The 44,314-nt window shown below is 34.1% G+C and carries 50 protein-coding genes (1 of these 50 only partly in view); 28 read left to right on the forward strand and 22 right to left on the reverse strand.

Translation table 11 applies throughout. From position 1 onward, the window contains the following. On the forward strand, positions 1 to 1,582 hold the 3' portion of the coding sequence (locus tag A8143_RS01465) for an acyl-CoA carboxylase subunit beta (RefSeq protein ID WP_070137280.1). The gene continues 62 nt to the left of window position 1, outside the view; only the last 1,582 of its 1,644 coding nucleotides appear in the window; the start codon falls outside the window, past its left edge; the stop codon is at positions 1,580 to 1,582. 14 nt (positions 1,583 to 1,596) lie between these two features. Here the strand turns inward: A8143_RS01465 and A8143_RS01470 are convergent, their stop codons facing one another. Together A8143_RS01470 and elbB are read right to left on the reverse strand one after the other, a co-directional pair. Continuing rightward, positions 1,597 to 2,370, reverse strand: coding sequence for a class I SAM-dependent methyltransferase (locus A8143_RS01470; RefSeq protein ID WP_070137282.1), 774 nt, complete (start codon positions 2,368 to 2,370; stop codon positions 1,597 to 1,599). A gap of 76 nt (positions 2,371 to 2,446) precedes the next feature. Then, positions 2,447 to 3,130, reverse strand: a complete 684-nt coding sequence (gene elbB, locus A8143_RS01475; protein ID WP_070137284.1) for an isoprenoid biosynthesis glyoxalase ElbB — start codon at positions 3,128 to 3,130, stop codon at positions 2,447 to 2,449. Between the two features lie 50 nt (positions 3,131 to 3,180). Here elbB and A8143_RS01480 point away from each other — a divergent pair, with 50 nt between their 5' ends. Then, complete coding sequence (locus tag A8143_RS01480) at positions 3,181 to 3,579, forward strand: thiol-disulfide oxidoreductase DCC family protein (RefSeq protein WP_070137286.1); 399 nt, start codon at positions 3,181 to 3,183, stop codon at positions 3,577 to 3,579. Positions 3,580 to 3,591: 12 nt separating this feature from the next. On the opposite strand, the gene A8143_RS01485 is transcribed toward A8143_RS01480, so the two are convergent. Continuing rightward, on the reverse strand, positions 3,592 to 4,665 hold the full coding sequence (locus A8143_RS01485) for an AI-2E family transporter (RefSeq protein WP_083261170.1): 1,074 nt from the start codon (positions 4,663 to 4,665) through the stop codon (positions 3,592 to 3,594). A gap of 422 nt (positions 4,666 to 5,087) precedes the next feature. Between A8143_RS01485 and A8143_RS01490 the strand changes: the two genes are divergently transcribed. The 11 genes from A8143_RS01490 (at position 5,088) to A8143_RS01530 (ending at position 9,520) form a co-directional block, all read left to right on the forward strand. Continuing rightward, a complete protein-coding gene (locus A8143_RS01490; RefSeq protein WP_070137288.1) occupies positions 5,088 to 5,786 on the forward strand; it encodes a hypothetical protein in 699 nt (232 codons plus the stop codon). Positions 5,787 to 5,869: 83 nt separating this feature from the next. Then, positions 5,870 to 6,040, forward strand: coding sequence for a hypothetical protein (locus A8143_RS16935; protein WP_175437457.1), 171 nt, complete (start codon positions 5,870 to 5,872; stop codon positions 6,038 to 6,040). 52 nt (positions 6,041 to 6,092) lie between these two features. After that, positions 6,093 to 6,521 carry a hypothetical protein gene (locus A8143_RS01500; protein ID WP_139134235.1) on the forward strand — a complete coding sequence of 143 codons (429 nt, stop codon included), beginning with the start codon at positions 6,093 to 6,095 and terminating at the stop codon, positions 6,519 to 6,521. A gap of 13 nt (positions 6,522 to 6,534) precedes the next feature. Next, positions 6,535 to 6,762 (forward strand): hypothetical protein, encoded by a 228-nt coding sequence (locus tag A8143_RS01505; protein ID WP_070137294.1) that lies wholly within the window; start codon positions 6,535 to 6,537, stop codon positions 6,760 to 6,762. Next, complete coding sequence (locus A8143_RS01510) at positions 6,734 to 7,219, forward strand: hypothetical protein (protein WP_070137295.1); 486 nt, start codon at positions 6,734 to 6,736, stop codon at positions 7,217 to 7,219. The genes A8143_RS01505 and A8143_RS01510 overlap by 29 nt, the downstream gene beginning before the upstream one ends. Beyond that, positions 7,216 to 7,680 carry a hypothetical protein gene (locus A8143_RS01515; protein ID WP_070137297.1) on the forward strand — a complete coding sequence of 155 codons (465 nt, stop codon included), beginning with the start codon at positions 7,216 to 7,218 and terminating at the stop codon, positions 7,678 to 7,680. Before A8143_RS01510 ends, A8143_RS01515 begins: the two co-directional genes overlap by 4 nt. Positions 7,681 to 7,755: 75 nt before the next feature. Then, positions 7,756 to 7,926 (forward strand): hypothetical protein, encoded by a 171-nt coding sequence (locus tag A8143_RS16940; RefSeq protein WP_175437458.1) that lies wholly within the window; start codon positions 7,756 to 7,758, stop codon positions 7,924 to 7,926. 99 nt (positions 7,927 to 8,025) lie between these two features. Continuing rightward, entirely contained in the window at positions 8,026 to 8,427 is a 402-nt protein-coding gene (locus tag A8143_RS01520) for a hypothetical protein (protein WP_139134236.1), read from the forward strand. After that, positions 8,424 to 8,600: a hypothetical protein gene (locus tag A8143_RS16945; protein ID WP_175437459.1), complete on the forward strand. Its 177-nt coding sequence runs from the start codon at positions 8,424 to 8,426 to the stop codon at positions 8,598 to 8,600. Before A8143_RS01520 ends, A8143_RS16945 begins: the two co-directional genes overlap by 4 nt. A gap of 58 nt (positions 8,601 to 8,658) precedes the next feature. Continuing rightward, the gene (locus tag A8143_RS01525) at positions 8,659 to 9,174 is read left to right on the forward strand and encodes a hypothetical protein (protein WP_139134237.1); all 516 of its coding nucleotides are present in this window, start codon (positions 8,659 to 8,661) and stop codon (positions 9,172 to 9,174) included. Further along, positions 9,116 to 9,520 carry a hypothetical protein gene (locus A8143_RS01530; RefSeq protein ID WP_070137303.1) on the forward strand — a complete coding sequence of 135 codons (405 nt, stop codon included), beginning with the start codon at positions 9,116 to 9,118 and terminating at the stop codon, positions 9,518 to 9,520. The genes A8143_RS01525 and A8143_RS01530 overlap by 59 nt, the downstream gene beginning before the upstream one ends. A 184-nt stretch (positions 9,521 to 9,704) precedes the next feature. Here A8143_RS01530 and A8143_RS01535 read toward each other — a convergent pair whose 3' ends face one another. Further along, a complete protein-coding gene (locus tag A8143_RS01535) occupies positions 9,705 to 11,330 on the reverse strand; it encodes an ABC-F family ATP-binding cassette domain-containing protein (RefSeq protein ID WP_070137305.1) in 1,626 nt (541 codons plus the stop codon). A gap of 144 nt (positions 11,331 to 11,474) precedes the next feature. Between A8143_RS01535 and A8143_RS01540 the strand changes: the two genes are divergently transcribed. Continuing rightward, entirely contained in the window at positions 11,475 to 11,867 is a 393-nt protein-coding gene (locus A8143_RS01540) for a hypothetical protein (protein WP_070137307.1), read from the forward strand. 65 nt (positions 11,868 to 11,932) lie between these two features. Continuing rightward, positions 11,933 to 12,592: a YiiX/YebB-like N1pC/P60 family cysteine hydrolase gene (locus A8143_RS01545; protein ID WP_070137309.1), complete on the forward strand. Its 660-nt coding sequence runs from the start codon at positions 11,933 to 11,935 to the stop codon at positions 12,590 to 12,592. Here the strand turns inward: A8143_RS01545 and A8143_RS01550 are convergent. From A8143_RS01550 to A8143_RS01565, 4 genes are read right to left on the reverse strand one after another with little or no spacing between them, the layout of a single operon-like run. Continuing rightward, the gene (locus A8143_RS01550) at positions 12,560 to 13,489 is read right to left on the reverse strand and encodes a 1-aminocyclopropane-1-carboxylate deaminase/D-cysteine desulfhydrase (protein ID WP_070137310.1); all 930 of its coding nucleotides are present in this window, start codon (positions 13,487 to 13,489) and stop codon (positions 12,560 to 12,562) included. The genes A8143_RS01545 and A8143_RS01550 overlap by 33 nt on opposite strands. 1 nt (position 13,490) lies before the next feature. Beyond that, on the reverse strand, positions 13,491 to 14,390 hold the full coding sequence (locus A8143_RS01555) for an AAC(3) family N-acetyltransferase (protein ID WP_070137312.1): 900 nt from the start codon (positions 14,388 to 14,390) through the stop codon (positions 13,491 to 13,493). Further along, positions 14,387 to 15,166 (reverse strand): energy transducer TonB, encoded by a 780-nt coding sequence (locus A8143_RS01560; RefSeq protein WP_070137314.1) that lies wholly within the window; start codon positions 15,164 to 15,166, stop codon positions 14,387 to 14,389. Before A8143_RS01560 ends, A8143_RS01555 begins: the two co-directional genes overlap by 4 nt. Beyond that, a complete protein-coding gene (locus tag A8143_RS01565) occupies positions 15,166 to 17,280 on the reverse strand; it encodes a WG repeat-containing protein (RefSeq protein ID WP_070137316.1) in 2,115 nt (704 codons plus the stop codon). The genes A8143_RS01560 and A8143_RS01565 overlap by 1 nt, the downstream gene beginning before the upstream one ends. Before the next feature lie 143 nt (positions 17,281 to 17,423). Between A8143_RS01565 and A8143_RS01570 the strand changes: the two genes are divergently transcribed. The 5 genes from A8143_RS01570 (at position 17,424) to A8143_RS01590 (ending at position 21,934) form a co-directional block, all read left to right on the forward strand. Then, positions 17,424 to 18,308 (forward strand): lysophospholipid acyltransferase family protein, encoded by an 885-nt coding sequence (locus A8143_RS01570; RefSeq protein ID WP_070137318.1) that lies wholly within the window; start codon positions 17,424 to 17,426, stop codon positions 18,306 to 18,308. Positions 18,309 to 18,323: 15 nt separating this feature from the next. Further along, on the forward strand, positions 18,324 to 19,598 hold the full coding sequence (locus A8143_RS01575; protein WP_070137320.1) for a replication-associated recombination protein A: 1,275 nt from the start codon (positions 18,324 to 18,326) through the stop codon (positions 19,596 to 19,598). A gap of 1 nt (position 19,599) precedes the next feature. Then, entirely contained in the window at positions 19,600 to 20,538 is a 939-nt protein-coding gene (menA, locus tag A8143_RS01580) for a 1,4-dihydroxy-2-naphthoate octaprenyltransferase (protein ID WP_070137419.1), read from the forward strand. Positions 20,539 to 20,547: 9 nt separating this feature from the next. After that, positions 20,548 to 21,231: a tRNA (guanosine(37)-N1)-methyltransferase TrmD gene (gene trmD, locus A8143_RS01585; protein WP_070137322.1), complete on the forward strand. Its 684-nt coding sequence runs from the start codon at positions 20,548 to 20,550 to the stop codon at positions 21,229 to 21,231. A 61-nt stretch (positions 21,232 to 21,292) separates the two neighbouring features. Continuing rightward, positions 21,293 to 21,934, forward strand: coding sequence for a hypothetical protein (locus A8143_RS01590; RefSeq protein ID WP_070137324.1), 642 nt, complete (start codon positions 21,293 to 21,295; stop codon positions 21,932 to 21,934). 376 nt (positions 21,935 to 22,310) lie between these two features. Here A8143_RS01590 and A8143_RS01600 read toward each other — a convergent pair whose 3' ends face one another. From A8143_RS01600 to A8143_RS01645, 10 genes are all read right to left on the reverse strand, one after another. Further along, positions 22,311 to 22,601 carry a hypothetical protein gene (locus A8143_RS01600; protein WP_070137328.1) on the reverse strand — a complete coding sequence of 97 codons (291 nt, stop codon included), beginning with the start codon at positions 22,599 to 22,601 and terminating at the stop codon, positions 22,311 to 22,313. A gap of 69 nt (positions 22,602 to 22,670) precedes the next feature. Next, on the reverse strand, positions 22,671 to 22,862 hold the full coding sequence (locus A8143_RS01605) for a cold-shock protein (RefSeq protein ID WP_070137330.1): 192 nt from the start codon (positions 22,860 to 22,862) through the stop codon (positions 22,671 to 22,673). 219 nt (positions 22,863 to 23,081) lie between these two features. Next, on the reverse strand, positions 23,082 to 23,879 hold the full coding sequence (locus A8143_RS01610; protein WP_070137332.1) for a UDP-2,3-diacylglucosamine diphosphatase: 798 nt from the start codon (positions 23,877 to 23,879) through the stop codon (positions 23,082 to 23,084). Further along, positions 23,876 to 25,042: a TlpA family protein disulfide reductase gene (locus tag A8143_RS01615; protein ID WP_083261171.1), complete on the reverse strand. Its 1,167-nt coding sequence runs from the start codon at positions 25,040 to 25,042 to the stop codon at positions 23,876 to 23,878. Before A8143_RS01615 ends, A8143_RS01610 begins: the two co-directional genes overlap by 4 nt. Positions 25,043 to 25,057: 15 nt before the next feature. Next, complete coding sequence (locus A8143_RS01620) at positions 25,058 to 26,257, reverse strand: TlpA disulfide reductase family protein (RefSeq protein WP_070137336.1); 1,200 nt, start codon at positions 26,255 to 26,257, stop codon at positions 25,058 to 25,060. A gap of 5 nt (positions 26,258 to 26,262) precedes the next feature. Next, on the reverse strand, positions 26,263 to 27,717 hold the full coding sequence (gene gatB, locus A8143_RS01625; RefSeq protein ID WP_070137338.1) for an Asp-tRNA(Asn)/Glu-tRNA(Gln) amidotransferase subunit GatB: 1,455 nt from the start codon (positions 27,715 to 27,717) through the stop codon (positions 26,263 to 26,265). A gap of 19 nt (positions 27,718 to 27,736) precedes the next feature. After that, positions 27,737 to 28,549 carry a purine-nucleoside phosphorylase gene (locus A8143_RS01630; RefSeq protein ID WP_070137340.1) on the reverse strand — a complete coding sequence of 271 codons (813 nt, stop codon included), beginning with the start codon at positions 28,547 to 28,549 and terminating at the stop codon, positions 27,737 to 27,739. Beyond that, positions 28,530 to 29,621 carry a tetraacyldisaccharide 4'-kinase gene (gene lpxK, locus A8143_RS01635; RefSeq protein ID WP_139134238.1) on the reverse strand — a complete coding sequence of 364 codons (1,092 nt, stop codon included), beginning with the start codon at positions 29,619 to 29,621 and terminating at the stop codon, positions 28,530 to 28,532. The genes A8143_RS01630 and lpxK overlap by 20 nt, the downstream gene beginning before the upstream one ends. A gap of 15 nt (positions 29,622 to 29,636) precedes the next feature. Beyond that, a complete protein-coding gene (locus tag A8143_RS01640) occupies positions 29,637 to 30,449 on the reverse strand; it encodes an N-formylglutamate amidohydrolase (protein ID WP_070137344.1) in 813 nt (270 codons plus the stop codon). Continuing rightward, positions 30,437 to 31,297, reverse strand: a complete 861-nt coding sequence (locus A8143_RS01645; protein WP_070137346.1) for a substrate-binding domain-containing protein — start codon at positions 31,295 to 31,297, stop codon at positions 30,437 to 30,439. Before A8143_RS01645 ends, A8143_RS01640 begins: the two co-directional genes overlap by 13 nt. Positions 31,298 to 31,431: 134 nt before the next feature. Between A8143_RS01645 and A8143_RS01650 the strand changes: the two genes are divergently transcribed. Next, positions 31,432 to 32,520 carry a hypothetical protein gene (locus A8143_RS01650; RefSeq protein WP_070137348.1) on the forward strand — a complete coding sequence of 363 codons (1,089 nt, stop codon included), beginning with the start codon at positions 31,432 to 31,434 and terminating at the stop codon, positions 32,518 to 32,520. Here the strand turns inward: A8143_RS01650 and A8143_RS01655 are convergent. Continuing rightward, positions 32,517 to 33,833: a carboxypeptidase-like regulatory domain-containing protein gene (locus A8143_RS01655; RefSeq protein WP_070137350.1), complete on the reverse strand. Its 1,317-nt coding sequence runs from the start codon at positions 33,831 to 33,833 to the stop codon at positions 32,517 to 32,519. The two genes, A8143_RS01650 and A8143_RS01655, sit on opposite strands and share 4 nt — an antisense overlap. A gap of 83 nt (positions 33,834 to 33,916) precedes the next feature. On the opposite strand from A8143_RS01655, the gene A8143_RS01660 reads away from it, so the two are divergent. The 6 genes from A8143_RS01660 to A8143_RS01685 all read left to right on the forward strand — a co-directional run bounded on the left by A8143_RS01660 (position 33,917) and on the right by A8143_RS01685 (position 40,093). Continuing rightward, positions 33,917 to 34,861, forward strand: coding sequence for a CPBP family intramembrane glutamic endopeptidase (locus A8143_RS01660; RefSeq protein WP_070137352.1), 945 nt, complete (start codon positions 33,917 to 33,919; stop codon positions 34,859 to 34,861). A 103-nt stretch (positions 34,862 to 34,964) separates the two neighbouring features. Further along, complete coding sequence (gene apaG, locus A8143_RS01665) at positions 34,965 to 35,351, forward strand: Co2+/Mg2+ efflux protein ApaG (RefSeq protein ID WP_070137354.1); 387 nt, start codon at positions 34,965 to 34,967, stop codon at positions 35,349 to 35,351. Positions 35,352 to 35,429: 78 nt separating this feature from the next. Beyond that, the gene (gene pruA, locus A8143_RS01670; RefSeq protein WP_070137355.1) at positions 35,430 to 37,058 is read left to right on the forward strand and encodes an L-glutamate gamma-semialdehyde dehydrogenase; all 1,629 of its coding nucleotides are present in this window, start codon (positions 35,430 to 35,432) and stop codon (positions 37,056 to 37,058) included. Positions 37,059 to 37,202: 144 nt separating this feature from the next. Beyond that, a complete protein-coding gene (locus A8143_RS01675) occupies positions 37,203 to 38,033 on the forward strand; it encodes a 1-acyl-sn-glycerol-3-phosphate acyltransferase (protein ID WP_070137356.1) in 831 nt (276 codons plus the stop codon). After that, the gene (locus tag A8143_RS01680) at positions 38,023 to 38,958 is read left to right on the forward strand and encodes a GNAT family N-acyltransferase (protein WP_070137357.1); all 936 of its coding nucleotides are present in this window, start codon (positions 38,023 to 38,025) and stop codon (positions 38,956 to 38,958) included. Before A8143_RS01675 ends, A8143_RS01680 begins: the two co-directional genes overlap by 11 nt. Before the next feature lie 82 nt (positions 38,959 to 39,040). Continuing rightward, the gene (locus A8143_RS01685) at positions 39,041 to 40,093 is read left to right on the forward strand and encodes a DUF4249 family protein (RefSeq protein WP_070137359.1); all 1,053 of its coding nucleotides are present in this window, start codon (positions 39,041 to 39,043) and stop codon (positions 40,091 to 40,093) included. Positions 40,094 to 40,150: 57 nt separating this feature from the next. Here the strand turns inward: A8143_RS01685 and A8143_RS01690 are convergent, their stop codons facing one another. After that, positions 40,151 to 40,822: an LOG family protein gene (locus A8143_RS01690; protein ID WP_070137360.1), complete on the reverse strand. Its 672-nt coding sequence runs from the start codon at positions 40,820 to 40,822 to the stop codon at positions 40,151 to 40,153. 160 nt (positions 40,823 to 40,982) lie between these two features. On the opposite strand from A8143_RS01690, the gene A8143_RS01695 reads away from it, so the two are divergent. Continuing rightward, a complete protein-coding gene (locus A8143_RS01695; RefSeq protein ID WP_070137362.1) occupies positions 40,983 to 41,195 on the forward strand; it encodes a hypothetical protein in 213 nt (70 codons plus the stop codon). On the opposite strand, the gene A8143_RS01700 is transcribed toward A8143_RS01695, so the two are convergent. Further along, positions 41,192 to 42,007: a hypothetical protein gene (locus A8143_RS01700; RefSeq protein WP_139134239.1), complete on the reverse strand. Its 816-nt coding sequence runs from the start codon at positions 42,005 to 42,007 to the stop codon at positions 41,192 to 41,194. The genes A8143_RS01695 and A8143_RS01700 overlap by 4 nt on opposite strands. Next, positions 42,004 to 44,235 (reverse strand): M48 family metallopeptidase, encoded by a 2,232-nt coding sequence (locus A8143_RS01705; RefSeq protein ID WP_083261172.1) that lies wholly within the window; start codon positions 44,233 to 44,235, stop codon positions 42,004 to 42,006. Before A8143_RS01705 ends, A8143_RS01700 begins: the two co-directional genes overlap by 4 nt. Between the last annotated feature and the right edge of the window lie 79 nt (positions 44,236 to 44,314).

Raw genomic sequence — 44,314 nt, forward strand, 5'->3', positions numbered from 1 at the left:
TTCTGAAATGGAGCAAAAACTCGAAAAAATTTACCTTGGAGGTGGTAAAAATAAAATTGAAAAGCATCATTCTAAAGGAAAACTTACGGCCAGAGAGCGTATTGAAAAATTAATTGACCCTAACACAGAAACACTCGAAATTGGAGCATTTGCTGGCGAAGGCATGTACCAAGAATACGGAGGCTGCCCTTCCGGTGGTGTTGTGATTAAAATTGGTTACGTATCTGGGAGACAATGTATCATTGTTGCGAATGATGCAACCGTTAAAGCTGGTGCATGGTTTCCAATCACTGGAAAGAAAAATTTGAGAGCGCAAGAAATTGCAATGGAAAATCATTTACCTATAATATATTTAGTTGATAGTGCTGGTGTTTTCCTTCCTCTTCAAGATGAGATTTTTCCGGATAAAGAGCATTTTGGACGGATTTTCAGGAATAATGCGGTAATGTCTTCGCAAGGTATTACACAAATTGCGGCAGTGATGGGTAGTTGCGTTGCCGGTGGTGCTTATCTTCCTATAATGTCAGATGAATCGTTAATTGTAAACAAAACAGGTACAATATTCTTAGCTGGTTCTTATCTTGTCAAAGCAGCGATTGGTGAGAGCATCGATAATGAAACTCTTGGTGGAGCAACCACACATACCGCTGTTTCTGGAGTTTGTGATTATAAGTCTGAAAATGATGAAGAATGCCTTTCTACTATTCGCGATTTAATGAGCAAAATTGGCGAGAAAGACAAGGCTGGCTTTGACAGAATTGAAGCCAAACCTCCTAAAAAGGATGAAAAGGAAATTTATGGAATTTTTCCTGAAAACAGAGCTAAACCATATGATATGCGTGAAATAATTGAACGTATGTCTGATAACTCAGAATTCACTGAATATAAAAAGGATTATGGTCAAACCATAATTTGTGGATATGCACGAATAGATGGATGGAGCGTTGGAATTGTAGCCAATCAGCGGGAAGTAGTAAAAAGTGCGAAAGGTGAAATGCAATTTGGTGGAGTGATTTACACTGATTCGGCCGATAAAGCTGCACGCTTTATAATGGTATGTAACCAAAAAAATATTCCTCTCGTTTTTCTTCAGGATGTTAGTGGATTCATGGTAGGCTCTAAATCAGAACATGCAGGGATAATCAAAGACGGAGCTAAAATGGTGAATGCAATGTCAAATTCAGTTGTTCCGAAATTTACAATCGTTATGGGCAATTCATACGGCGCTGGTAATTACGCAATGTGTGGAAAAGCATATGACCCTCGATTGATTGTTTCTTGGCCTTCTGCAGAACTTGCCGTAATGAGTGGGGCTTCTGCAGCCAAAACACTTGCGCAAATTGAAGTTGCGTCGTTAAAAGCTAAAGGTGAAGAGGTTGATGAAGCTAAGCAAAAAGTGATTTATGATAAAATTAAATCCCGTTATGATGCTCAAATTTCTCCCTATTATTCTGCTGCTCGATTGTGGGTAGATGCGATAATTGATCCTTTAGAAACACGAAAAGTGATTTCTATGGGAATTGAAATGGCAAACCATAATAAAACCGATAGAAGATATAATGTTGGTGCAATTCAAACTTAATTGAATTGTACCAACTATTTTTTTCGAACGATATACAGTAATTCAGTTTTTTGCAATCGATAACGTTCGAACTCCTCAGGACTAAGTTCATCTTTAAAATCGATTGTTTCTACTTCGAATCCCGCTTCCTCCAGCCGTTTAGGGTAATTGGTGCCATACAATCGCACATGGTCATATTGCCAAAAATGTTTCTCTCGATCTTGCGGACTTGTTATCGTTGCGTCTTCGTAGGTTTCAGTTCGATTGGAATCAATTGGCACCTGCATAATTCCCCATCCTCCGGGCTTCATAATTCTATAAAGTTCTTGCATACATTTTAAATCATCCTCTACATGTTCCATGACATGATTACAAAAAATAACCTCGTACTGATTACTCTCTAATGGGATTTCATGTAAATCAAAATGTAAATCGGCAATTGGTGATACTAAATCGCCAGTTGTATAATCTAAGTTTTCCTGTTGTTGAAATTTCTTGTGAAAACACTGCTCAGGCGCAATATGCATCACTTTGAGGTTTGTAGCAGTAAAAAAATTAGATTTTCGCTTTAAATACAACCACATTAAACGGTGCCTCTCCAAGGTTAAATCGTAAGGGCATAGCACATTATCACGAGCAGCAACTTTTGAACCGTATGCCAAAAATTTACTAAATGACTTTTCACAGACTGGACACTCTACTTTATTTCCTTTATATATAACAGGTGCAAACACCTTAAATACATAACTCAACCTTATTAAAATTGGCCTAGGCAATGTATTTAATAGCCATTTGTAAATTTTTTTCATCTCACAATTACTTTCTAAGTCGACAAATATAATACTATAAAAAGACTAATATCCTACAGCGGGTATAACTATGTCATTAGTCGTATAATTCTTCCATCGCTTGAATTGCTGATTTAATATTATTTCTAATTTCCAAAATATTTGCATCCATCATATAACAAGGAGCTGAGACTATTCTATTATTTCTATCAACGTTTATTTCATTTATTGTTTTCATTTCCGATTTAGCACCAACTTTCTCAATTCCTGCATGAAAACCATCAATATCGTAAGGTGAAGATGCTTTAGTCGTACCTAAAGTTAAAGAAGGTTGAATTGAAGACCCTTCTAAAGCCTTCGCCAATACCACAGGGCTAACACATAAGGTACAAATAGGTTTTCCTATATTAACAAGGTTTACTAATAATAACTTTACTTCTGGTAGTATTTCCCCATCCGGCCCATTGAATGCCCAGGTCGTAAAGTTTTTTGCTGATCCAAATCCACCGGGAATAACTAATGCATCGATATCTGCAGGTGCCACGTTACTAATTTCGACAACCTCTCCCCTTGCTATTCGTGCTGATTCAATTAACATGTTACGACTCTCTTTCATCTCATCGCCATTAATATGGTTTATCACATGATATTGATCTTTATCTACAGAAATACAGACATAATCATGACCAGCTTCTTTAATCGCTAACATTGCCAATACAGCTTCTTGGATTTCAGCTCCATCATACACTCCACAACCTGATAATAACAAACCAATCTTCATATTTCTTATTTTTAATTTATGAAGTTTAAAATTACGTAAATTTGTAATAAATGGGCGCAAATACACTACCGGATAATATAGTTTTTTATGATGGAGAATGCGGTTTTTGTAATTCAACAGTTCAGTTCATTCTAAAAAAACGGAACAAAGATTTTTATTTTCTGCCTTTACAAAGCGCTAAAGCAATTGAATTGCTACAAGGGTACAATATCAAAATAAACTTAGACACTGTCTATTACCTAAAAAATCACCAAATCTATGATCGATCTAGTGCTGCTCTTCACATTACACTAGGTTTAAAAGGATTGCATAAACTGTTATTTCCCTTCATTCTAATTCCTAAGAAAATAAGAGACTTCGTTTACAACATTATCGCAAAGAACAGGCATCGTATTCGAACAAAATCTTGCGTTTTACCTTTGCCCGAAGAACAAGAATTTTTTCTATAAAGGATTTATTTATTAAACTTCTCTTTCATGTTTTTCAGGATAATCATCCTTTGCAGAGATAATGTGAGCAATAAGTTGAGTGCTTCTAAATTGCTCGAAAATAATTTTTATAAAAACGGTGATAGGAATTGAAAGTATCATTCCTGGGACACCCCAAATATACCCCCACAACATTAACATTATTAACACCGTAATAATATTTATTGAGAATGATTTACCCATGAAAACTGGTTCTAAAATTCCACCAAAAAGCACTTGCACAAGTGTACAAGAAAGCATAAAAAAGAACAATGCACTAGAAGGGTCCAATTCGACAAAAGCAAAAATAGAAACCATAATTACTGAAATAAATGATCCTATCATTTGCACAAAATTGATCACAAATGCGAAAAGTCCCCAAAAAATTGGAAAACTTACATCAAACGCATAGCATGCTAAACCAATCCCAATTCCTGTAAATAAACTCAAGGCAAACTTTACTTTCATAAATTTAATCAAATCACTTTCTATTTTACGGAATGCTTTTATTGAGGAAAGTTTTGATTTTAGTAAAGCCTGATGTAAGAGTTTTTGAAAATTTATTGATTCGGCCAACCATAGTACAACAAAAAAGAATGTCATTAAAGCTGAAGACAGACTCCCACCCAGAAGTTTCACAATGTTTCCGATTTGCGATGCTGCTTGATCTTTTGGTAATAATGAACTCAAAATAGGTTCATTCTCTTTTACCAATTCCATTCCTGTAACTTCATTTAAATATGCGAATAATGCCCTAATTTTATTCTCTGCTTTTAACATGAACTCGTCTTGAGTTGCAAGAATTTCTCGACTTGAAAGTTGGATTAACTCAACCCCAATCCAAAGGCTGAGCACAATAATAATGAGCACAATACCAATGCTTACCGATTTTTTCAACCCCTTTTTTGTAAGCCATCGCATTATTGGAACAAATATCAACGCAATAAACATCGATGACACCAATGGAATAAAAATAAACGATAATTTTTTAAGTAGGAAAAAAACTAATGGAATGACAATAATTAGCAGTAAAATGTTTGTCGTTCTAGTTTGATTGATGACTTTCATATTTTGAGGGACCGATAAATTAAGCTCCCAAATTTAACCTAAAAATCAGGAATATCTATTCGTCCAAGTAATTTTTTACCCAAAAAAAGTTAAAGAAGTCCAAAATACGTTGGACGAATTTTTAAACCTATTTTTTAGGGCAACCGCCGCAGTGTCTTCCCTTTTTCTTGTATTTTTTACAACATTTTTTCTTTTTGTCGCAAAAACATTCCGCTGTTAAACATAGGGTGTCAATAGACTTAATATAATCTCTGTTAATTTCCACAGCACAAATATAACTATTTAGAATCATTCTAAGCAAATTACGAATATGGTATATTTATTTTTTATAAAAATGATTTTATCGTTTAGACTATATTTCTTATCTTGAGCCTGATAGTTGTTTGATTCTGAGCTAAAAATGCTTAAACCATGATCAACTATTGAAAATCATTAACCTAAAAGCAAAATTTATAAAATTATCGATTACATTATTATTCGCATGCGTTTCGTTTTCTACATGTGGCTTTACACAGTTGAAAGTAGCGGCGGACGGACAAGTTGGAATTAAAACCACCGGAAGCATGCCTTGGTACGACCTTCACGTAAACGGTTCATTTGGTGTTCGACGCTACAGCAATGTATTAAGAATAGAGGCACTCCCCTTTGTAATGGTTGGAAGCAGTAGAGATAAAATTAATTTTTGGTATTACAATTGTGGGCACAATAAACTATATGCAGAAAAATATTACAAAGTCCCAGACAGTACTATTAAATCAAATAACACTCCTCCATTTTTAGTTGACGGTATGAAAACCTTGCATAAAACAAATGAACAACAATGGTCCTCAATTGACTCCTTGCGAAATAGAGTAACAGAATTAGAAATTCAAATGCAACAATTCGGAAGTTATTCGCCTGAACAAAACTCTGAAAGTGAAACTAAAGATTTTTCTCATTTTTCTTCTCTAAAAAATAATTCAGAATTATTGCAAAACGCACCTAATCCGTTTACAGAGAGTACAGTTATAAAATATATCGTTCCAAACTCATTTACTTCAGCATCCGTTATGTTATTTGATATGAGTGGTAAACTTATTCACACCTATCCAATAACTCATGATAACTCTGGACAAACATGATTTCAGGAATTTGTTGATTTTGGAGATCATACAGCAATCGTAGATGTAATGGACACTTTTATATTTGAAAATCAATGTTTACTGTGAAAAAAAAGAAAATCACGATTGGTTCTGGTGGTTGTGGAAATGTCCAACCCACTGGAACAACAACTGCGTTGAGAGCAGTTGATGATGTGACTATTTACCGGAATTTTGAAGTGCCTTTAAGGGTAGAATTAATAATTGATGGAGGGGTAGCTTGTTGTGATGAATAAATTATTAATATTTTTCCTTTTTTCAATGACTTTTGTTTCCTGCAAAAAAAAATTGGAACGTAAATTTCATGAAGGATACTATTTTTTATACGTTGATGGTAGTTATACCCATGGCTCAACCAGTTATCCACAAAAAAGAACATTTGAAGTACAAATCAGCGAAAATACTGGTGAGAAAATAATTTTGAGACACTTTTATCCTGATGTTATTATCATCGGACCCGGAGAAACAGATACATTATTTATGCCTTTTTCAAATTGGGTTTCAAATTCAAATAAAGAGATTAATGGAACTCTTTATAGAAGAACTTTAGGTCCTGAAATGGATTCCCTAATGTATGTTAGCAGTGCCAAAATGATCAAAAATGATGATCGAGTTTTTACAATTCAAGGCCAAATACGATATCAGGAATTTGTTGATTTTGGTGACCATTCTGCAATTGTTGATGTAAGAGGCACCTTTATTTTTGAAAAACAATGATTACTGCGTTAAAATGGATTGCAATACTGTAATTAACGACTGTTCTTTTTATTTTGGCGGACATGATAACGCTGTGAAAAAGAAAATCACGATTGGTAACGGTGGTTGTGGAAATGTCCAACCCACTGGAACAACAACTGCGTTGAGAGCAGTTGATGATGTGACTATTTACGGGAATTTTGAAGTGCCTTTAGGGGCAGAATTAATAATTGATGGAAGGGTTACTTGTTATGATGAATAGATTTGTAATTATAATACTTATCCTTATTTCAGGAAGTTGCCATAAGAAGATTGAAAAAAGATTTCCGCCTGGCTATTATCAATTGTCGATTTCAAATAGTTTTTTTGAATATAATGGTAATAATTATGAAGGATCGAATTACTCTTATGATCTGCAAATAATTTCGGCGATTAACAACGAAATTAAGATGCGTGCATTTAAATATCAATTCAATTGGGAAGGAGACACTTCCTTTGCAAATATTTCAACATTATATGTCACTGATAATAAATATACTCTTGGGAATTTTGCTACAGTAAATGGTGTTTCATACAATTTATATGATGGTGTCATATCTGAAAAGTCTAAAAAGAAATATATAATGACCGGGAAATTTGAATCTATTTCCTTTGCAGAATTCGGACCTTACGAAGACTGGATAGTAAAAAAAGGTGACTTTAAAATTGAAGAGAAATGAAAAAATTAATTATTTGTTCTCTAGTTATCAGTTCAATTATTGCCTGTAAAAGGCAGATGGAAAAACGTTTTCCTCCTGGGTTTTATAAGATTTTTTTGATAAATCAGAGTTATGTAAAACTCGATAATACCTACACATTAGCTGATTCTACGATTTTTGCAAAGCTTATTTCCTCGGAAAATGATTTGATAACACTCAAACAATATGCAATTGACGCCGAATATGATACAACCTATTCGTCCAATAATTCAGAATTATATATTGAGAAGAAAAAGAATGTAATAGGAATCATAAAAACAAGTTGGGAGCTGCCCATATTATTACATGACGGTGTGATTGAGGAACATAATAAAAATAATTTTTTAATTTCAGGGAAAGCACAATACCACTTCTTAAGCATAGTGGATGGATATTCAAAATCAGTTGATGTTACCGCTGATTTCGTATTTAAAAAACAATAATAGAATTGCCAAACTGAAATGTAAAGTTATGGTAAAAAAGTTAGGAGATACAACTGAAAATGAATTCTAATATATATGATAAACGATTTCTCATTTTCATTTGTAGGACATTACAATGCCGTAAAAAAGAAATTCACGATTGGTAACGGTGGTTGTGGAAATGTCCAACCCACTGGAACTACAATTGCGCTAAGAGCGGTTGAAGACGTGACAATTTTTGGAAATTTTGAAGTGCCTTTAGGGTAGAATTAATAATTGATGGAGGGGTTACTTGTTATGATGAATAAAACAAAATATATTATCCTGATGTTGTTTGTAGTAATTTTAATTAGTTGCAAAAAGAAAATGGAGAGGAGATTTCCACCTGGTCATTATTATGTATCATATTTGAATCAACACTATGAGAGTCATGGGGTATACCATGAAACGGAAAACTATACAAGAAGTGCGGTAATAACCTCTTCTACCAATAATCAAATAGTACTTAAACAGTATACGTCTAATTTTATGGGAGATACACTATTTGCATTTCCATCAACCTTTAACATATCAGGTGCTGAACATGTCATAGGCACTCTAAACACGTATCATGGGGAACAAATCAATATCTATGATGGCATAATTGAAAAAAGAGCAAGAAACGATTATATAATTACTGCTAAACTTGAATATCATTTCTACGCTGATTTTGGAGATCATTATGAATGGATTCATCATTTCGGAGATTTTAAACTAGAAAAAAAATGAAACGTTATTTTAAGAAGATCACCATTGGATCGGGTGGTTGTGGAAATGTTCAACCCACTGGAACTACAATTGGGCTAGGAGCGGTTGAGAATATTACAATTATCGGAAATTTTGAAGTGCCTTTGGGCGCTGATTTACCAATTGATGGAGGGGTTACTTGTTATGATGAATAAAACAAAATATATTATTCTGATGTTGTTTGCAGTAATTTTAATTAGTTGCAAAAAGAAAATGGAAAGGCGATTCCCAATAGGTCATTATAATATTTCGTATCTAAATCGACATCATGAAAGTCATGGCGAGTTATACGAATCGGAAGATTATGTTACAAGCGCAGAATTAATTACTGCAAATAATGACCAGATTAAAATAAGGCAATATACCTATAACGACCTTGGAGACACACTCTTTGCCTCCCCTTCAATATTTTACATATCGGATATTGAACATGTCCTAGGGACATTAAATAGAACTTATGGCGAGCCTATCAATATCTATGATGGCATAATTGAAAAAAGAGCAAGAAACGATTACATAATTACTGCTAAACTTGAATATCATTTCTACGCTGATTTTGGAGATCATTATGAATGGATTCATCATTTCGGAGATTTTAAACTAGAAAAAAATGAAACGTTATTTTATATACTTATTGGTTCTAATTCTAAGCACTGGCTGTTCCAAGCAAATGGAAAAACGATTTCCGGCAGGAGACTACAAAATATCTCTTTTAAACGCAACGTATAACTATAGTGATGATGTCTATACGCTAGATGATTCGATAATAAATGTTAAACTTGTTTCATCTGAAAATGATTTAATTGAACTTACGCAATATTCTGTTAATTCAGAATTTGATACGATTTTTGCGTCTAGTAATTCCGAAATATATATAGAAAAGAAAGAATATGTAATTGGTACCATAAAAACAAGTTGGGACGAGCCTCTTTTATTATATGATGGTGTAATTACAGAAGAATCCAAAAATGAATTCATTATTACTGGAAAAGCACAGTATCACCATTTTCTGAAAATTGGTGCATCCACTAAATTGGTATTTGTTACCTCTGATTTTATATTTGAAAAGCAATAAGCATCAAAAAAAAAAAAAAATAACTTATTGTTCACATTGAATCGATAAACAACGTATCCTACAATAAAAAAATAACTGCCAGAATAAAAATCACAATGATTACCATATACTGCCAAAAATCAGCAAAGTAAGGAATGTATTTCTGATACGTAGCTTTAAATTTTGACAACATCAAATCAATTCATTACCCATACATCTCCTCTACTTGAGCCTGGATTTTATCATCCTTTAAATAGTCATCATAAGACATTAACTTATCAACAATTCCGTTTGGAGTTAATTCAATAATTCGGTTTGCTACTGTTTGAACAAATTCGTGGTCATGAGATGCAAAAAGAATTGTGCCTGGGAAATTTATTAAGGCATTATTGAACGCTGTAATAGACTCCAAATCAAGGTGGTTGGTCGGTTCATCTAAAATAAGTAGATTCCCTCTTCCGAACAACATTCTAGAAATCATACAACGTACTTTTTCCCCCCCAGAAAGGACAGCGGAACTTTTCAATGCCTCTTCACCAGAAAACAACATCCGACCTAAAAATCCTCTTAAATAAACTTCATCTCTCTCTTCATCCGTTGTTGCATATTGCCTTAACCAATCAATGAGGTTTAAATCTTTATTTTCAAAAAACTTAGAGTTATCGCTTGGTAAATATGTTGTTTTGATAGTTGTCCCGTAATGAAAAGATCCAGAATCAGGTTCAATTTCTCCAGTTATAATTTCGAACAACCGTGTGATCGCCATACTATTTTTTGAAAGGAAAGCAATTTTATCACCTTTAGAAACGTTTAAATCTAGCCCAGAAAACAGTTGTTCACCTTGAACAGCGGCAGACATATTTTCAATGTGTAAAATTTGATCGCCTGCTTCACGTTCTTGTTCGTAAATAATTCCAGGATATTTTCTACTCGAAGGTTTAATATCTTCTAACTGAAGTTTGTCCAAGAGTTTTCTACGACTTGTTGCCTGTTTTGATTTGGAAGCATTTGCACTAAACCTAGAGATAAATTCTTGAAGTTCTTTTCTCTTTTCTTCTAATTTTTTGTTTTTATCACTATTCTGACGTGCAACCAATTGTGAAGATTTATACCAGAAAGTATAATTCCCTGTAAATAAATTAATTTTACCATAATCGATATCACAAATGTGTGTACAAACAGTATCTAAAAAGTGTCTATCGTGCGAAACAACGATTACAGTATTTTTAAAATCCAGTAAAAAATCCTCTAACCAACTAATCGTTTTAATATCTAGGTCGTTGGTTGGCTCATCAAGAACCAAAATATCAGGATTTCCGAATAGCGCTTGTGCCAATAGAATCCTAACTTTTAATTCACCGGGCATATCAGCCATTAGCGTGTAATGATAATCTTCTGAAATACCGAGGTTACTTAAAATCGTTGCTGCATCCGTTTCAGCATTCCAACCGTCCATTTCGGCGAACTCAGCTTCTAATTCTGATGCTCGCATCCCATCTTCTTCGGAGAAGTCAGGTTTTTCATAGATTTTATTTTTTTCATCCATGATTTTCCATAACTCTTGATGACCCATCATCACAGTATTCAAAACATTGACTTCATCAAATTCATAGTGATCTTGCTTTAAAACGGCCATTCTTTTGCCCGGTTCAAAAGAGACAGACCCCTTATTAGGATCTTGATCACCAGTTAAAATTTTAAGAAAAGTTGATTTACCGGCTCCGTTCGCTCCAATTACACCATAGCAGTTTCCATCTACAAATTTAAGATTAACATCCTCAAAAAGAACGCGTTTACCGAACTGGAGTGATAAATTATTTACTTGAATCATCGTTGTTTGAATATTTTTTCTGCAAATTTATAATCTTAAGGCTCAAAAAAACATCTTTTTGAATAAAAAATATTTTGATTTATTGAAAACTAATCTATATTTGCAACTGAATATTACATTATATAAGTTAAGAAAAAACACGTTATGAAATTGAAAACATTATTAGTTGGCGCAGTTGCTGGTTTATTATTAACAGCTTGCGGAGGTGGTGAAACACCAGACAATGTAACTAAGTCCTTCGTGCAAGCTTTAGCAGATGGTGATTGCGATAAAGCTAAAGGTTTGGCAGTAGACGACGCATTAGCAAATGTTGAAAGTGCTATTGAAAACGGATGTGAAGCATACGAAACTGAAATTAAATCGGTTGAATGTGAAACTGAAGACGAAACAGCAACTTGTACTTGTGTTGAAGAAAGAGAAATGGAAATGACTTACAAGTATGAATTAACAAAAGTTGAAGGTAACTGGAAAGTAGCTAGCTACGAAAAAGACTTAAATATGGATATGGATAACTTTGGTGGTGAAGCTGCTGAGTAATCGCATTCAAATTTTATAAAATTGACCCGTTACCATTTTTGGTGCGGGTTTTTTAATGTTTTAACGTGAAGAACCCATTTTATTTCCTAATCATTTTATTTTCTTTATGTACGGTATTTGTAGGTTGTAAAGAAAAAAGAGCTGTAAAAAAATATGTCCATATCCCACCTTCAATGCCTGATAGTGTATATCAAAAATTAGAAGAGGGAGATATTATTCTACGCAAGGGAGCAGGTCCATTGTCTTTTCAAATCATGAATGCAACCAAAGAAGAGTATTCTCATTGTGGGATTATTGTAAAAGAAAAAGAAACTTGGCGTGTTATCCATTCGATGGGAGGGTCGGTAAGTAATAATCACGATGATGGAATGCAAATAATGGATTTAGAAGATTTTGTTTTAAATGCAGCAGACTCAATGTTATTTATTTGCCGAGCTACATTTCAAGATTCATTAGGAAGAAGAATAAAAGAAGGGGCCTATAAATTCCTAAATGAGGATGCTCCATTTGATCATTCATTTAGCTTATTTACGCGAGATAAAATATACTGCTCTGAACTATTGTTTTATGTTTTAAGAGATGCAACAGGTGAGAATCAAATGAAAATAAGAAAACAACACCGATCCTACATCTTATTATTTGAAACCTTTTTCGATGAATCCAAATACAAACCAATTTTCCACTTAAAAGATTTAAACCGAAAAGTTCAATCTTTCAGCGATTGACAAAGTTCCTTGCAGCCCACCAGTGTGGATAGCAAGAACTTTTTCACCCCTATTTATCGATCCTCTTTTAATCGCTTCAACCAAAGCATAAAACATTTTACCTGTGTAAACTTGATCCAATTTTAAATGAGTTTCTCGATAAAATGTATTAATGAAGTCGATCAAGTCTTGATTGTACTTCCCATAACCACCAAAATGAGCTGATAAATCTAAATTTAATTGCTCTAATTTTTCGTTTACAGCCTCATCATCCAATCCAGAAAAAATCAATAACTCCTTTATATCATCACGTATAAATCCACCGTTTTTAAAGACGGGAACACAGGTTACTTTTGCTTCGTGATTTCCTATTAAAATACCCGCTGTTGTAGTTCCTGTTCCAGCAGCAAGAAAAATGTGATCCACAGGAAAATTAACCTCTGAAAGTATTTCTGTACAGCCTAATGCCCCATAAAAATTTGCTCCACCCTCTTCAACTATTAAGTAATTCCCAAATCGAATCCTCAACTGATTTTTATAATCCTTTTCATACCGCCAGCCATACTCTTCACGACTTACAAAAACGAGTTTCATTCCTAATTCACTTGCCTTCGCTAAGGTTGAATTTGACTTCGCATTCAACTCATCTCCTCTAATTATTCCAATCGTTGGAATATTGAGTGCTTTTCCAACAGAAGCCAAAGCACTAATATGGTTTGAATAAGCACCACCAAAACTTAAAATTCCTTCATAACGTCCACTATGAACGCGTTCAATATTTAACTTTAATTTCCGCCATTTATTCCCAGATATTTCTGGATGGATAAGATCATCGCGTTTGACATAGACTTCTATTAAGTTCTCTTCAAACAAAGGGTGACTTAATAACTCTACAGGAGACGGTATGTTTAAATGCATTTTAACTTCCTTTTGGTGTATACATTGTAACTCCTTTTTCTTGATACTCTTTCAACATCACATCTAGAAAAGGTTTTGCTTGAACAACCAATGTATTTGCAGCCCCTAACTTTTTTTTATGCAATACCCCTTTCTCTTCAAATAATGGTATCAAATCATCGCATTTTCTCTTTTTAGAAAATTCAGGGTTGTGTACTTTCGTTTGCACCCGATGCTTAACTCCATCTTTATCAATTACGTCAAAGTCAAAAACTTTAGCATAATAGATAGGGAATTTAAAGTCATTTACTGCATCTTCAAGCGTGTGTAAATTTGTTCCCGCCATAGCCAAAGTAACGCCAACATACAGAATTTTACCGTTTTGTTCAGATATTCGATAAAAGGGGCTCTTTTCGTTATAAGGAGTTAACTGATTAAAATGATCTTTCGTGTAATATTCTGCCAAAGGACCTAGTGCAGAGACAGGTTCTGTGGGATGCAAACTGCGAACCGCCTTTGGTAGGGTTCTAAAATACTCTGTTATGGCTCCAGTTCTCGAAGGGGAATTCAAAACATCGAAATAAGGTGTATTTTGGATATAATTCAACTGATAAACATTATTTGGCGAAGTTGGCATCAATAATGTTCCTTCTTCACCAATAACCTGTAACAAGGCATCTACAAAGGTTTTTGGACCATCTTTTAAATGACCAATACGACTTAAACTCGAATGAACAAGTACCGAATCGCCTTGCTTAAGTCCCATTTCTTTTAGGTCTATAATTAAATCATCCTTAGACAAGCTATTCCCGCTTTTCCGTGCTATATTTAATTGAGCATTTCGCCTTTCCTTTTTCCGTCTTCTATTCCAGTCTAATAAAAAGGAAGGGGTTGCTTTTCGGATATAATCTTTTAACTTCATTGTCCTTGGAAAACATAAGTAATACTGCCATCTGCAAGTAAACTTGCTTTGTTATCATAATTAAAACGCGCTCTTTTAGCATAACGTTCGGCTTTTTCAATCATACAGGCTGTAGCTCCGCTTGATCGACCGGGATTATAACTTACGCTTTTTACATTCCCGGTGCGGTCTACTTTAATATCCACGACCACAGTTCCAGATCCATTACAGGTATAACCAGGAATTTCTAGGGCATGCGCTTTTCGATTTTTTAGACTAAACGAAACCATTACGCGGCCGGCAAAGGCATTCTCTCCTGTGTTATCAACAGATGAGCGATTAGAATTATTATTTTCTCTATCCGCTTCGCTATTAGAATTAAATTCAATGTTAGATGATTTCTTTGCTCCGCCTTCACCTTTATCATGACGACTTGCCCATTCATCAAAAAATTGCTTTTCTAAATCACGTGCTTCCTGCTCTACTTGCTCGTCCATATCTTGCGTAGAAAAATTATCGAAAGACTTTTTTCTTTCATCATTGGCATCGGCAGTGAGATTATAAATTGGAGCATTATTCAACTCATTTTGTCGATTGAGCATTTCTAACAATTCCTCATCTATTTCAATTTCATCCTCCTCAAGTGCTACTTCAACCTCATTTTCTTCTGCAAACTTAGAATTATATGCTCGTTCAACTGTCACAAAATTTGAAGACATAAAAACGACAAAATGAAACAAGACTGTTCCTAGAATTGCAAACTTAAATCGTTCGATATACGTTAAAAACTTATCCACTAATTGTCTTCTTTTCTTATGAATTGATTCGATTTAAAATCATAATAATATACGGCTTCTCTTGTGATTAATTGTACCAATTCTTCTGAAAAAGGTTCTATTTGCTCATAACTAAAACTTAATACGGTATCTCCATTTGTTTGCAACACTCCAAAATCACCTCTACTTTTGGCGATCAAGAGTGTATCATTATAAAATTCTAAACGTTCAAAATAAGGTTCTATTAAGTACTCTCCTTTCTTGTTTATTATTCCGACCAGTGGAGCGCCACCAGCCTTAGCCAAGGCACCTTCAAAAGAATTGGCTCCAGTATAGTTATAACCAATAACTTGTCCCCCGTTCCGATTAAAATACCCCCATTTTTCACCTTTTTTAACGGCTATGAGATCACCATAAAAACCTAAATCTTCTTTGTTAGATTTAAATAATTTATGACCATTCGTATCTAATAGATTATAACCATCACTGAAAAAGACACGAGCAAAACCATTTGTGTACATAGCTAATTGGCGATGTTCCGGAAAAATTGAAATCCACTCATCAAGAATCAATTCCCCGTGATTATTCAAATAATTAAACAAACTATCTTTCTCCACTAGAGCCCTATTACTCTCAACTTTCCCAATGTAACTATAATCAAAAGGAAGAAGAATTTCTCCTTCACCGTCTATAATTCCCCATTTATCACCAAGCTTCGCAGCATATCGGTTTTCATCATACTTTAACAGCCGATCATATTTAAATGGAATAAATGTAGTTCCAAATGGGTCAATCAACCCATACCCACTATTAGTACTAACAATTGCTTTACCTAATTCAAAATCACTTGCATCTGTATAAATAGGCTGTAATCTAACCACACCTTTTTTATCAAAATAGCCATAATTTTCATTCTCAGAAAAATACGTTAGGCCTTCATTTAAATTCCCTAAGTCCTCATAAATCGGCTCAATTACAAATTCTCCACTTCGGTTAATCAATCCCCATTTATCCTGTAAACCTACCACTGCATGTCCCTCTTGCACTTTAAATGCGTCGTCAAAAATAGTAGGAATTACAATTTCCCCCGTTTTATCAACAAACCCGTAAGCCCCTTCATAACTAATTATTGCTAATCCTTCGTGAAAAGCATCTGCTAAATCAAATTGTGGTTTAATATAAGTCTCTTGTTCCCGATCAATATACCCCCACTTGTTTCTCGATTTTATTGGAAGCAGTAGTTTTTGGACCAGCTCCATTTGCTTTAAAAGTTCTTTTTGATATGGATAATCCTTGAATTCTTCCATGAATGCTTGAATGCCGTCAGATGAATAATTGTCTTGTAAATAAGTGTTATAGAGTTTCTTCCATGCAACAGATACATTTCGATTTTTCGGGTAACTTTTAATGAAATTTTGATAGGATTCCAAGGTTGCTGTTTTTGTTGAAATTTCAAAAACTTGGTCTTCAGCATCATGTCTAAACGGACTATTTGGAAAATTCTCTACGAAAGCCACGTAATCTACAAAATTGTTCGAGGCCGTCTGTTCTTGGTAATTCAAACGTTCGTAATTAGCTACAGCCTCTTCTTTTAAATGAGATGTAGGGTATTTAGTTAAGAACGCTGTAAATGAAGTTGAATTATTTTGCTCTTCTGCAAGCGAAAAGGCTAATTCATCTCTGTGATAAATTGCTGAGTCAACATACTCACTCCAGTAATTGTTATCAATGAAGAGTTGATAATCTTTTATTGTATGATTCAATTTAGCGCGTTGATACAGTTTATCGCTCACCGTATTTCGTTGCGAAAAAATATGCGAACTATCAATTTTTATTTTTAAATATTTTTCTTTTTTCTTTTGTGGCAATTCGGAATATTCATCACTTGCTATTACAATATATCTTCGCGCACTATCCAGATTATAAAACGGATTATCATTCCTGTGGTAAATTAAACTTAACCCATAAGATGCAGCGACGCGATCTCTTTTCAATGATTTTTCAAACAACTTTTTTGCTTCAAAATAATTGTAAATATCTAAGGCTTGAAAAGCTTTTTCAATTTTACCTGCATACGCGGTAATTGCACAGACAGCAATAATTATGGTAAAAATATTTCGTCTCAATGTTTGCATTAATTTAGTGCAAAACTAAGCAATTAGTAAGAGAAAATTGTGTTGATAATGCAACAATAGTTGATTAAAGTCGATAAAAAGATATCAATATTGACCAACTATTTGACGGTTATTTTAACTTTGCAACCTATTTTTCCATGTGAATGATTAAAATTGCCGATCGAATATTATTTTACGTAGTCCTAAAACCTTTGTCCTACCTACCTTTGGGATTATTGTACTTCTTTTCGAACATCGTCTATTTTTTAGCATTCAATTTTGTGAGATACCGTAGAAAAGTTGTTCGAGCCAATTTAGAAAGAGCATTTCCTGATAAAACCGGGACAGAATTATCTTCAATTGAGAAGGGATTCTATAAACATTTTATTGATTTTATCTTTGAGAGTATTAAAGCGGTTAGCATATCAAAAAAGGAGGTTTTGAAACGCACTTCAATAAAAAATCCAGAATTATTACAAGAATTGTACGATAAAGATAAAAATGTCATTGTTACTTGTGGACACTATAATAATTGGGAATATTATTCACTTAGTCTACCAGAATTGACGAAATACACCACTTACTCAATTTATCAACCGTTGAAAAATAAGTTTTACGATCAAATATTATTTAATTCAAGGACTCGAAATGGCATGCAGTTGATTGGCACAAAAGATATCATTCCCTTTTTTACAAGCTCAACTAAAGAGAAAAAACTCGTTGTTATTGTCAATGATCAATCTCCTACCAATTTACAGTCTGCACATTGGAATACATTTTTAAACCAAGAAACTGGATGGAATATTGGACCGGAAAAACTTGCGAGAAAATATAATTATACCGTATTATTTGGTCATTCTAAAAAGATAAAGCGTGGATATTACGAGGTCGAATTCACTACTATTACCGAAGACGCTTCTTTACTCAATCCTGGAGAAATTACAGATATATATTCTGCACTTCTTGAACAGCTCATCCAAAACAAACCTGATTATTGGTTATGGTCACATAAAAGATGGAAACATCAACGTCCATCTCTAAAGAAATAATTAACTTCGCTAGTCATGCTTACAACACCATTAGCTGAGCGAATGCGGCCTAAATCCTTGGCAGACTACATTGGGCAAGATCATATTTTAGGACCGAATTCTGGTCTACGAAGAGCTATTGAATCAGGTCATGTTCCTTCCATGATTTTTTGGGGACCACCTGGTGTTGGAAAAACAACTTTAGCTCAAATAATTGCCAATACTGTAGATCGCCCATTTCATTCTCTCAGCGCTATAAATTCAGGGGTTAAAGATATTCGTGAGATTATTCAAAAAGTAAGCTCAACTGGATTATTTGGAGCGCAGAACGCGATATTATTCATTGATGAAATTCATCGATTCAGTAAATCACAGCAGGATTCTCTACTCGGAGCCGTTGAAAAAGGAATTTTAACTTTAATTGGAGCAACCACTGAAAATCCTTCTTTCGAGGTAATTTCAGCCTTGTTATCTAGAAGTCAAGTATATACGTTAAAGCACCATACCAAAGCCGAATTAAATGTTTTGATGAATCGTGCATTGGAGCAGGACGCTGCCCTTAAGACCAAGAAAATTAATTTAAAGGAGACTAGCGCTCTAATAAAAATTTCTGGTGGAGATGCGCGAAAATTACTGAACGCTTTAGAAATGGTTATTGAGCAGGCCTATACTGGAGAGGAACTGATCATAACAGATGATTTAACAACCTCTATAATTCAGGCTAATGTTGCCACCTATGACAAAGATGGTGAAATGCATTATGACATCATTTCGGCATTCATAAAATCTATTCGAGGAAGCGATCCTAACGCTGCAATTTATTGGCTTGCAAGGATGATTGAAGGTGGTGAAGATCCTAAATTTATTGCGCGAAGATTGATAATTTCGGCATCTGAAGATATTGGACTTGCAAACCCCAATGCACTAATAATGGCGAATAACGCCTTCGATGCTATCAATAAAATCGGTTGGCCAGAAGGTAGAATTGTGCTTGCTCAATGCGTAATATACCTAGCGACCTCTCCTAAAGGAAATGGCTCATATATGGCAATTGGTAAAGCACAAGCAATTGTTAAAGAAACTGGTAATTTAAGTGTCCCATTAGCATTAAGAAACGCTCCAACAAAACTAATGAAAGACCTCGGTTATGGCGTTGAGTACAAATACAGCCATGATTATTCGAATAATTTTATTCAGCAAGAATTTTTACCAGAGGAAATAAAAGGTACGCGTTTTTTTGAAGCTGGGAGTTCAAATCGTGAACAAGATATTGAGAAAACAATTAAAAATTTGTGGGGCGATAAATATTAAAATGAATCAAAATAAATTAAAAGCTTGGATTAGCGCCTTTCGATTACGAACGTTACCACTTTCATTTAGTGTAATTCTAATGGGGGCAAGTATTGGATATGTCCGTACCGATTGGGATACCAATTTTTCATGGAGCGTGTTCAGTTTAATTTTAATCACAACTTTACTTCTACAAGTTTTATCTAATTTAGCCAATGACTATGGTGATGCTATAAAGGGAGCTGACAATGAAGGTAGGATTGGTCCAGAACGTGCCGTGCAAAGTGGCATCATAAGCCGAAGAGAAATGTTATCCGCAATTATTGTGGTATCTATGCTCTCATTAATTTCCGGTATTTGGTTATTATTAGAAGCTTTTTCCTTTAAATTTAATGCCTATTTTCTCATATTCTTTGTGTTGGGATTGCTATCCATTGCAGCAGCAATTAAATATACTGTTGGTAAAAAAGCCTATGGCTATTCTGGTCTAGGAGATTTATTTGTTTTTATTTTCTTCGGATTAATTGGTGTTATTGGTACCGCTTACCTTTTAGCCGGTGCATTCCATTGGACGATGTTTCTTCCCGCCATTACAATGGGATGTTACAGCGTTGCCGTTCTCAATTTGAATAATATGCGGGACAGGGAAAATGATCAAAAAGTCGGTAAAAACACATTAGCCGTTAAATTGGGGCATAAAAAGAGTAAAATATATCATTATTCGATATTCCTAATTGCATACCTATCATTCCCTTTACCTTTTATTATTGAAGGCTTATCGAGTGGGTTTAGCCTATTGTTTTTAACCTTTATTCCTTCGGCCTTAATTCATTTTTTCCATCTTAAAAAAGTCTTTAAAATTGAGGAACCACAAAAATTTGATCCTGAATTAAAAAAGGTTGCAATTTCGGCCTTTGTATTTGCATTATTATTTTTCTGTACAATTCTTTACCTAAGTTAACGTTTTCTTATGAGAATCGATATTCTAACCGTTTTACCACAGCTACTTGAAAGTCCTTTCAGCGACTCGATAATGAAAAGAGCTCAGGAGAAAGGCTTATTAGAGCTTCACTTGCATAATATTCGTGAATATTCAGACCATCGTCAAAAAAGTGTTGATGATTATCAATATGGAGGCGGTGCTGGAATGGTTATGACCATTCAGCCAATAGCAACATTAATTCGGAAACTACAAAAAGAACGAGATTACGATGAAATCATCTACATGACACCTGATGGCAAACTTTTAGAACAAGAAGATTGTAACAGCCTTTCTTTAAATAAAAACATCATGATTCTTTGTGGACATTATAAAGGAGTTGATCAGCGCATTAGAGATTTGTTCATCACGAAAGAAATTTCAATTGGCTCATATGTTTTATCGGGGGGGGAATTAGGTGCAGCCGTACTTACAGATGCAATTGTACGATTAATTCCTGGTGTCTTGAATGATGAAACTTCTGCCTTAACAGATTCGTTTCAGGATGGCTTATTAGCTCCCCCTGTATATACGCGACCAGAATCTTTTGAAGGTCATGATGTTCCTGCTGTTCTATTATCTGGCCACAGTAAAAATATTGAAGATTGGAGAAACGAACAAAGTATAGCTCGTACAAAGGAACGAAGACCTGATTTACTTCAAGATGATGAGTAGGTTGACCGTGAATTGACTTTGCCTATAATATTTACTAAATTTAGACTTCATTTAACGGAACATGAGAACAATTTATTTTACACTTATAATTATTGCGCTTAGTTTTTCCACATCTTGCAAAAAAAACGAAATTCAATATCATTTTAACGGAAAAGTCACCAATCAATTAGACAATAGCGCTGTTAATGACGCAACAGTAAATTTGGGCCAAAGAAAAGTTCAAAATGGAGGAACATCCCCCGATTTTTACCAAGCAGCTTCCGTTAACACATCGCAAAGCGGTGTTTATGATATTACGATAGATCGTGAAATGGTCTCGGCCTTTGAATTTGAAGTAAAAAAAGAAAACTTTTTTGATATGGTTTTTGAACGAACCACAGCATCAATTACTACAGATGGTGTTAATTCAATCGATATAGAGTTAGAGCCCAAATCTTGGGTTGAATTTGATATTGAGAATTTATTTCCAGAAGATGATGATCACTTTAGGTTATTTACAATCGGATTCAAAGAAAATTGTGCTGGTTGCGCCTCCAATGCAGGCCAAAATTACTATGGTGATCTTGATACTGTTATTCGTTATGTGACTACAGCCGGCAAATACGTTAAATTCACCTATATAAACGTAAATTCAGGTGAATCAACGACCGATTCAGTATTCACTACTCCTTTTGAAACAATAACCTACCCTATTGTTTATTAAGTAACTTTACTTAAAGCATAATAAGGCTGATAAAAAAACCAATAAACAATGGCTCCAATAAAATACATTGAGACATCAATTATATCTGCAGTGTATTTGCTAGATATTGAAGGTAGATACATCTCAAAATATACCGAATAAAAGATAGTCATAGCGATTATTAAACGAATATTCAGTATATAATCAGGTATTTTCTTAATCCAGCGTACGCCCACCAAGCACAACGCCAAAACCATAGGCATACATAATAAATCTGTTAGGTAACCATTCAGCCAAATCGGAAAACCTAATTGTAAAAAACGTCCTATATGCACCAATAAATAAATTGTGCAAAACAAAAAAAACATTGGATTTATAACAGGCCTTAACATGAAATTTAGCCATTTGCCATTGCTACCATCCAGGCAAAGAAACCTCCAATAGCTGCAAAAACCATTGCTATAGAATATCCTATTTGATAAATAATTCGAGCGAACATAGAATCGGAATTTTTCAACCTTTCTGCGAACAAATCGAATTTGTCTTTTGGTTTGTTTGCCTCTTCAAGTTCTTTCTTTTTCCAGTCTGCTTTTTGAACTTCTTCTGGAGAAATTGGGTTTCCGCAATGTGTACAATGACTCTCTCCTTTGTTCCAAGTACCACATGCTAAGCATTTTCTTTCTATCATATCTATCCCATAAAAAAAGCCTTTTCTCCTATAGAAGAAAAGGCTTTATATTTATTATTTTTTTTTCATTTAAATGAGCTTAACATTAACAGCGTTTAATCCCCTATTTCCTTCTTTCAATTCAAAAGCGACCTCTTCACCATCTTCTACAGCATCTATGAGTCCAGAGATATGAACAAAATATTCTTTTTTCGAATCGTCATCGATGATGAATCCAAATCCCTTAGATTCATGAAAAAATTTTACTTTACCTGTATTCATTAGATTATCGCTAATTATTTTGGGCAAATATAAGAGTTTTAACGAATTTATTTTGTTCAAAATTGCTTAAAATCACTCGATAAGAACGATTTATTAAACAAAAAAGAGAGCACATATGCGCTCTCTTACCCTTATTAAGTCTGTAAGTCGAATAATATTTGATTCGTTTTACATTATATAAAACGCCAAGTGTTTAAAAAGGTTTCAAAAAAAAATGGATTATTTATTAATAGAGCTCTGCGAAGTTCCGCGAACGATATCAGCATTACCTTCAAACGTTTTTAATTCGAACTGATCTCCATCAAAAACACCATAAGTAAAATATTGGATCCAATCACCGATATTTATATATTTTGATTGCTTAGACAATTCAAACTCAATTGGTAAATGTCGATGGCCAAAAATCATATAATCAAAATGCTGATTTTTCAACTTGGCTTGACAATATTGAATAAGCATTTCTTTATCCTCACCATAAAAAATTGAATCTTGATTACCCGTTGCTGCCCGACTTTTTTGAGAGGATAAGTTGGCTAAACCAATACCAAAATTTGGATGTAAACGAGCAAAAAGCCATTGACAAACAGGGTTTCTAAAGATTTTTTTAATGAATTTATATCCATGATCACCAGGACCTAAACCGTCACCGTGTCCAATGTAAAAAGATTTTCCTTTTATGGTTTTAACTATTTCAGTTCGAATCATTTTCACCCCCAATTCTTTGGGGATATAATCAAAAATCCACATGTCGTGATTACCAATAAACCAATAAATAGGTATACCTCTATCCGTTAATTCTGCAATTTTCCCCTGTAATCGGACAAAACCTTTTGGAATTGCCTTTTTATATTCGAACCAAAAATCAAAAACATCACCGAGTAAATATATCTCTTCAGCTTCGTCTTTTATACTATCCAACCAACGAACGATTTTCTTCTCACGAATTAAACTATCTTCATAATTGGGTGCACCAAGATGAAAATCAGAGGCGAAAAATATTTTTTTATTCTCAATCAATGTCCAAAAATCTTTTCGAGGTAAGCATCCAATTGCCTTCCTCTCACATTTGTTGCAATGATTTTACCATCTTTATCAATTAAGACCGTAAATGGAATACTTTGCACCATGTAATCACGCGCAGCTTGAGTACCAAAACCTTCTAAGGTACTAACATGGTTTGACCAAATCAGGCCGTCTTTTTCGATAGCCGCAAGCCATTTATCGTAACCACCTCTCCCCTTTTGGTCTAGCGAAACACTAAAAACATCAAATCCATCTTCGTGGTATTTTTTATAGGCTCTTACAACATTAGGGTTTTCTCTTCGGCATGGTCCACACCAAGAAGCCCAAAAATCTACTAATACAACTTTACCTTTTAAATCTGATAACTTAATTAATTCCCCTTCAGTATTTGGCATTTCGATATCAATAGCAGCGTTTCCCGGTGCAAACAACTCCTCCCTGGCATTATTTGCAAGGATTTGGCGATTCATATCTTCATCCTTTTCCTCAATATACTTTTGCAGTTGTTTTACGGTTGGTGCATCACCAAAAGACTGGTTAAGGAGTACGACTAACTGTTTATATGCTTCCCATTCCTTTTCTTGATTAATCGCACTTAGAGCTGCAATAAGCGCAGGAGAATTTTCATTTGCCCCTATATAATTATTACGATAATTGTAAAAATTTTGGGCAATAGGACCGAAATAACCATTAACCTCTTTTTGTTTAGCAGGATTTTTTCGAAGAATTTGCGTTAAGGAATCCTCGATACTCGAAAATTCTTGATATTGACGAACAAACCCATTCATCATTATAGACTCATCTGAACCAACTACGTTTGCAGAACCCAAAAAATCATAGACTAATGCTTCTATCGTAATATAATCTTTGGGTTCTAGAATTAAATTGTAATACTGTTGATTATCCAATTGTAAATAAAAGTAGCCTCTACTTTGAATAGTAAAATCAAGTGAAAAATTTCCTCCTTCTTCGATTGAAGATGAAGCAATTGGTTCAGCACCATTCTGATTCCCAGCACTGAATAGATAAATATTTTTCACACCTGAACCATGCAGCTTTCCATCAATTCGAACAGGTCCAGTCATCAAATTAGTAATTTGAGAATACGTATTTATCCCAAAAAATAATAGGAATATAATTGTGAAAAATCTTATCATAATATAATTGTTTTTCTAGCCTAAAATCTCTTTGAGTTTTGCCTCAAGTTGAGGACCTCTAAGGTTAGTTGCAATAACTTTACCATTTTCATCAATTAAGAAAGTCGCTGGGATAGCATTTACACTATAATCAACAGCTGCAGCCGACTGCCATCCATTCAGGTCAGAAACATGATTATCCCAAACTAAATTATCAGCTTGAATTGCCTTTTGCCAAGCATCTTTTTCTTTATCCAGCGACACACTGAAAATTTCAAAGCCTTTATCCTTATATTCATTATAAACTCTTACAACATTAGGATTTTCTCTACGACATGGACCGCACCAAGAGGCCCAGAAATCGATAAGAACAACTTTCCCTCTTAAATCTGATAATTTACGTATTTCTCCATTTACGCCATTACCTATTATTTCAGGTGCGATGTCAAAAGGAGCACTTCCTTTAGCTTGAGATAGTTGAGGATTATTCATTTGTTCAAGCTGTGCCTCAACACTTTTAATATCTCGATCAATCAAATCAGGATAGTCAGAGTTTGGATATTTAGCTCGCATCTCATCAGCAACCATGTGGAAATATTTCAAGTCTAATGTATCAAAGTTTAATAATCCACTTGCCGGAAACAATTCGCGTAACATCAACCAGCTAGAAGGGGAACCCGGTTTTTGCTCGATTTTATCAATGGCATAATCACGTTGAATATAAGAAATACTATCCAGTTGTGCTATAAGCTTTTTAATTTGTGTAGTGTCCGTTTTTGGAGTAGAATTAATTTGCATATAAAGCATTTGCTCATCCTTAAAGAAGGGCTTTAAGAAATCTAAATAATCTTTTACTCTTTGGCTTTCTTCAGAACCTTTTACCGTATAATTTTCCCCAATTCCTGGTAAAGCACCTGAAATCTCAACATTTTTTGCTTCTTTATCCAACAAAAGAATAACAGGCATTTCAGCTTCTCCAAAGAGCAGTACATATTGACGTAAATCTTTAGTTTTCGTCTGAATTTCAAACTGGTTATTTTGAATTAAAACCGTATCAATTATTTGCTCTTTTTCACCTTCATAGGCAACAAGTACAACTTCCTTTCCTTCAGCTCCCGTAATTTCACCTTTAATCAAATGACCTGGTAGTCCCTCCGAAACATCTTCTGTACCACCACATGCCATTAAAAATCCACCTATTAAAGTCGTTAAAAATATATTTTTCGCTTTTCTCATCTTAATTAAATCAAATCATTAATCATTTTACTTGCTGATTTAGGGTCAGCTTTCCCTTTACTTTTTTGCATTACTTTCCCCATTAGGAAGCCCATCAATTTTTTCTCGCCGTTTTTGAACCGCTCGAATTCCTCTGGATTTTCTTTAAAAACGGTCAAAACAATGTCTTTTATCTCATCCGCATTATTATTCTGAAGCCAATCATTCTTTTTCGCAATTTCCTCAGCTGAGTCATTACCTTTTAATAATTCCGGAAATATTTTTTGACTTGCCAAGTTATGCGAAACGGCTCCACTATCAATTAGATTTATTAATCCTGCAATTCTTTCAGCCGAGACAGGAAAATCTTTTATGCTGATTGCATTTGAATTCAAGTAGGATTTTACATCTCCCATTAACCAATTCGCAGCCCCTTTATAATTTTTTGTAAATTCAATAATACTTTCAAAATAGAGTGCAATATCTTTTTGATCGGTCAATAATTGCGCATCATAAGACGACAACCCTAATTGATTCGTATACTTAGAGTAAAGTGCCCCAGGTAAAGGCGGCATCTCCGCTTTAAGCTTTTGAACCTTTTCCGTTGTAATTTTTATAGGCTGCAAATCTGGCTCAGGAAAAAAACGATAATCATTAGCAGCTTCTTTAGAACGCATGGCTGTTGTCGTTCCTTTCAATGCGTCAAAATTTCTCGTTTCTTGATAAAGTTCTTCACCATTCTCAATCGCTACTATATGTCTATTGATTTCATATTCAATTGCGCGTTGAACGTTTCGAATTGAGTTCATATTTTTCACTTCGACACGGACGCCAAACTTTTTTGCTCCCTTTAGCATTACAGATATATTCGCATCACAGCGCAAGCTACCTTCTTCCATATTTCCATCACAAATTTCTAAGTAACGAACAAGTTTTCGAACTTCAGTAACGTAATTATATGCCTCTTGTGAGCTTCTAATTTCAGGCTCAGATACTATCTCTATTAACGGAACGCCTGCCCTATTAAGGTCAATTAACGTATTGAAAGGATCTATATCATGAATACTTTTACCCGCATCCTCTTCCATGTGAATTCTGGTTAAGGCAATTGACTTATCATTCCCTTCATCATCTTTGATGACTATTTTTCCACCCGTACAGATAGGCGTTGTATCCTGTGTAATTTGATACCCTTTTGGTAAATCCGGATAGAAATAATTTTTTCGAGCAAAGTGTTGCTCCGGACTTATGTCACAATCACATGCTAAGCCCATTTTTATCGCAAAATCTATCGTTTTACTATTCATCTTCGGCAATGTACCCGGATGGCCTAATGTTATTGGACTTACATTAGTGTTAGGGGGCGAGCCATACTCATTTTTGTCGTTCGAATAAGCCTTTGTATTCGTTAACATTTGAGCGTGAATTTCCAACCCTATGACGGGTTGGTATTTATTTCTTATTTCATCACTTAATTCCATCGAATTTCTGCGTAAATGTTTAAATTTTTTCTACTAGTTTTTTCATAATCAAGGTCATCTTCGGTTCCTGCTTCATAGCTACCTCAATAATTTCAGCAACGTTGACCTTTTTAATTTTTCCCGGCACACCTAAATCAGTTATAATAGACACTGCAAAGACTGGAATGTCCATATGACGAGCCACGATTACTTCTGGTACAGTTGACATACCTACAGTATCACCACCTATCGTCCTGATGTATTTATATTCAGCAGGAGTCTCTAGCGACGGCCCTGTTAAACCAACATAAACACCTTGACTGACTTTAATATTGTTTTGACTTGCTATTTCATGGGCAATATTTAACATTTTTTTGTCATATGGTTCACTCATATCTGGAAAACGTGGACCAAGTTCATCAATATTCTTGCCTCGCAAAGGTTGTTCAGGGAACAAATTTATGTGGTCCTCAATAAACATGATTTCACCGACTTCGAAATCAGGATTAACACCTCCCGATGCATTACTTAAGAGAAGCTTTTTTACGCCTAACATTTTCATAACGCGTATTGGGAAAGTGACTTCGTCAGCCGAATATCCTTCGTAATAATGGAAGCGCCCTTGCATAGCAACAACATTTTTACCGGCTAATTGGCCAAAAATTAATTTACCGCTATGACTTTCTACTGTTGAAACGGGAAAATTTGGTATATCTTGATAATTCAATGTACATTTTATCTCTATTTCATCAACTAATCCACCTAAGCCAGTACCCAATACAATACCTATTTCCGGTTGTTCTTTAAACTGTTGATGAATGTACTCTGTTGTTTCAACTATTTTTTTCCACATATTCTCTTATTATTCTATCAAATTCTTCGTGCTCATCAATTTCAACCTCAATACTTTGATATACCCATTGATAATTATTTAATTTATTCGACCACGGTTGATTAACCAGACGCATTGCATCTTTTTCAGTCGTTACTATCAAAGGATTTTCACTTGCAAATTTATCAATTAAATTATGAACTTCGTTGATGTTCTCTTCTTTAAACTGATAATGATCGGAGAATTTAAAATGTTTTAGGATTTTATTTGTTTTACTCAATTCACTTAGCAAGGGTTCTGGTTTTGCAATTCCTGTCACTAGAACAATTGAGCGATTATTGACTTTATTATTTTTAAATGTTTCAACCTCTTTTTGCATAAGGGGATATACAGCACCATAAATAATTCTTGAAAAAAACACTTTTTGCCCTTTTTTTGGAGCGATTTTTTCTTCGATTTTTGCTTTATCAACATGCGATAAATCAGGACATTTTGATACAATTACAATATCCGCGCGTTTTTTTCCTTTCCTGGCTTCCCTTAAGGTACCAACAGGCAAGATAAAGTCTTTAAAAAATGGGTTTTGATAAGTTGTTATCAAAATATTCAATCCAGCGGCAATTGCTCGATGTTGGTAAGCATCATCTAACAGAATCACATTTGTGTCAGGTTTAGCTTGACATATACTAATGACACCGTTAACGCGATTTACATCTACTGCAACACCAATTTCGTTGCTAAACTTTGTTTGATACTGCATGGGCTCATCTCCGATTTTTTGTGCAGTTGCAGTTTCATCGGCAAGAATAAAGCCTCGTTCTTTACGTCCATAACCACGACTTAATGTAACGAGGTTATATTCCTTTTTTAAAAGGCGAATCAAGTATTCAGTATGTGGAGTTTTACCTGTTCCACCAACACTCAAGTTTCCAATATTTATAATTGGAAGACTAAATATAGAGGATTTTAGTATCCGCTTTTGGTAAAAAAGATTTCTTATACCTACAGCAATTCCATAGATAAGAGCAAATGGGAATAATATAAAACGAAAATAACGCATATCCATTTCGTACAACCTTAACTTTTTAATCAATTGAGCAACTTATAATTAAAGGGTTAACACCTTATTTATAAGTTGTTTTAGTGTGGGTTTTAAGATTTCTTGCATCTTTTCAGCTCTTTCATGATGATATTTTTTTTCCGTATCATCCATGTATAGGACTTTATTTCTTTCAAGTTGTAAGGCATGAACTCCTTTTAATGGGTTTCCAAAATATCGCGTAATGTGCCCCCCTTTAAAAGGATCGTTATGATTGACTTGATAACCTTTAGATAATTCAGCAAGAGCTAGCTGTATAAGTTCTTGATGTGCCGATGTCTCGTCTGCATTACCAAGAATCATCTCCGGGAATTTATCTTTTCGAATGGTTGGCACCGACTCTCTGATCGAATGAGCATCCCATAAAATTACATTATCAATATCCTTTAAATAATCAGATAATAATTCTTCAATTTTTTGATAATATGGCCAATAGTACTCTTCGAGTCTACGATCAATCTCATCCATGCCAGGTTCACAACCGTCTTTATAGATAGGATTTCCCAGAAAATCTGTTGTACTTGTTAAACCTGTTATTATTCGACCGTCATTATAAAGAGGAGCACTTTTAGGGTCTCGGTTTAAATCAATAACCCACCGATGGTATTTAGCTTTAATAACCGTAATCCCCATTTCTGGAGCGAAACTGTATAGTTGATCCAAAAACCAGTCTGTATCATCTAAAACTTCGAGCTGACTTTCAAGGTATTGAGACCTTAACTCCGTGGGGAATTCTGTGCCCACGTGAGGAATGCTGATGATAAGAGGAACACGTTTTCCAAGCCCTTGATTGATATAATATGGTGATTTTATCTCTTCCATACTAATTCCGGAATTGCATCATTTTCACCTATGATTTCAGCTGTTTGTAAATGATAAATTACGCTTCTCATCATTTTTTCACTTACCCATCCATGAATAGCCCATTCGGTACTATTATACCATCTTTCGGCATCTTTAAGTTGCTGACCGTATCGTTCGCTAACTTGTTTAATTACCGAATCGTCATGCATAAACTTGTCACAGGCGTCGTGAATAGTTCTTAACATACGAATCACGGAATCCGGATGCTCTTTCAAAATTCGATCTGTTGCAGCAATTACAAAACAAGGCCATGGTGTATTGTATTCCCCTACTCTTCGTAAAACCCCTTTGTCAACCAACGGTTTAGTAGTATATTTCTCCCAATAGAATACATCAGTTTCTAAACTTTCCAAAGAAGGTAAAGCTCCATCAATATTCTTGATTATTGTAAACTGATCTTTACCTAATTTATGACCTTTACTATCGGCATCGACAATTGCCATTAAATGAGACCCAGAACCAAAACGGGAAATTGCGTATTGTTTATCAAAAATATCTCGATAATTCATCAAGTCGTTATTGACACTTGTATGAATTCCCCATGTCAAAGGAGTAGTCACATATTCGCTAATTATTTTACTTGGATTTCCCTTTACAATATCAGCAATCATTCCTTCAGTTAAAAGAATGCAAGCATCAACTTCATTATCCCGTAATGCCTTTGTCATTTGTCCAGTTCCACCACCAAAATCTGTCCACTCTAGGTCAACTCCTCGACTACTAAATTCTCCACGTTCTTTTGCGAGGTGAATGGGTAAATTGAAGTGTTCGGGAACACCACCCAACCTAATTTTAATTTTCTCCATAAAACAAAGTTAAAAATAACTTCATTGGAACAGTTTTAAATAAGGGGAATAAACTAACAAAAACACCTTAAAAGGTTTCATAAAATAGCCTTTCTTTTTTTGTTACCTTTGTAATAATTACCGTTATTGGCTATATGAAACGAGTACTTTTTCTTTTATCAATACTTTCTATCTCTCTACAAGTCAACGCTAAAGAAGTAGAAGTAGATACTTTTTTGGTTAAAATGGAGGCAGAGATCAATGCACAATTGATTCTTGTAAGAGGCGCAAATGATGACTATCAAAGAAAATTAGAAAATGAAAGTTTAATCGAAAAAATCGAAGCTGTTTTAGAATACCCCGGAGTATTTGACTATCCGTTCTCCTCTTTTCAAACCATGTCCACCATTAAATCGCCAGACGATGCTTTTCGTTTATTTAACTGGAATATTGAAGATAATAACGGAATGAATAAGCACTTCTGTTATATGGTTATTCCAAACGGTTCAAAACCAAACCAAGTTATAAAATTTGAAGAGGATCATATCACAATTCCCCCGCGGCCTGAAAACACTTTAACTCCGAATCATTGGTACGGGGCTCTTTACTATAAAATAATTCCGGTCAAAAAAGGAAGCAAAACACTATACACTGTTCTTGGTTATGACGGTGCTAGTAGAAGCACAAACAAAAAAATACTTGATGTTTTTTATTTCAAAGGAAAAAAATTACGGATTGGCTATCCAGTTTTTCAAGAAGCAAAAGGATCTAAACGTGTTTTAAAACGTGTTTTTTTTGAGTACTCTGAGAAGGCAACTATTGGTGTGAATTGGAATGACCGTTTGGACGCCATTGTTTTTGATCATTTAGTTCCTGAAACGCCGAACCTAGAGGGAATGTATGATTTTTATGTTCCTGATATGACTTATGATGGATATCACTGGGCAGGTAACCTGTGGTTGTATGAGGAAGATTTGATCGCTGTGAATGACGAAAATAGACGAGTTAGACGCTACAACCCTAATGCAGAGGAAAATGGTATTGAGTACATTGAAGTCAAAGATGTATGGGTTGACCCGGTTGATGGAAATCCTAATGGCGGAGGAGTGGATGCAACTGCTCCTGTTGAAGATATTCGAAATACGAAGAAAAAAGGTGGAAAATCTAAGAAAAAGAATAAAAAACACCGCAGATGGTTCTTTAAAAAGAAGCAAAAAGACCCTCGATCAGCAATTAAAGATTAAACTGTTAGCCGTTCACGATAAATGTATTTTTTCTGAATAGATTCGAAAGGTCTATAGATATAATACACATATCCATCTACAATTTGAATATTTTCTACGTATTTAAAATGAAGTTTAAAACGCTGTTCTACTCCCCCACTTTGTGGATTAATTTGACTCAAATAGGTAAAGCCATTCAATAAAAATAGACCATAGATTAAATCTCTCGTAGCATCTTGTAGCAATGGTTGTTCCCAACCTGACTTGCGTGCCGTTTTGTGATAAGCAATTCTAACACTGTCTACGAAACCATCATCCGGTGTATACTTAAACAAATAATCTTTATAATGGTCAAAAACAAATAAACTATCATGCCCATATTTAAACAAAGGAGCGTATAACGACTCGTAATAAAGTGAATTTGTAAAAACCGTGGCACCAACCCATACCTCTTTATCTATTCCAGTTTCTATTTGTTTATTATGCGCCCATAGTTTTGTTCTAACATCAACATATTTATACTCCGACCTATACAGCTCCATCATCAAGTCATCCTGTACTGTTAACACTGGATTATAAGAAGAGTCAATTCGATCAAACTCCATATAGTCAAATGCGGGGTAGAGCTCAGAATAATTCGAGAAATAAATGTTCTCTCCAATCGTATCAATAACGGGAAGCACATATTTAAAAAAATAATCGCGATCCTCTAAAAATAACTCGAGGTGTTCGTCTCTCGTTTGAATTAAATATACCTCCTCTTCACAAATTAAATGCACATTGCCTCTAAAGTCCTTCTTTAACTCCGTTGCATTACCTCGAACATATCGAATATCGACCACTTCATTTTTCTTATCTAACAATCGAAGGACACCCCCTTTTTTCAACGTTTTTTCATACGTTAAAAGAATCAAATTACTTTGATTATTAAACTCAAAATCAGCGACACTATAATCTTGAGTGCCAAATACAGTATCCGGAACATTTGCAATAACATCTAAAACCTCAAGCATTCGGTATGGAAGCACTAAATCAATCTTAATCATTCCATTTGAAGCTTTTCGGAGCAATTTACGAGTAATAACAATACTATTTTTTTCAAATGCGACATGATTAAAAGTAATTGTATCTCCATCTTTAAATTGATGTCGAATAGAAAAATTACCTGATTTATCCGTGCGCCATTTATTATTTGGAATTCCGTTAAGCGAGCATCTTGCATCTGGTATACTCTGCCCTTCTTCATCAGTAACAATTCCCGTTACCGTAACTTCCTGTGAATGAGACGCTGATAAAAATAAAATAAAAATAACCAACCAAATATTATTTATCATAGTATGTAAATCGTTTAATGTTCTATTTTAAGATGCATTTGCCAAAATTATTCCATAATATTATTTATTCTATTTTTGATTGAATGAAAATTTTTGTTAACTACATTATATCCCACTTTAAAGAAGAATTCGACTTAAAACTTCATTTGCTGATAGCTGTATTTTTAAGTATTGCATTGTATTTTAATTATTGGTATTATCCTTACCGTGTTTATTCGAATCTTACCGTAAACTATTTTGAAGACAGTCGTTTGATACTTTACTTGTTCTTACTATTTATTCTTCCATTTCTGTTTACCACTGTTCTTATCTATCATAAAAACAGAGCTAAAAATGATAAAAACAATTACAAGAAATATTTGATTTATGGGACAATAGGAATGATTTTCCTTGCATTAGATTGTAGTTATTTTTCATTGCAATATTTAGTAGAATTATATGATATTGATCCTTTTGTGAATAGATGGATTAGAGCTTGTATCAGCAACCTATCTAGTTTAATAACAATTATAATTCCCTTGTATATAATCTATTTTTCAGTGAAACATTTCAAACCAGAATTTTACGGTTTGCGATTAAATGGAGCTAAGATAGTTCCTTATTTTTGGTTAATTCTATTTATGCTCCCACTTATTTACATAGCATCTTTTCAACCAGATTTTCTGGAATCCTATCCTAGCTATCCCCGTCAAAATTTTGAGTACCTATTTCTTGACACGGACCAATGGATAACTGCAGGTATTTACGAATTATGTTATGGATTTGATTTTATTTCAGTTGAACTTTTTTTTCGAGGATTTTTGGTAATCGCCTTATCCCGTTTCTTAGGTAAAGATGCAATACTACCTATGGTAACGGTATATTGTTTTTTGCACTTTGGAAAACCAGCTGGGGAAGCCATCAGTTCAATTTTTGGAGGATACATACTTGGGATATTAGCTTATCGATCGAGGAATATATTTGGGGGATTAATTGCTCATCTAGGAGTCGCATGGGGAATGGAGTTTATGGCCTATTTAAACATATAAATGGCTAAAAAGCAAACCAACTATTCAAAATATTCGTATTAAATGTTATAGAAAAAACTACCCAAATTAGGTTTTTTTAGAGAATTTTGTATATTTGATTACGATGATAACTGGATTAACATGTGGAGTAAAAATTAGCGTTGAAAGTCTTTACCGCAAGGACTTATCGAACGTTAAGAATAATATGTTCTTTTTTAATTACCGAATCGTAATTGAAAATCAGAACGCTTATGATGTTCAGTTAATTTCACGTTATTGGTTTATTTTTGACTCTTTGAACCCTGCAAAAGAAGTGTCTGGTGAGGGAGTTGTTGGTGAACAACCTATATTAAAACCTGGTCAAAAACACGTGTACGTGAGTGGTACAGACTTGCACTCTGATATTGGGTTTATGAGAGGTTACTACGTTTTCGAGCGCATGGATAACAAAGAGCGTTTTAGGGTAGCCGTGCCAAAATTTGAACTATTTGCTAAGTTAAAAATGAATTAGGCTGCAAAAGCCGCAATCTTTTTTCAATCCTTAAAAATTCCTTATTTTTGTGTTTTCACAAAGTAAAAAACACAAAATATGCCACAAGCAATTTATCATGTACCAACACCAGTAAACGAACCTGTAAACCCATATCTACCAGGATCAAAAGCTACTGAGTCTTTATTAAATAAGTATAAAGAAATGTACAATCAAGAGCCGATTGACGTTCCTATGTATATTGGTTCAGAAGAAGTTAGAACATCCGACAAACGTCCAATGTCTCCTCCTCATGATCATAAAAAAGTTTTGGGGCATTTTAACTATGGTGATGGCACCCATGTTGATGCTGCAATCAACGCAGCATTGGATGCTAGAGAAGCATGGGCGAATCTACCATGGGAACAAAGAGCTGCGGTATTTTTAAAAGCAGCTGATCTACTTGCGGGCCCATTTAGAGACAAAATTAATGCGGCAACAATGCTCGCTCAATCAAAAAACGTGATGCAAGCAGAAATTGATGCAGCATGTGAGTTGGTTGATTTCTTTAAATTTAATGTCGCGTACGTGACTCAAATTTACAATCAACAACCAGAATCTCAGCCCGGTATGTGGAACAGATTAGAATACAGACCTCTAGAAGGATTTGTATTTGCCATCTCTCCATTTAACTTCACTTCTATTTGTGCAAACCTGTGTGCTGCACCAGCAATGATGGGAAATGTTGTAGTTTGGAAGCCTGCTGAATCACAAGTATATTCGGCTCAAGTTATTATGGAATTGTTTAAAGCCGCTGGACTACCTGATGGAGTAATAAATATGGTAACTGCCGATGGCCCAACAGTAGGAGACATTGTATTTAAACATAAAGAATTTGCAGGCCTACATTTTACAGGTTCTTCTGCCGTGTTCAAACATTTATGGAAAGAAATAGGTTCAAATTTAGATTTGTACCGCTCTTATCCAAGAATTGTTGGTGAAACTGGTGGCAAAGACTTTATTATTGCGCATAAATCTGCTGTTGCCAAGGAAGTAGCAACAGGTATTTCAAGAGGTGCTTTTGAATTTCAAGGACAAAAATGTTCTGCAGCGTCAAGAGCATATTTACCTTCAAATATTGCTGGTGAAATCATTGAGTATGTTAAGGCTGATGTTGCGACATTCAAAATGGGAAGTCCTGAAGACACCAGTAACTTTATTAATGCCGTTATTGATGAAAAAGCATTTGATAAAATTGCTGGATATATAGACTATATCAAAGAACAAGAAGATGCTGAAATTGTAGCCGGCGGTAATTACGATAAATCAACAGGGTATTTTATTGAGCCTACTGTGGTTGTTACAACGAATCCGAAGTTTAGAACAATGTGTGAAGAAATTTTTGGCCCAGTAATTACACTTTATGTTTATGATGCTGAAGATTTCGAAGGAACATTAGCTTTATTGGATGAAACTTCTGAATATGCATTAACTGGAGCAATATTCTCTCAAGATCGATATGCAATTGATTTAGCAAGTAAAAAATTAGAAAACGCTGCTGGTAACTTCTATATAAATGATAAACCAACTGGAGCTGTTGTTGGACAACAACCATTTGGTGGAGCCAGAGCATCGGGAACTAATGATAAAGCAGGTTCTTATCTCAACTTATTACGTTGGGTTTCACCAAGAACAATTAAAGAAACTTTTGTTCCTGCTCAAGATTACCGTTATCCTTTTCTAGGATAATACACACTTGTTATCATGATATTTAGCCGTTCTAAAAATCTAGAACGGCTTTTTTTTTAACATTAACCTGTGTGACCTTTTAAAATCTACAATCATTCTACTTTCAAAGTTTATTTAAATTTGTAAATAGAATTGAACTTTTTTGTGAAGAAAAAATTTGTAGACATAGATTCGTTAATAGAGGAAAAAAATCCAAAGCTAAAAAAATGGCTACCTGGTTTTGTTCTTCGTTACCTTAAACGTGTAATACATCAAGATGACACCAATGAAGTATTGAACGAAACTCATGGTATGAATGGTTTCGACTTCTCCATTCATGTTTTAAATCGTATGAATATAAAAGTGAAGGTTGATGGTATTGAACATGTCCCAAAATCTGGTAAAGTTATATTTGCTTGTAATCATCCACTCGGAGGTATGGATGCATTAGCAATTATAAAAGAGGTCTACCCTATTCGACCTGATTTAAAATTTGTAGTAAATGATATCCTATTACATTTACCTAACCTAAAGGACCTGTTTGTTGGTGTGAATAAACATGGAGCAAATAGTAAAGAATCTCTTCAAGCTTTAAATGAACTTTATGCTTCAGAAAGAGCAATTTTTGTATTTCCAAGCGGATTAGTAAGTAGAAAGAAAAAAAATAAGGTAAGAGATTTGGATTGGAAAAAAACCTTCATTACACGCTCTAAAAAATTTAAGACGCCAGTAATTCCTGTTCATATTGGTGGAGAATTAACACCTTTTTTCTATCGATTATCAAACATTAGATCGGGAATCGGGATTAAATCGAATATCGAAATGCTTTACCTTGTTGATGAATTATTTAAGCAAAAAGGGAAAACCATTCATTTAAAATTTGGAAAATCTATATCTTACAGTACGTTTGATCAAAGTAAGAAAGATCAGGAATGGGCTAAATACGTTAAGGATCAAGCTTATGCTTTAGAAACGAAAAACAAGAATGACAAATAGAAATACAGACCATATAATCCCTCCTATTGACCGTCAATTAATAATCAACGAATTAACAGACGACAAATTCTTACGAAAAACAAATAAAGGGGGTAATTTGATATATCGCGTTAATGCTAAGAATTCTCCAAACATAATGCAAGAAATCGGTAGACTAAGAGAGCTTACCTTTACACTTGCAGGAGGTGGAACCGGACTGCCTGTTGACATTGATGAAAGAGACAAAGCAGAAGTTGCTTATCAACAATTAATTGTATTCTCCCCTGAAGATAATGCGATTACAGGTGGTTACAGATATATTGACTGTTCATTAGCGCAAAGTGAGGATCAACATGAATTATCGACTTCTCATTATTTTAATTTTTCATCCAAGTTTGTAAAAGAGTATCTTCCTTTTTCAATTGAACTTGGTCGATCATGGGTGAATCCAGATTTTCAACCATCAGTCAATCCGAGAAAAGGGCTATTTGCTTTGGATAATTTATGGGATGGTTTAGGAGCACTTGTTTTACTTTATCCTAGCATGAAATATTTCTTTGGGAAAGTTACCATGTATACCTCTTACAACGAAGAAGCTAAAAGAGCTGTATTAGGTTTTATGAAACACTATTTCCCAGACAATGAAAAGCTTGTTACCCCAATTCACCCCATGTATACTACAGTTAGTGAACACGAAATTGTAAGGTTGGTGAAGGATTTGGAATTCAAAGAAGGGCTTAAAGTACTGCAAAGGTATTGTCGAGATCGAAATGAGAATATTCCTCCTTTAATCAATAATTATATGCAGTTATCAACCACCATGAAGTCGTTCGGCACTGCGCGTAATCAAGACTTTGGAGGAGTTGAAGAAACTGGTATCTTAGTAACAATTGATGATATTATCGAGTCGAAAAAGAATCGACATCTAGAAGGTTTTGAATTATAAATCTTTTTAAGGGTGGAAATCAACTATTAAACGGTAACGACTTTAGTACTTATTATCCTTATTTTTGTAAAAAAATCTACGCATGCTTAAACATTTCACATTACTAGGTATTTTTGGATTATTAATCGGCTTGAATTCTTGTGAAACAGAATTCAGTTTAAATGGCGATTATCAAATTACGCCTGTTGTATTTGGATTACTTGACGAATCAGACAGTGTACATCTCATTAAAATTACCAAAGCTTTTTTGGGTGATGGAAATAATTTAGTGTACGCAAAAAATCCAGATTCCAATTATTTTGCTCAGGTAGATGCTAGAATTACTGAATATAATTTTGAAGGGGATGCAACTGGAAGAGTTTGGCAATTAAAAGATACAATCATTGAAAACAAATCAACTGATGGTGTATTTTACAGCCCTGAACAGAAAGTCTATTACTTCACTGCGAACGATTTAGTATCAGATTATGCATATCAATTGGATGCAGATTTTAATGAAGGACAAGCGAGTATCACTGCATTTACGGGTCTTATTAAAAACTTTTCTGCTCCAAGTAAATACGATCCTGGAATTCAAAAACTAAGTTTTGCTATTAATAATGTAGATGAAGATAAAGATTACAAAGTTGTTCGAGCGGACTTTACTCCAGGCACAAACGTCGGTCTATTTCAGTATGGTTATACTTTTAATTGGGAAGAACATTATGAAAGTGGTGAAGTAAAAACTTTTTCATTATACAGAAATATTGGTACAGAAGATGATTTAAGCTCGGCTCCTTTATACAGCGGAATCGAATTTTACAGATGGATTCAAGAGTCTATTCCTGATGATCCAGAAGTTGTTACGCGAAAAGTAATTGGATTTGACATGCATATATCTGTTGCCCATAGTACATTTGCTCAGTATTTATCAGTTTCTCAACCGGTTTCTGGCATTGCTCAAGTTCAACCAGTTTTCACAAACATTGAGGGTGGATATGGATTGTTTTCCAGTCGAAAACAATATATTAAAAAAGACTTACAATTAGATGCTCCATCGACGAAAGAATTGGCTAATGGACAGTTTACAATAACAAAAAGGTTTTGCTCGTCTTATCCGGCTCACAGCGATGAATCCTATTATTGTGAAGAATAAAAAAGCACCCCAAATGGAGTGCTCGTAATAAAAATACCGTTCCTTCTTTTTAACAACCTAGAAATTAGGTCGTAATGGATGTGACTCATAGAATTTATTAATATGATCAACAGCCTCTTTAGGGTCATCAGTGATTTTAATTAAATCCATATCTTTAATCGATATATTTCCTTCTGCATTTAACATTTCTTCTTCAATCCAATCCATCAACCCAGTCCAATATTTTTTCCCAAATAAAACAACTGGCTTTTTATCAATCTTTTTTGTTTGGATTAAAGTTAATGCTTCAAAGAGTTCGTCTAAGGTTCCAAATCCACCCGGAAAAGTTATAAAACCCTGTGTATATTTAACAAACATTACTTTTCGAACAAAGAAATAATCGAAGTCTACTGGATGATTAACATATTGATTACTTGACTGTTCAAAAGGTAAGACAATATTTAAACCAACCGATTTACCATGTCCATCCGCCGCACCTTTATTACCTGCTTCCATTATCCCTGGTCCTCCCCCTGTAATAACGCCATAGCCAGACTCAACTAATAATTTGGAAGTCTCAACCGCTTTTTGATAATAAGGATTTTCCAATTTAGTTCGAGCCGATCCAAACACGGAAACACATGGTCCAATTCGTGCCATTTTCTCATATCCTTCAACAAATTCGGACATAATTTTAAAAATTGCCCAACTATCATTTGTACGTATTTCGTTCCAATCTTTTTCTGTCATTCTTTTGAATTAAATTTTTATTTTAATTTAATAAATAAACTGAATAGAATTATAGTTATTTCAAAAAATCATTAAAACTTAACTGTTATTTAGGAAATGTTAATGTTTTTCTCCGGAACAATATTAGGGTGCTTTAAACGTCTTAATAATAAAAATAGATATGCAATCCATCACATTAGCAACAACAATTCGTAAAGAAAAAGATGCTCAAAACATCGCCAATCTCATTAAAAACTATTTTAGTTTTCAAACAGTTAACCTCGAAAAATCTGGGCATCGACACCTACTTCATATTAAAGGTAGAAAAATTTTACCTCAAAAAATTGAACAAACTTTAAGACTCTTTGGTTACCGCTGCTCAGAACTAATTTAGAAATGAAATTTGATTCCTACTTTGAATGATGCCCTCTGATAAATATGGCTTGTTCTGATGACGAGCTTATCTAAATTATATGGATCAAAAATAAATGAATCATTGATTTCACCATATTGTTCGTATCCAAAATTTGTGTACAAACCTGTTGAGTAACGAGATAACAATGGTAATGAAGCTTCTAAATTTAACACTAAACGTTCGGTAATTGGATAAGAACGACCAACCAAAACCCGTAGGCTAAGTGATGTACCACGAGCTGATTCGGTTTCTATATCATAGTTTTGTGATAAAATATTTGCCCGTTTCACGAAGAACGAAGATTCAGTAGTATTGCCCAATTTACCAAGTAACAGTTCATTTTCATTGAAACTTAGCACTCCATATTGCATGCGAAAACCAAAGTATTTTCCAACACCTGCAATACTTCCTCTAATGTAGTATTTAAAATCCAATGAAAAGTTATGCTGTCGACCTTTAATTTCGTTCAATACTTTTTGATTATGGAATAAATTTATATTAGAATTAAACAAATGTGATTTTACATTTGCAAACTGATACGAAGCTGTGGCTTCAATACGATTACCTAAAATTCTTGAATATCCTATTGAAAAAGCTGGAATTACGTATCTTAGTGGTGCAACTCTAGTAGAATCGTTTCCTTTAACCTTTATTTTTATTGTTCTTGTTTGAGTTGTTATTCCATTAAAATCAATATTCACAGCATTAAGACTTCCAATATATCCTGATTGGGAAAATAACGAGTAACAGACCAAATTTATACAGCACAATAATATAAATAACCTTTTCATTTTTTAACCTGATTTAGTTGATACATAACATCATAGATATACGCCTGTAAAACTCTTGAATGTAATTTTAACTTTACATCGGCTACATTTGCAAACACAATTTCGTCCTTATCTACATTTGCTACAAAAGTTATTAATTCAAAATTATTATGTGTTATTAATAAATCAGCAACTGCAATCGGTATAAGATATGGAAATAAAATTGAATAAAAATGAACGGCTTTAGCTTCATTTCTTTGCTTAATTGCAAAAGCACCAGTAAAAAGAAAATGCTCCGTGCCATACATTTTTTTTACATTAGCCACCCTGTCGTTTGACGAACAAATCATTTCAATGTCTTGATGTTTCATTAATTCCTTTACCCATCTCAACATAATTCCTAGAGCATTATATTCATCAACTGAATTAGGAGTTAACATTTTCGAATCAAGCAATTCCGTTTTCATGTTTAATTTTGGATATACTTTATCATACAAAGCACTCATTTCCTCCTTTTTGCGTTCTGATTTTATTAAATCTTTTTTACGATTCACTTTGAATTGCTCGAATATCGGATCAACAATAACTATTTTCTTAAATACATTTTCACCCTCCTTATTTCCCTCTTTACTAGTTTCTACTTGCTGTTGTGATTCTTCATGTTCTTTTTTAATATTTTCAAGCTCATCGATAAGATTTTTATCACGAACAAGATCATGTAAGGCATATAAGTAAAAATCGTCATTTTCAACTTTATCACTTGAATTCAAATCGTCTCTCAGAGCATTCAACTCTTTTTTTCTCCTTATTTTTTGATACTTTGACATATCTGACTCTTCAATTTTTAAAAGCGAATCTTCGATATCAAAGTCAAGCGCAACTTCTTTTAATTCCTTTAAATAATTTTCCTTTGCTTTGTCCTTCAGCTTTGTAAAATCAAATTTAGAACGAACAGCTAGTTCTTTTTTCATATCTTTTTCATAAGCTTTAAATACCGAATCATTCATGTATTTTTCAGCCATATCATATGCAAATCGATATGCTAATACATTTAAAAAATCTTTTGATATATCGCTTAAAAAAAGGTGCAGTACATAGCTTTCTCCTTCAATGTCTTGAGGTTTTTCACTTACCTCACTGAATCGATTCGCATTTTTGTACTTTGCTAAACCATATAAAGATTTAACCAATGACAAATCTAAAAATCTGTTGTTGGGAAATTCTTTTTGAAGTAGATAGGAAAGATAAATTGCTTTTCCATATTCGCGTTGAGAAAGAGTAATGCTAACATTTTCAAACCTAGCTAAATTCTGTACTTCTCTAAATTCTTTTTCTGAAATAACAAATTTCTTATTCCCTTTCGATTTATCGGTCCCTACCTTCATGATTACATTATTCATTCGCTTTTCAATATTCGGATGGCTGCTGTTTAAATCATCGTAATTGAATTCTTTCGACACTTTGTTTAATGTGTCAATAAAATAAGAATCTGGTATAATGAGTTGAGAGGAATTTAGAAATGTTGATTCGAATTTAAAATCCTCAAAAGGTAAATAGGAATACAATAACATTTCAAATGATGTATATATCTCGTCAACATCATATTCAGTGTTCATATAAATATCAACTCCTTTTTCATCTGCTTCAAATTCACTACTTTTGTTGTAAACACTTAATGCTGCCACTTTAGACTCATGGTCCATTTTGTAATATTTCCCTTTACCCTTTTCCAAGGTTTGGCGCTCCACATAACTTTCCTTAACATGATGCTCAATGTAATGCGATACCTCATGGGCAATGATATAGGCTAGCTGCGCTTCATTTTCAAGCTGAGCCAATAATTCAGTTGTAAAAACTATAATTCCTTGATCAGTAGAAAAAGCGTTTGCGGTTGTGCTTTTTAAAACGTAAAATCTCAGCTCATCTTTCAAAGAACTTTCAGCTCGTAAGGTGTAACTAGCTACTCGATTTAAGTATTTACTCAATTTTTCATTGAATAATATATTACCACTCAGTAATAGCTCATCAATATAATACCGTGTACTTAAAAAAAAGTCTTTATCCAAGTCTTTATCCTCATTCTCCAAATAGTCTTGTTCGGATTTATCATATGATTTTGTTGTGAAATCTTTGGGTATTTTTCCACTAGCGTATAGTCCACTGAAATTTTCAGTCGTTTGACTAATTGTCAAACTTGTAGCGTTTAACCAAACCATTATACACAAAACAAATATCTTCCTTATTCCCATTTATTAACCAAATTTTACAACTAACATATTCCTAACCGCTCTATTTTTTTCTTTGATATAAAGTTCAAGCATATCTAGG

The sequence above is a fragment of the Crocinitomix algicola genome (assembly GCF_001661595.2).
Lineage (GTDB): Bacteria > Bacteroidota > Bacteroidia > Flavobacteriales_D > Crocinitomicaceae > Crocinitomix > Crocinitomix algicola.

Bases quoted from the DNA above. Each gene is read 5' to 3' on its own strand.
- A8143_RS01470 (WP_070137282.1), bottom strand. From the start codon at position 2,370: ATGAAAAAAATTTACAAATGGCTATTAAATACATTGCCTAGGCCAATT.
- elbB (WP_070137284.1), bottom strand. From the start codon at position 3,130: ATGAAGATTGGTTTGTTATTATCAGGTTGTGGAGTGTATGATGGAGCT.
- A8143_RS01480 (WP_070137286.1), top strand. From the start codon at position 3,181: ATGGGCGCAAATACACTACCGGATAATATAGTTTTTTATGATGGAGAA.
- A8143_RS01485 (WP_083261170.1), bottom strand. From the start codon at position 4,665: ATGAAAGTCATCAATCAAACTAGAACGACAAACATTTTACTGCTAATT.
- A8143_RS01505 (WP_070137294.1), top strand. From the start codon at position 6,535: ATGGATTGCAATACTGTAATTAACGACTGTTCTTTTTATTTTGGCGGA.
- A8143_RS01510 (WP_070137295.1), top strand. From the start codon at position 6,734: ATGGAAGGGTTACTTGTTATGATGAATAGATTTGTAATTATAATACTT.
- A8143_RS01515 (WP_070137297.1), top strand. From the start codon at position 7,216: ATGAAAAAATTAATTATTTGTTCTCTAGTTATCAGTTCAATTATTGCC.
- A8143_RS16940 (WP_175437458.1), top strand. From the start codon at position 7,756: ATGATAAACGATTTCTCATTTTCATTTGTAGGACATTACAATGCCGTA.
- A8143_RS01520 (WP_139134236.1), top strand. From the start codon at position 8,026: ATGGAGAGGAGATTTCCACCTGGTCATTATTATGTATCATATTTGAAT.
- A8143_RS16945 (WP_175437459.1), top strand. From the start codon at position 8,424: ATGAAACGTTATTTTAAGAAGATCACCATTGGATCGGGTGGTTGTGGA.
- A8143_RS01525 (WP_139134237.1), top strand. From the start codon at position 8,659: ATGGAAAGGCGATTCCCAATAGGTCATTATAATATTTCGTATCTAAAT.
- A8143_RS01530 (WP_070137303.1), top strand. From the start codon at position 9,116: ATGGAAAAACGATTTCCGGCAGGAGACTACAAAATATCTCTTTTAAAC.
- A8143_RS01535 (WP_070137305.1), bottom strand. From the start codon at position 11,330: ATGATTCAAGTAAATAATTTATCACTCCAGTTCGGTAAACGCGTTCTT.
- A8143_RS01540 (WP_070137307.1), top strand. From the start codon at position 11,475: ATGAAATTGAAAACATTATTAGTTGGCGCAGTTGCTGGTTTATTATTA.
- A8143_RS01550 (WP_070137310.1), bottom strand. From the start codon at position 13,489: ATGCATTTAAACATACCGTCTCCTGTAGAGTTATTAAGTCACCCTTTG.
- A8143_RS01555 (WP_070137312.1), bottom strand. From the start codon at position 14,390: ATGAAGTTAAAAGATTATATCCGAAAAGCAACCCCTTCCTTTTTATTA.
- A8143_RS01565 (WP_070137316.1), bottom strand. From the start codon at position 17,280: ATGCAAACATTGAGACGAAATATTTTTACCATAATTATTGCTGTCTGT.
- A8143_RS01570 (WP_070137318.1), top strand. From the start codon at position 17,424: ATGATTAAAATTGCCGATCGAATATTATTTTACGTAGTCCTAAAACCT.
- A8143_RS01575 (WP_070137320.1), top strand. From the start codon at position 18,324: ATGCTTACAACACCATTAGCTGAGCGAATGCGGCCTAAATCCTTGGCA.
- menA (WP_070137419.1), top strand. From the start codon at position 19,600: ATGAATCAAAATAAATTAAAAGCTTGGATTAGCGCCTTTCGATTACGA.
- trmD (WP_070137322.1), top strand. From the start codon at position 20,548: ATGAGAATCGATATTCTAACCGTTTTACCACAGCTACTTGAAAGTCCT.
- A8143_RS01590 (WP_070137324.1), top strand. From the start codon at position 21,293: ATGAGAACAATTTATTTTACACTTATAATTATTGCGCTTAGTTTTTCC.
- A8143_RS01600 (WP_070137328.1), bottom strand. From the start codon at position 22,601: ATGATAGAAAGAAAATGCTTAGCATGTGGTACTTGGAACAAAGGAGAG.
- A8143_RS01605 (WP_070137330.1), bottom strand. From the start codon at position 22,862: ATGAATACAGGTAAAGTAAAATTTTTTCATGAATCTAAGGGATTTGGA.
- A8143_RS01615 (WP_083261171.1), bottom strand. From the start codon at position 25,042: ATGATAAGATTTTTCACAATTATATTCCTATTATTTTTTGGGATAAAT.
- A8143_RS01620 (WP_070137336.1), bottom strand. From the start codon at position 26,257: ATGAGAAAAGCGAAAAATATATTTTTAACGACTTTAATAGGTGGATTT.
- gatB (WP_070137338.1), bottom strand. From the start codon at position 27,717: ATGGAATTAAGTGATGAAATAAGAAATAAATACCAACCCGTCATAGGG.
- A8143_RS01630 (WP_070137340.1), bottom strand. From the start codon at position 28,549: ATGTGGAAAAAAATAGTTGAAACAACAGAGTACATTCATCAACAGTTT.
- A8143_RS01640 (WP_070137344.1), bottom strand. From the start codon at position 30,449: ATGGAAGAGATAAAATCACCATATTATATCAATCAAGGGCTTGGAAAA.
- A8143_RS01645 (WP_070137346.1), bottom strand. From the start codon at position 31,297: ATGGAGAAAATTAAAATTAGGTTGGGTGGTGTTCCCGAACACTTCAAT.
- A8143_RS01650 (WP_070137348.1), top strand. From the start codon at position 31,432: ATGAAACGAGTACTTTTTCTTTTATCAATACTTTCTATCTCTCTACAA.
- A8143_RS01655 (WP_070137350.1), bottom strand. From the start codon at position 33,833: ATGATAAATAATATTTGGTTGGTTATTTTTATTTTATTTTTATCAGCG.
- A8143_RS01660 (WP_070137352.1), top strand. From the start codon at position 33,917: ATGAAAATTTTTGTTAACTACATTATATCCCACTTTAAAGAAGAATTC.
- apaG (WP_070137354.1), top strand. From the start codon at position 34,965: ATGATAACTGGATTAACATGTGGAGTAAAAATTAGCGTTGAAAGTCTT.
- pruA (WP_070137355.1), top strand. From the start codon at position 35,430: ATGCCACAAGCAATTTATCATGTACCAACACCAGTAAACGAACCTGTA.
- A8143_RS01680 (WP_070137357.1), top strand. From the start codon at position 38,023: ATGACAAATAGAAATACAGACCATATAATCCCTCCTATTGACCGTCAA.
- A8143_RS01685 (WP_070137359.1), top strand. From the start codon at position 39,041: ATGCTTAAACATTTCACATTACTAGGTATTTTTGGATTATTAATCGGC.
- A8143_RS01690 (WP_070137360.1), bottom strand. From the start codon at position 40,822: ATGACAGAAAAAGATTGGAACGAAATACGTACAAATGATAGTTGGGCA.
- A8143_RS01695 (WP_070137362.1), top strand. From the start codon at position 40,983: ATGCAATCCATCACATTAGCAACAACAATTCGTAAAGAAAAAGATGCT.
- A8143_RS01700 (WP_139134239.1), bottom strand. From the start codon at position 42,007: ATGAAAAGGTTATTTATATTATTGTGCTGTATAAATTTGGTCTGTTAC.
- A8143_RS01705 (WP_083261172.1), bottom strand. From the start codon at position 44,235: ATGGGAATAAGGAAGATATTTGTTTTGTGTATAATGGTTTGGTTAAAC.